General features: G+C 56.8%; 60 protein-coding genes and 2 tRNA genes (1 of these 62 only partly in view). 46 read left to right on the top strand and 16 right to left on the bottom strand.

The annotated features are described in order from the left end of the window. Positions 1-1,134 carry the 3' portion of a hypothetical protein gene (locus HYT31_02450; GenBank protein ID MBI2050641.1) on the top strand. It extends 99 nt beyond the left edge of the window, so 1,134 of the gene's 1,233 nt are visible here — the last part of the coding sequence; the start codon falls outside the window, past its left edge; it ends in the stop codon at positions 1,132-1,134. Positions 1,135-1,375: 241 nt separating this feature from the next. Here the strand turns inward: HYT31_02450 and HYT31_02445 are convergent, their stop codons facing one another. Beyond that, positions 1,376-1,549 carry a DUF1737 domain-containing protein gene (locus tag HYT31_02445; GenBank protein ID MBI2050640.1) on the bottom strand — a complete coding sequence of 58 codons (174 nt, stop codon included), beginning with the start codon at positions 1,547-1,549 and terminating at the stop codon, positions 1,376-1,378. A gap of 133 nt (positions 1,550-1,682) precedes the next feature. Here HYT31_02445 and HYT31_02440 point away from each other — a divergent pair, with 133 nt between their 5' ends. The 13 genes from HYT31_02440 to radA all read left to right on the top strand — a co-directional run bounded on the left by HYT31_02440 (position 1,683) and on the right by radA (position 14,616). After that, positions 1,683-1,970, top strand: a complete 288-nt coding sequence (locus HYT31_02440) for a GIY-YIG nuclease family protein (protein MBI2050639.1) — start codon at positions 1,683-1,685, stop codon at positions 1,968-1,970. A 146-nt stretch (positions 1,971-2,116) separates the two neighbouring features. Then, positions 2,117-3,340: a methionine adenosyltransferase gene (locus tag HYT31_02435; protein MBI2050638.1), complete on the top strand. Its 1,224-nt coding sequence runs from the start codon at positions 2,117-2,119 to the stop codon at positions 3,338-3,340. Between the two features lies 1 nt (position 3,341). Beyond that, positions 3,342-4,598: an adenosylhomocysteinase gene (locus HYT31_02430; protein MBI2050637.1), complete on the top strand. Its 1,257-nt coding sequence runs from the start codon at positions 3,342-3,344 to the stop codon at positions 4,596-4,598. A gap of 76 nt (positions 4,599-4,674) precedes the next feature. Beyond that, positions 4,675-6,105 (top strand): hypothetical protein, encoded by a 1,431-nt coding sequence (locus HYT31_02425; protein MBI2050636.1) that lies wholly within the window; start codon positions 4,675-4,677, stop codon positions 6,103-6,105. A 4-nt stretch (positions 6,106-6,109) separates the two neighbouring features. After that, positions 6,110-6,583, top strand: a complete 474-nt coding sequence (locus tag HYT31_02420; GenBank protein MBI2050635.1) for a PrgI family protein — start codon at positions 6,110-6,112, stop codon at positions 6,581-6,583. Then, complete coding sequence (locus HYT31_02415) at positions 6,570-7,250, top strand: hypothetical protein (protein MBI2050634.1); 681 nt, start codon at positions 6,570-6,572, stop codon at positions 7,248-7,250. Before HYT31_02420 ends, HYT31_02415 begins: the two co-directional genes overlap by 14 nt. Before the next feature lie 7 nt (positions 7,251-7,257). Then, positions 7,258-9,186 (top strand): DUF87 domain-containing protein, encoded by a 1,929-nt coding sequence (locus HYT31_02410; protein ID MBI2050633.1) that lies wholly within the window; start codon positions 7,258-7,260, stop codon positions 9,184-9,186. A 9-nt stretch (positions 9,187-9,195) separates the two neighbouring features. Further along, complete coding sequence (locus HYT31_02405; GenBank protein ID MBI2050632.1) at positions 9,196-9,813, top strand: hypothetical protein; 618 nt, start codon at positions 9,196-9,198, stop codon at positions 9,811-9,813. A 12-nt stretch (positions 9,814-9,825) separates the two neighbouring features. Continuing rightward, positions 9,826-10,107, top strand: a complete 282-nt coding sequence (locus HYT31_02400; GenBank protein MBI2050631.1) for a hypothetical protein — start codon at positions 9,826-9,828, stop codon at positions 10,105-10,107. Then, positions 10,104-11,396, top strand: coding sequence for a hypothetical protein (locus HYT31_02395; protein ID MBI2050630.1), 1,293 nt, complete (start codon positions 10,104-10,106; stop codon positions 11,394-11,396). The genes HYT31_02400 and HYT31_02395 overlap by 4 nt, the downstream gene beginning before the upstream one ends. Positions 11,397-11,403: 7 nt before the next feature. Continuing rightward, positions 11,404-12,651, top strand: a complete 1,248-nt coding sequence (locus HYT31_02390; protein MBI2050629.1) for a hypothetical protein — start codon at positions 11,404-11,406, stop codon at positions 12,649-12,651. 2 nt (positions 12,652-12,653) lie between these two features. Further along, the gene (locus HYT31_02385; GenBank protein MBI2050628.1) at positions 12,654-13,295 is read left to right on the top strand and encodes a thioredoxin domain-containing protein; all 642 of its coding nucleotides are present in this window, start codon (positions 12,654-12,656) and stop codon (positions 13,293-13,295) included. Then, complete coding sequence (gene radA, locus HYT31_02380) at positions 13,285-14,616, top strand: DNA repair protein RadA (GenBank protein MBI2050627.1); 1,332 nt, start codon at positions 13,285-13,287, stop codon at positions 14,614-14,616. Before HYT31_02385 ends, radA begins: the two co-directional genes overlap by 11 nt. Before the next feature lie 112 nt (positions 14,617-14,728). Here the strand turns inward: radA and HYT31_02375 are convergent, their stop codons facing one another. From HYT31_02375 to HYT31_02335, 9 genes are all read right to left on the bottom strand, one after another. Then, positions 14,729-15,103 (bottom strand): hypothetical protein, encoded by a 375-nt coding sequence (locus HYT31_02375; GenBank protein MBI2050626.1) that lies wholly within the window; start codon positions 15,101-15,103, stop codon positions 14,729-14,731. Positions 15,104-15,517: 414 nt separating this feature from the next. After that, on the bottom strand, positions 15,518-17,581 hold the full coding sequence (recG, locus tag HYT31_02370; protein ID MBI2050625.1) for an ATP-dependent DNA helicase RecG: 2,064 nt from the start codon (positions 17,579-17,581) through the stop codon (positions 15,518-15,520). Positions 17,582-17,607: 26 nt separating this feature from the next. Continuing rightward, positions 17,608-17,682, bottom strand: a tRNA-Arg gene (locus HYT31_02365). A gap of 22 nt (positions 17,683-17,704) precedes the next feature. After that, the gene (locus tag HYT31_02360; GenBank protein MBI2050624.1) at positions 17,705-18,184 is read right to left on the bottom strand and encodes a hypothetical protein; all 480 of its coding nucleotides are present in this window, start codon (positions 18,182-18,184) and stop codon (positions 17,705-17,707) included. A 3-nt stretch (positions 18,185-18,187) separates the two neighbouring features. Then, on the bottom strand, positions 18,188-18,559 hold the full coding sequence (locus tag HYT31_02355) for a hypothetical protein (GenBank protein MBI2050623.1): 372 nt from the start codon (positions 18,557-18,559) through the stop codon (positions 18,188-18,190). A gap of 20 nt (positions 18,560-18,579) precedes the next feature. Continuing rightward, positions 18,580-18,671, bottom strand: a tRNA-Ser gene (locus tag HYT31_02350). 87 nt (positions 18,672-18,758) lie between these two features. Continuing rightward, positions 18,759-19,571, bottom strand: a complete 813-nt coding sequence (locus tag HYT31_02345) for a ComF family protein (protein ID MBI2050622.1) — start codon at positions 19,569-19,571, stop codon at positions 18,759-18,761. Then, entirely contained in the window at positions 19,531-22,023 is a 2,493-nt protein-coding gene (locus HYT31_02340) for an ATP-dependent Clp protease ATP-binding subunit (protein ID MBI2050621.1), read from the bottom strand. Before HYT31_02340 ends, HYT31_02345 begins: the two co-directional genes overlap by 41 nt. Positions 22,024-22,061: 38 nt before the next feature. Further along, positions 22,062-22,622 carry a hypothetical protein gene (locus HYT31_02335; GenBank protein ID MBI2050620.1) on the bottom strand — a complete coding sequence of 187 codons (561 nt, stop codon included), beginning with the start codon at positions 22,620-22,622 and terminating at the stop codon, positions 22,062-22,064. 54 nt (positions 22,623-22,676) lie between these two features. On the opposite strand from HYT31_02335, the gene HYT31_02330 reads away from it, so the two are divergent. The 3 genes from HYT31_02330 to lepB are packed head-to-tail and all read left to right on the top strand — an operon-like array spanning position 22,677 to position 28,828. Further along, a complete protein-coding gene (locus HYT31_02330) occupies positions 22,677-24,062 on the top strand; it encodes a hypothetical protein (protein ID MBI2050619.1) in 1,386 nt (461 codons plus the stop codon). Positions 24,063-24,103: 41 nt separating this feature from the next. Continuing rightward, positions 24,104-28,216: a hypothetical protein gene (locus tag HYT31_02325; protein MBI2050618.1), complete on the top strand. Its 4,113-nt coding sequence runs from the start codon at positions 24,104-24,106 to the stop codon at positions 28,214-28,216. A 6-nt stretch (positions 28,217-28,222) separates the two neighbouring features. Beyond that, complete coding sequence (lepB, locus tag HYT31_02320) at positions 28,223-28,828, top strand: signal peptidase I (GenBank protein ID MBI2050617.1); 606 nt, start codon at positions 28,223-28,225, stop codon at positions 28,826-28,828. On the opposite strand, the gene HYT31_02315 is transcribed toward lepB, so the two are convergent. Beyond that, a complete protein-coding gene (locus tag HYT31_02315; protein ID MBI2050616.1) occupies positions 28,820-29,533 on the bottom strand; it encodes a nucleotidyl transferase AbiEii/AbiGii toxin family protein in 714 nt (237 codons plus the stop codon). The genes lepB and HYT31_02315 overlap by 9 nt on opposite strands. Next, a complete protein-coding gene (locus HYT31_02310) occupies positions 29,523-30,098 on the bottom strand; it encodes a hypothetical protein (protein ID MBI2050615.1) in 576 nt (191 codons plus the stop codon). Before HYT31_02310 ends, HYT31_02315 begins: the two co-directional genes overlap by 11 nt. Before the next feature lie 239 nt (positions 30,099-30,337). On the opposite strand from HYT31_02310, the gene pilM reads away from it, so the two are divergent. The 29 genes from pilM to lgt all read left to right on the top strand — a co-directional run bounded on the left by pilM (position 30,338) and on the right by lgt (position 54,644). After that, a complete protein-coding gene (gene pilM / locus HYT31_02305; GenBank protein ID MBI2050614.1) occupies positions 30,338-31,507 on the top strand; it encodes a pilus assembly protein PilM in 1,170 nt (389 codons plus the stop codon). Positions 31,508-31,539: 32 nt separating this feature from the next. Further along, positions 31,540-32,766: a hypothetical protein gene (locus HYT31_02300; GenBank protein MBI2050613.1), complete on the top strand. Its 1,227-nt coding sequence runs from the start codon at positions 31,540-31,542 to the stop codon at positions 32,764-32,766. 5 nt (positions 32,767-32,771) lie between these two features. Further along, on the top strand, positions 32,772-33,503 hold the full coding sequence (locus tag HYT31_02295) for a hypothetical protein (GenBank protein MBI2050612.1): 732 nt from the start codon (positions 32,772-32,774) through the stop codon (positions 33,501-33,503). A gap of 10 nt (positions 33,504-33,513) precedes the next feature. Beyond that, positions 33,514-33,828: a hypothetical protein gene (locus HYT31_02290; GenBank protein MBI2050611.1), complete on the top strand. Its 315-nt coding sequence runs from the start codon at positions 33,514-33,516 to the stop codon at positions 33,826-33,828. A 5-nt stretch (positions 33,829-33,833) separates the two neighbouring features. After that, complete coding sequence (locus HYT31_02285) at positions 33,834-35,564, top strand: type II/IV secretion system protein (protein ID MBI2050610.1); 1,731 nt, start codon at positions 33,834-33,836, stop codon at positions 35,562-35,564. Positions 35,565-35,568: 4 nt separating this feature from the next. Beyond that, positions 35,569-35,949 (top strand): response regulator, encoded by a 381-nt coding sequence (locus tag HYT31_02280; protein MBI2050609.1) that lies wholly within the window; start codon positions 35,569-35,571, stop codon positions 35,947-35,949. 12 nt (positions 35,950-35,961) lie between these two features. Further along, positions 35,962-37,098, top strand: coding sequence for a Flp pilus assembly complex ATPase component TadA (gene tadA, locus HYT31_02275; protein ID MBI2050608.1), 1,137 nt, complete (start codon positions 35,962-35,964; stop codon positions 37,096-37,098). Between the two features lie 2 nt (positions 37,099-37,100). Beyond that, on the top strand, positions 37,101-38,312 hold the full coding sequence (locus tag HYT31_02270) for a type II secretion system F family protein (protein ID MBI2050607.1): 1,212 nt from the start codon (positions 37,101-37,103) through the stop codon (positions 38,310-38,312). Positions 38,313-38,371: 59 nt separating this feature from the next. After that, positions 38,372-38,854, top strand: coding sequence for a prepilin-type N-terminal cleavage/methylation domain-containing protein (locus tag HYT31_02265; GenBank protein ID MBI2050606.1), 483 nt, complete (start codon positions 38,372-38,374; stop codon positions 38,852-38,854). Between the two features lie 9 nt (positions 38,855-38,863). After that, the gene (locus HYT31_02260) at positions 38,864-39,343 is read left to right on the top strand and encodes a prepilin-type N-terminal cleavage/methylation domain-containing protein (GenBank protein MBI2050605.1); all 480 of its coding nucleotides are present in this window, start codon (positions 38,864-38,866) and stop codon (positions 39,341-39,343) included. Between the two features lie 57 nt (positions 39,344-39,400). After that, a complete protein-coding gene (locus HYT31_02255) occupies positions 39,401-39,880 on the top strand; it encodes a prepilin-type N-terminal cleavage/methylation domain-containing protein (protein MBI2050604.1) in 480 nt (159 codons plus the stop codon). Between the two features lie 66 nt (positions 39,881-39,946). Next, the gene (locus HYT31_02250) at positions 39,947-40,696 is read left to right on the top strand and encodes a prepilin peptidase (GenBank protein MBI2050603.1); all 750 of its coding nucleotides are present in this window, start codon (positions 39,947-39,949) and stop codon (positions 40,694-40,696) included. After that, positions 40,693-41,208: a prepilin-type N-terminal cleavage/methylation domain-containing protein gene (locus HYT31_02245; protein MBI2050602.1), complete on the top strand. Its 516-nt coding sequence runs from the start codon at positions 40,693-40,695 to the stop codon at positions 41,206-41,208. The genes HYT31_02250 and HYT31_02245 overlap by 4 nt, the downstream gene beginning before the upstream one ends. Position 41,209: 1 nt before the next feature. Beyond that, positions 41,210-41,818, top strand: a complete 609-nt coding sequence (locus tag HYT31_02240; GenBank protein MBI2050601.1) for a hypothetical protein — start codon at positions 41,210-41,212, stop codon at positions 41,816-41,818. Between the two features lie 6 nt (positions 41,819-41,824). Next, complete coding sequence (locus HYT31_02235; GenBank protein ID MBI2050600.1) at positions 41,825-42,397, top strand: prepilin-type N-terminal cleavage/methylation domain-containing protein; 573 nt, start codon at positions 41,825-41,827, stop codon at positions 42,395-42,397. Then, positions 42,387-43,172, top strand: coding sequence for a hypothetical protein (locus HYT31_02230; GenBank protein ID MBI2050599.1), 786 nt, complete (start codon positions 42,387-42,389; stop codon positions 43,170-43,172). The genes HYT31_02235 and HYT31_02230 overlap by 11 nt, the downstream gene beginning before the upstream one ends. A gap of 30 nt (positions 43,173-43,202) precedes the next feature. Beyond that, entirely contained in the window at positions 43,203-45,251 is a 2,049-nt protein-coding gene (gene ligA, locus HYT31_02225; GenBank protein ID MBI2050598.1) for an NAD-dependent DNA ligase LigA, read from the top strand. A gap of 51 nt (positions 45,252-45,302) precedes the next feature. Further along, positions 45,303-45,599, top strand: coding sequence for an Asp-tRNA(Asn)/Glu-tRNA(Gln) amidotransferase subunit GatC (gene gatC / locus HYT31_02220; GenBank protein ID MBI2050597.1), 297 nt, complete (start codon positions 45,303-45,305; stop codon positions 45,597-45,599). A 1-nt stretch (position 45,600) separates the two neighbouring features. After that, positions 45,601-47,064 carry an Asp-tRNA(Asn)/Glu-tRNA(Gln) amidotransferase subunit GatA gene (gene gatA / locus HYT31_02215; GenBank protein MBI2050596.1) on the top strand — a complete coding sequence of 488 codons (1,464 nt, stop codon included), beginning with the start codon at positions 45,601-45,603 and terminating at the stop codon, positions 47,062-47,064. Then, positions 47,051-47,800 carry a DsbA family protein gene (locus HYT31_02210; GenBank protein MBI2050595.1) on the top strand — a complete coding sequence of 250 codons (750 nt, stop codon included), beginning with the start codon at positions 47,051-47,053 and terminating at the stop codon, positions 47,798-47,800. Before gatA ends, HYT31_02210 begins: the two co-directional genes overlap by 14 nt. 1 nt (position 47,801) lies before the next feature. Then, entirely contained in the window at positions 47,802-48,731 is a 930-nt protein-coding gene (locus tag HYT31_02205; protein MBI2050594.1) for a DMT family transporter, read from the top strand. Next, positions 48,728-49,072: a riboflavin kinase gene (locus HYT31_02200; protein MBI2050593.1), complete on the top strand. Its 345-nt coding sequence runs from the start codon at positions 48,728-48,730 to the stop codon at positions 49,070-49,072. The genes HYT31_02205 and HYT31_02200 overlap by 4 nt, the downstream gene beginning before the upstream one ends. Further along, positions 49,053-49,493 (top strand): RpiB/LacA/LacB family sugar-phosphate isomerase, encoded by a 441-nt coding sequence (locus tag HYT31_02195; protein MBI2050592.1) that lies wholly within the window; start codon positions 49,053-49,055, stop codon positions 49,491-49,493. The genes HYT31_02200 and HYT31_02195 overlap by 20 nt, the downstream gene beginning before the upstream one ends. A gap of 1 nt (position 49,494) precedes the next feature. Beyond that, positions 49,495-50,121: a ribulose-phosphate 3-epimerase gene (locus tag HYT31_02190; protein MBI2050591.1), complete on the top strand. Its 627-nt coding sequence runs from the start codon at positions 49,495-49,497 to the stop codon at positions 50,119-50,121. A 3-nt stretch (positions 50,122-50,124) separates the two neighbouring features. After that, entirely contained in the window at positions 50,125-50,958 is an 834-nt protein-coding gene (locus HYT31_02185) for a transketolase (protein MBI2050590.1), read from the top strand. 52 nt (positions 50,959-51,010) lie between these two features. After that, positions 51,011-51,949, top strand: coding sequence for a transketolase family protein (locus HYT31_02180; GenBank protein MBI2050589.1), 939 nt, complete (start codon positions 51,011-51,013; stop codon positions 51,947-51,949). Between the two features lie 2 nt (positions 51,950-51,951). Beyond that, the gene (gene fba, locus HYT31_02175; protein MBI2050588.1) at positions 51,952-52,872 is read left to right on the top strand and encodes a class II fructose-1,6-bisphosphate aldolase; all 921 of its coding nucleotides are present in this window, start codon (positions 51,952-51,954) and stop codon (positions 52,870-52,872) included. A gap of 1 nt (position 52,873) precedes the next feature. After that, positions 52,874-53,842, top strand: a complete 969-nt coding sequence (locus HYT31_02170) for a D-glycerate dehydrogenase (protein MBI2050587.1) — start codon at positions 52,874-52,876, stop codon at positions 53,840-53,842. 1 nt (position 53,843) lies between these two features. Next, on the top strand, positions 53,844-54,644 hold the full coding sequence (lgt, locus tag HYT31_02165) for a prolipoprotein diacylglyceryl transferase (protein MBI2050586.1): 801 nt from the start codon (positions 53,844-53,846) through the stop codon (positions 54,642-54,644). Here lgt and HYT31_02160 read toward each other — a convergent pair. From HYT31_02160 to HYT31_02145, 4 genes are all read right to left on the bottom strand, one after another. After that, positions 54,609-55,232, bottom strand: a complete 624-nt coding sequence (locus tag HYT31_02160) for a sugar transferase (GenBank protein MBI2050585.1) — start codon at positions 55,230-55,232, stop codon at positions 54,609-54,611. The genes lgt and HYT31_02160 overlap by 36 nt on opposite strands. Before the next feature lie 13 nt (positions 55,233-55,245). Beyond that, entirely contained in the window at positions 55,246-55,668 is a 423-nt protein-coding gene (gene msrB / locus HYT31_02155; GenBank protein MBI2050584.1) for a peptide-methionine (R)-S-oxide reductase MsrB, read from the bottom strand. 132 nt (positions 55,669-55,800) lie between these two features. Next, positions 55,801-56,076: a type II toxin-antitoxin system RelE/ParE family toxin gene (locus HYT31_02150; GenBank protein ID MBI2050583.1), complete on the bottom strand. Its 276-nt coding sequence runs from the start codon at positions 56,074-56,076 to the stop codon at positions 55,801-55,803. After that, positions 56,076-56,297 carry a hypothetical protein gene (locus HYT31_02145; protein ID MBI2050582.1) on the bottom strand — a complete coding sequence of 74 codons (222 nt, stop codon included), beginning with the start codon at positions 56,295-56,297 and terminating at the stop codon, positions 56,076-56,078. The genes HYT31_02150 and HYT31_02145 overlap by 1 nt, the downstream gene beginning before the upstream one ends. Between the last annotated feature and the right edge of the window lie 157 nt (positions 56,298-56,454).

The raw sequence follows: 56,454 nt of genomic DNA, 5'->3' as shown, positions 1-56,454 counted from the left end.
GCGCTTCTGGAATGGGAAAAACGGACTGCCATTGCCGTGGTGTACACGCGCACCGCGTTTGCGTACCGACTGCTTCAGACATTGCGCGGGTTGTTGGCTGGATCTGGAACATTTTCAGCTCCCTATGTGCCGGTTCTAACCTGGCTTTATTATGCTGCGTTTTTAAGCCTTACTAAACAAGATCTGGCGCATTTCGCCCGCGAGGCGGATGTGGGGCTGATTTTAGCGGACGAGAATTATGGAGACATAATTACCAAACTCAAGAGCCGTCTTTTGCTTGAATCTTTGGATGAGCGCGATGGATTTCGCGAGGGCGTGTTTAACGCGCTGCACGAAAACGAAACCATATTGACCAAGCAGTTTTCATTTTCTGGAAAATTTGGCACAATCAGCGCATGGCTTAAAGAATACGACAGCGCGCTGGGTCAATCTCCGGTGGAGAACTATCAGCTGAACGAATTTGTCAGCAAACATAAGCTGTCGGTCTTGGAAAAAAATATTGCGCAGCGTTTTTTCAATTTTTACGAATTTGTCAAAACGTCTTCATACGACGCGCGGGGTTTTGAAGAGGATATTTTTTTTACGGATCCGGGCGGAAGACATTATTTGCTGGCGGATGGACAGCAGATTGATTTAGGCGCGGTGTCAAAATTAGCGCCTGCAACATTCTCGGCACGCACTGAAACTGAAGGCGGCCAACCAGCCGCGTTGCCACTGTATGCCGACATTGCGTCCCGCTCTCAAAAGATGCTTATTTCAATAAGCGGCAACGCAAAAACACTGTTTGAAACCGCTTTGCGGCATATTGAGGCGCAGGATGCCTCTAATACGCTCGCGTCCCTCCTGCTCCTTGCCCAACTGCGCCAGCTTGATAACCTTGTAGAGGACCCGCGCTTTGCAAAGCTCGTTATTGATGACTTGAAAAAGGCGGGCAGGGATGATAACATAGCTGGCATACGCATGAATCCGGGAGCCCCCCAATACCTTGCGCGGCTTTTGAAAGTTATCCTGGAGGACCGTTTGGGGCTTTCGCGCGAGGACGCGCTTGCGTTCGGCTCGCGGCTTTCCAAGATTCTTGTTATGGAGGGGGAGAAGTACCAGACTATCATTAAAAACAGCAAGTGGAATGTGTAATGTCATTGCGAACCCTTGTACTCAAGGGTGAAGCAATCTTATTGCCGCGTGGGGGCTTGTTGTCAGTAACAGACTTTTAGCGCGACGATAGGATTGCCGCGTCGTCCCGAGTACGGGACTCCTCGCAATGACATTCAAGGCGCCATAATCAGCATGTCATCAACCATATAAAAAAGGTTACCGCGCGTGTTTGCGCGATAACCCTTGGTGATTCTTGTACGTATTGCTTATGTATGGATCATTACTTGGTGATACGATTCGTATGGATCATTGCTTGTAGAAAGTAGTACTGAGAACTATGAGAATCTACACTGACACTGACACCGCCTTGGCACACCCATCCTTCTCTCATCAACTTATTTACTGCTTCTATGAGTTTGCTAAGATCATAATTAAGTACGACGAAGTAACCCATGGTTTTCTCCTTGTGTGGAAAGTGTTGCGCCGTTTGAAATGAACCTTCATGGCAATCTATTGAGAGAGTACTATATTGCCTGAATAAGTCAAGTAGCGTTCAGCTCGCTCCTCGCAATGACATGGTTGAGGGTATGTCAAAAACATCTTACGTCTACATTGCGACGAATGACAAACATTACGTCTTGTATACCGGAGTAACGAATGACATACGGAGAAGAATATACGAGCATACGCAAGGAACAGGCAGTACTTTTACGAAAAAGTATATGATCAACAAGTTAGTGTATTTTGAAGAGTATAACGATATAAACGAAGCAATAGCGCGAGAGAAAAACATCAAAGCCGGGTCAAGGAAGAAAAAGATTGATTTAATCAATACACTTAATCCGGAGTGGAAAGACTTAAGTAGCACATACTAATATAGTGTCATTGCGAGGGAGGGTACTCCCGACCGCGGCAATCCTATCGGCGATAGGGAGTATGTATGCACAATACGCTCCCGCGCGGCAATAAGATTGCTTCGTCGCCATGAGTACATGACTCCTCGCAATGACACGCTAAAATTATGCAATATCTAGACCAAGAACACGCCTTTCTCACCTCCGAATCAGTCACCGAGGGGCACCCCGATAAAATGGCGGACCAGATATCGGACGCGGTTTTGGATGAGGCCCTGCGGCAGGACGAGGAATCCCGCGTTGCCGTGGAAACGCTCCTCACGAACGGGCTCGTGTTTGTTGCGGGCGAGGTGCGCACTAGGGGGTACATTGACGTGCCGCGGATTGTGCGCGGCGTCATCAAGAACATCGGATACACCAACTCCACCATGGGTTTTGACTGGGAAACCTGCGGGGTGACGGTTGCCATCCAGGAGCAGTCAGCAGACATTGCGGCCGGCGTGGACCCATCCGGTTCCCCCGCCTTTTCAAGGCGGGGGTCAGGGGGCGGTTCATCAAAAAAAGAAGATCTCACCAAGCTCGGGGCCGGGGACCAGGGACTGATGTACGGGTACGCGACCACGGAAACGCGGGAGCTTATGCCGCTTCCCATCACTTTGGCGCACAAGCTCGTCCGCCGGCTCGCCCAGGTGCGCAAGAACGGAACCTTGAAGTACTTGCGGCCGGATGGCAAAGCCCAGGTGACGCTTGAATACCGCGGCGGCCGCGCCGTGCACCTCAAGAATGTGGTTGTGTCGTGCCAGCATAATCCGGACGTAACGCACGCGAAGATTGAGCGCGATGTCATACGAAACGTTTTGAAGCCCATATTGCCCAAAAAATTGTTTGACAAGAAGACGAAAATTTATGTGAATGCGACCGGCAGGTTTGTCTCGGGAGGGCCCCAGGCGGATACAGGCCTCACGGGGCGCAAGATTATTGTGGACACCTATGGCGGCGTAGGGTCGCATGGCGGGGGATGCTTTTCCGGCAAAGACCCGTCCAAAGTTGACCGATCCGGCTCATACGCGGCGCGTTGGGTAGCTGTGAACCTCGTCAAAGCAGGTCTAGCCTCCCAGGTGGAAGTGCAGGTTGCGTACGTGATCGGCGTTTCCGAACCTTTGAGCGTCAACGTGAATTCGTATGGAACCGGCGTGGTTTCAGACGACGAGCTTGCGCGAGCCATCAAAAAAGTGTTTGACCTTCGGCCGGGCATGATCATCAAACACCTTGATTTGCGCAGGCCAATCTACGGCTCAACCGCCTCATACGGCCACTTCGGCCGCCTGGATTTGAATCTGCCCTGGGAGCGCGCCAGCCGCGTTGCCGAACTTAAGCGCGCGGTGAGATAGCATGAAGTACGATATTGCAAATATCAGGCTTGCCGAGGAAGGCAGGCGGAAAATTGAGTGGGCGGCGAGGGAAATGGGCGTGCTCGCAAAGATAGAGGAGCGCTTCAAGCGCTCCAAGCCTTTTCGCGGCGTCCGCATTGCCGCGTGTTTGCATGTTTCAACCGAAACCGCGCGCCTGATGCAGGTTCTGAAAGCGGGCGGCGCGTCTGTGGTATTGTGCGCATCCAATCCGCTCTCAACCAAAGACGACGTGGCTGCCTCGCTCGTCAAGCACGACAAAATCTCGGTGTTCGCCCGCCACGGCGCATCGCGGCAGCAATTTTACAAGCACTTGCATGCCGCTGTTTCGTCAAAACCCCATATTACCATGGATGACGGGGCTGATCTCTTAACGCTTTTGCACACAAACTTCAAGAATCAGCTTGCGGTCATGTACGGCTCCACCGAGGAAACCACCACCGGCATCATCCGTTTAGCCGCCATGGAGGCGGCCGGTGAGTTGAAGCTTCCGGTCATCGCCGTGAATGACGCAGCCACCAAGCATTTGTTTGACAACAGGTATGGCACGGGCCAGAGCACGCTTGATGGCATCATCCGCGCAACCAATGTGCTCATTGCCGGGAAAACGCTTGTCATTGCGGGGTACGGGTGGTGCGGCAAGGGCGTTGCCATGCGCGCCCGCGGCATGGGAGCGCATGTGGTGGTAACGGAAATTGATCCGGTCCGCGCCCTGGAGGCGGTGATGGACGGCTTTAGTGTTGCGCCCATGCTTTCGGTTGCGCCAAAAGCAGACATCATTATCACTGTCACCGGCAATTGCGAGGTGGTGAGCCGCGAGGTCATCAAAAAACTCAAAGACCGGTGCATTATCGCAAACTCCGGGCACTTTGACGTTGAGATTGACGTTGAGTCCTTGAAAAAGATGGCCAAACGGTCGTACCGCTCCCGTGAGCATGTGCAGTCGTACGAACTGCCTGGCGGCAGAACCGTCAACCTGCTCACTGAAGGGCGGCTCGTGAATCTTGCGGCCGCGGAGGGCCACCCCTCAAGCGTCATGGACACGAGCTTCGCGGGCCAGGCCCTTTCGTGCGAGCACCTCGTCAAGAATCATAACACTCTGCCGCCGGGCGTGCACCGTCTGCCTGAAGAGCTGGACCGCACCATCGCATCCCTCAAGCTTACATCCCTTAAGGTCAGGCACGATACGCTCACCAGCCGTCAAAAACAGTATTTAGCATCCTGGAACCAGGGCACCTAATCCCCGCAAAAACCTCGGCATCAGCCGCCGAGTTTTTTGTTTGGAGAAATTTTGCTGTTTGTGGTATAATCCATGCATGCCAATTACGCACTACACAGGCAAAACATTGCTCCAACAGGATACCATCGGCCGCATTCAAAAGGAGGCCGAGGGACTGCTCGCAAACAAGGATGTTGCCGGAGCATACACCGCAATCCAGCACATAAAACAAGAGCTTTCCGTCCTGCCGAAAGAGGAGGTTGCCCCGGCCTTGGCCGCGTACCGCTCAATCACGAGCCCCTTGAAAGCGCTCGCCCTTCCCGTGCTCTCCGAGGAGGACGTTTCGCACTTGCTCGCCAACAACCTTGAGTTTTTGGATACGAATTCCGAACGCCTTTTGGTGTCGGGGATGACGGCATGGCTTGCGGCCCAGCCTGATGAAGCCCAAGCAGAGCTTAAGAAAAAATTCCAATCCCAGATTGACCGGGACTCGCCGTTCGCTCCCAAGCTTTCCGCTCTCCTTGCGCCGGAACGCGCGCAAGCGCCTGCTCCGCCCGCGGGGTTCGTTGCGCGCGACGATGGGATGTTCGCCCAAACTGAACGAGAAGAGCTTGCGGCATCCGCCCAAAAGGCGCGCGCAATCAACCCCCAGAAGTCCGGGGAGGGCGAGGCCCTCTCAATCAGCCGCAGCTTATTCAGCCTTTCCGGGTCCGGCGGGAGCGAAGAGGCGTTCACCAAGCGCGCATCAGCGCTCGCGCGGTCCCGATTGAGGGACGTGCGCACCGCTGCTGAATTTGCTGATTATGCAGCGCGCCCGTTCGCGGCCGGGGGCTTGGGATTGTCAGGGGACGCGCTTCTCCAGGCCGAGCGCATAGTGGAAGAAGCCCATAATCGCAGCCACGGGGTCGCACGGCATGTCATTGCGAGCGAAGCGAAAGCGGAGCGAAGCAATCCTAACATCGCATTGAGGCGCGATAATACAATATCAGACAATCAACGCGACGATAAGATTGCCGCGGTCGCGAGTACGCTCCCTCGCAATGACAAGGATGCACCCCAGAAAGAGTTGGACGCGCTCATACAGAAGGCCGCACCCGTCCCCGTCCCCACTCAAGCGTCAGCGCGGCGTGTTGTCCCGGGAACCAAACCCCGTTTGGACGACGTTACTCCCGGCCAGGGACCTGGCCGCGGTACTCCGGCGGCGCTCCCGCGCACCATGGGGCTTTCGGATGAGCTTGGAACCATTACGCTTTCCGACTTCCGGGCGTTCGGGGATGCGGGCAGGGCAAAACAGGTCGTCCTGGGCAAAATCGCAACCCTGGAAGGCGAGTCAATAGGCGAGAAGGTTGCGGGCATCCGAACGCTGCGGGCAAGCCCGCTCTTTGCGAGCTACCTGCGCCTCGGCGACAGCGCGCTCTCATCCGGCAAGAAGCTCGCGGTACTGCTCGGGGATCCTGCGGCAAATCCCAACCAGATGACTGAAGACGAATTCTTTACCATTGCCGACCTCGCGCGCACGCTGCGCTAACTCTATGGCGCCCCAATTCGTGGTACCCCAATTCATAGACGTGGAAGACAAGATCATCGGGCCCATCACCACCCGGCAGTTCATTATCGGCATTGTTGCCATACTCTTGGTGTTTGCCGCGTACAAGCTCGCTGATACTGCCTTGTTCGCGCTTGAAGCCGTTCTCATCCTTGGGGCGTATGCCCTCATTGCATTCATCAAGATCAACGGCCAGCCTTTTTACCGGTTTGCGCTCTCAATCGTGCGGTCAGCGGTCCGTTCGCAGCTCCGCGTATGGTCAAAGCAGTACGTTGCTCCGGCGCGCCCCAAAGAACAGGGCGCACTAGGGGAAGTTGAAGCGCTTCCCGCGTACAAGCCGCGGATGCGTTCCAGGGCGCTTTCTGAACTTACGCTCCTGGTTGACACCGGGGGAAAATACCGGCCCGAGGAAATCCTGGCGCAATCCCGCGAGAACCAAAATAAACATGCCAAAGAGTAAGCTTGCAAAAAAGAAAACCAGCGCGTCCACCCAGAGCTACCTGGACATCGCGGAAATCCGGGACGACACCGTCATCCTTAAAGATGGCAGCGTGCGCCGCGTGCTGCTCGCCTCATCAATCAATTTCGCCTTAAAGAGCGAGGATGAGCAGAACGCCATTTTGCAGGGATATATTTCGCTTTTGAATTCCCTTGATTTCAGCTTGCAGATCGTGGTGCAGTCGCGGCAGCTCAACATAGACGGGTACCTCTCTGATTTGGAGCAGCGCGCCAACGGCGAGGCCAATGATTTGCTGCGAACCCAGATACGGGAGTACCACGCCTTCATCACGGAGCTCGTGACGTTGGGCGACATCATGGGAAAGCGGTTCTACGCGGTGGTGCCGTACGCGCCTGGCAAGGATGCCAAAAAAGGTTTTTTCAGCCAGCTCGGGACCGCGTTTTCTCCAAGCGCCATCATCAAGCTCTCGGACAAGCTGTTCGCCCGGTACCGGGAAAAACTTGAAAGCAGGGTGAATGTCGTGGTCAACGGCCTCGCGAACATCGGCATTACCGCCCTTCCGCTCGGGACCCAGAGCCTGATTGAGCTCTACTACGGTTCATACAACCCCGAGCTTTCGCAGATACAGAAGCTTCCCCAGGAAGAAGATTTAAAGATTGATGAATAACCGCGCTATGTTTGACCCCGCGCCATCACAACCCCAAGCCCTGCCGCAGCCCCGTACGGCGGCTCCCTACGAGCCCCAGACCGAGTCCGAGCTCATTGCGAGCGAAAAAACGCTCGCCGAGGGGGAGATAAAAATCCGGGACATCATTGCTCCGGCATCCATGCGCGTTGTTCCCGACCACCTGGAGCTGAACGGGCTTTTCGTGCGCACGCTCTTTGTGGCCACGTTTCCGCGGTACATCAACGTGGGGTGGTTTTCGCCGGTCATCAACCTCTCGGCAACTATGGACATTGCCCTGTTCTTCTATCCGGTTTCAAGCGACATTATCTTAAACCAGCTCAAAAAGAAGGTGGGAAACCTGGAGGCCCAGCTCATTGAAGACAAGGAAAAGGGCGCGCCCCGCGATCCCTTGCGCGAGACCGCCCTGCGGGACATTGAACAGCTTAGGGATGCCATTACTCAAGGGGTTGAGCATTTTTTCCAGCACGCGGTGTACGTCACGCTGTACGCGCATGACCAAAAAGAGCTCAATGCGCTCACCGAGAAAGTGGAGCTTTTGTTCGGCTCAAAGCTGATAGCCACGCGCCGGAGCCTGTGGCAGGCCGAGCAGGGTTTCAACTCAACCCTGCCGCTCGCGAACGACGAGCTCGGCGTGTCCGCGAACCTGAACACGAGCCCTGCCGCTTCGTCGTTCCCGTTTGTTTCAAGCGACCTTACGAGCGATTCCGGCATTTTGTACGGCATCAACCGGCACAACAACTCTTTGATCCTGTTTGACCGATTCAGCCTTCCGAACGCGAACTCCGTGGTGTTTGCCACAAGCGGCGCCGGCAAGAGCTATGCCGTAAAGCTGGAGGTGCTGCGGAGCATGATGATGGGCACGGACGTGATCATCATTGACCCGGAGCGCGAGTACGAACACCTGTCAGAGGCCGTGGGAGGCACGTACGTGAACATTTCCCTTTCATCTGAAGCGAAAATCAACCCGTTTGACCTGCCGCGGGCAATCGCGGACGCGACCTCCACCTCGGACATCATCCGCTCCGGCGTGATTGCCTTGAAAGGGCTGGTGCGCCTCATGCTTGGCGAGCTTTCCAATGCCGAAGACTCAATTGTGGACCGCGCTTTGCTTGAGACCTACGCCAAAAAGGACATTACGCCGGCGAGCGACCTGGGGAGCATTGCGCAAGCGCCCCTGATGCAGGATTTTAGCGAAGTGCTTTCGGGCATGGAGGGCGGGCAGGGGCTTTCCGAGCGCCTCAAGAAGTATACCGAGGGCACGTTTGCGGGATTGCTCAACAACCCCACAAACGTGGATATGTCCAATCAGCTCGTCGTATTCTCGGTGCGGGACTTGGAGGATGAACTGCGGCCCATGGCCGTGTACACTATTGTGAACTACATTTGGAACGTGGTGCGCTCGTCCCTCAAAAAGCGGATCCTGGTGATTGATGAGGCCTGGTGGCTCATGCAGCACGATGACAGCGCAAAATTCATCTTTGCCCTGGTCAAGCGCGCCCGCAAGTACTTCCTCGGGGTCACGACCATCACCCAGGACGTGAATGACTTTTTGGGCAGCCCCTACGGCCAGGCCATTGTCACGAACTCGGCCCTGCAGCTCCTGTTGCGCCAGTCGCCCGCGTCCATAGACAACGTGGTCAAGACGTTCCTGCTCACCGAGGGCGAGAAGTATCTGCTCCTTGAGGGCAGCGTGGGGGAAGGGATCTTTTTTGCGGGCAACAAGCACGCGGCCATCAAGGTGATTGCTTCGTACACCGAAGATCAGATCATCACGAGCGACCCCAGGCAGCTCTTGGAGATTGAGCAGTCCAAAAAAGAGTTTGCCCGCCAAAATGCGGCAAGTGCAGCGCCCGAGGTACCCGGCCAAGCTGCTCCCCCGGAGCCGCAAGCCGCACATCCGACAATTCCGCAGTAATTTACGCATATGTCGCCACGAACAAAAATCAGTATCATCATTGCGAGCGCCCTGGTACTTTTTGGAATCCTTATTTCGGTGCTGTTTGATGTGTTCCCGGGCCGCGAGGAGCCCCTGGCGCCCGAGGAGGAGAGGGTGGCGCTGCCGGATCGGGGCGAGGGTTTGCCTGAGGGTGCGGTGTTTGATGCCGCGAATGCGGACGAATTTGCGGCTATGTACCCGAGTGCGGCCGCTGCCGCATCAGTGGGAACGCTTGAGCGCGAAGCCGAAAGCCTTGCTGTATTTTTTCTTGAGCGGTTCGGCACCTACTCGTCTGATTCCGGAAATGCGCGTTTTACGGACCTGGCCGGCTTTATGACCGCACCACTCGTGCAGGAATTGGAATCGTACGCAGTACAGAACCCGGTGCGGGAAGGTTTTTACTCTATCACTGCGGAGCTTGGGAGCATTGAAACCGAGGAGTTTGCCCCGGAGCGGAGAGCGGCGCGGTTTCGCGCGGTGCTCAACCGGACCGAGGTTTCGGGCGGCGCCATTGAAACGTACCAGCAGGAAGCGGTGATTGATCTCTCCCAGTCCGGGAGCTCCGAGTGGCTGGTTTCGGGCGTGGCATGGGGCGAAAGGATTTAAAACAGCGCGCATATGGCCGTATCCGCACAAGAACCGAATGATCCGCTCGCGGAGTATGATGATGTTCCGGGCGGCGCGGGCCAAGAGAGCCGCATTTCGCAGATGTACAGCGCCCTGCGCGCCAGGGCCCGCGAAGCCGCAGCTGATAAAGCAAAAAAAGCCGGAGCCCAAGCAGTAAAAAGATTAGCCATTAAAGCCATTCTGCCCTACCTCCTCCCCATTCTCGGAATCATCGGTTTACTGCTCCTGATTGCGGGGTTCGGCCTCTACCTTACCACCATGTTTCCCATATGAAATCACGAATACTCATTATTGCACTGCTCCTTTCTGCCGCGTCCGCAGTTGCCGTTCCTGCGTCCGCACAGGACCGGCTTCCCAATGAACGCGCGGGAGATGCGGCTCAAGGAGCAGAGGAGGTGCAGCAGGGCATTCCGGCTGTGCTCCAGGTTCCGCTCCCGTTTGTTCCGGAGAATCCGGATTTGTCGCAGTATATCGCGGGCGTATACCGTTTGCTCATCGGACTGGCCGCGGTGTTTGCGGTGGTCATGCTCATCATTGCGGGCTACCAGTGGATCATGTCCGGCGGCGGGTCCGACAAGATCAGCTCCGCCAAAAAGCGCATCTTTGGCGCGGCCATCGGGCTCATGCTCGCATTGCTTTCGTACGTGTTCCTGAACGCCATCACCCCGCGCTTGGTGGCGTTGCGCCTGCCGGACGTTTCGCCGGTAACTCCCCTTTTTTCAAATATCGGTGGTCGGCTATGCAATACACAGGAAGTTGAGGACCTTATTGTTAAAGAATTTGGAGCGGAGTACACCACCGACGCAGGCGCGGGTTTACTGGCGGAGCTCGCCCCAGATGGGCGTGTGGTGGCTGGTAAAAGTTTGATACCATTCAGCGAAGCCGACGATAAGACAGTATGTGGCAGGGATTACAAAATTGGCGAATTGAGGAGTGAACAAGCGATCTGCGGAGGCGTTGCATGTGTAGATGATAGCGGAGAATCATTACCGGAGAGTTGCATCAATCGCCAGTGTCGGCCCGTGTATCTGCAGGGTAATATCAGCTGGTCGCTTTTTACCAATACTTATGCGGACAAGATTACAGTTTATAGTGTTTGCAACGAAACAGATTATTTGGCGTTCCAAGGGTATCTAAGAGAGATAGACAGCAAAGAAGTGACGCGTTCCAGAGCGTATAGTTTTTCAAGTGAGAAATTCGTACTTGCCGATCCGTACACCGCAAGCAGAGGGAGAGATAAATTACTAGACGCGTTTACCAAGAGATACTGCAGCGGCGGGAGCGGCGGTTTGAAAGGTTTTGTATTGGAGATTGAAGTAAACGACAGTTCAAGCCTGGGTCCGACTCTTGATGATAATTTTGCGCTCGGAAAGAGCAGCTCCGGCGCTAATAAGTGCAACGGATTCCCGCTATACCTCCAAGACGGCGCAGTTAGGAAGTATGATTTTGATGATATTGATTGGTCCGGAGTTTCTGGGGCCCAATTATTCCAGCCCGAAGATTTTGCCAATGGTACTGTTTGTGATTTGGAGATTGATTCCAGTAAGTTTCCCTTAAATTAGGTATAGTATGTCCGACCGCGTAAAACTCATCCTCAAAATAACGGGCTTTATTCTCATCGTCATCCTGCTCGGATGGGGGATTTGGGTTCTCTTTTTCCGAAGCCCGGGTACCTCGGTGGTGCCGGGGCGTGTTGTCAGTCCCGCACCCGGCCAGTTGCCGGACGTTGGCACGGGCCCGGGCGGGCGCGTGGTTGATACCACCTTGGATCAGCGCAATCTGGCTCCGGAGTCTGAACCAGAGCCGCAAGAACCGGATGTGGTGGCAGCGGGCGGCAGGACCGTGGTTTCATCAATCACGCCGTCACGCGCTGATTTTAATACGCTCTCGCAGAGCGGATCGCTCAACTACTATGACGGCCGGGATGAGCGGTTCTACCGCATCAATCCGGCTGGCGGGGATCCTGTTCCGCTCTCGGACCGCGTGTTCCGTTCGGTTTCGGATGTTGTGTGGTCAAACTCCGGCAGTTCCGCGGTATTGGAGTTTCCGGACGGATCAAATATCTTCTATGATTTTGAGCGCAACATCCAGGCAACCCTGCCTCCGGAAGCCCAGGAGTTCAGCTTTAGCCCGAACGACAGCCAGCTTGCGTACGAGTACATCGGCGAGTCCGAGAGCGATAGGTGGATTGTCACGTCAAGCCCTTCGGGCGAGGGCCAGGAGCTCGTGCAGGCTTTGGGCACGCAGTCGCGCAACGTGAGCGTGAACTGGTCGCCCACCAATCAAATCATCGCAACGTTCCGGGAGCCGACATCAAGCGAAGGCGAGGAAGTGTTTTTTATCGGCTTGAATGATGAAAATTTTTTGTCGTTGCAGACCAATGGCATCGGCTTTCTCGGCGCATGGTCGCCGGAAGGCAAGCAGATGCTCTACAGCGTGTACTCCGAAGGAACGAACTACAACCCCATGCTCCACATCACAGGGGCCCTTGGGGACAACATCGGCTTGGGCAACCGCTCCTTGCGCGTGCAAACCTGGCCGGACAAGTGCGCGTTCGCAAGCGAGGAGGTTGTGTACTGCGCGGTGCCGCAGTTTTTGAGCGAGGGATCGGGCATTTTCCGGGAGCAGGCGTTCGGCGCTCCGGACACCATATACAAAATTGATTTGATAAACAATTCAGCCGCGCCAATTGCGTTTCCGGAGAGCGAGGGAGGCAGTTCATTCACCGTAGAAACCATGTCAATTTCAAAGGATGGCGGAGAGCTCTACTTTACGGACCGGGTGTCGGGCCGGATTCACAAGCTGCGGCTGCGGTAACTATGGGGCAGAGCCGCGTCATTGCGAGCATCTTGGGCGCAGGGCTTGTCGTGATGCTTTTGTTCAGCGTTGACCTATGGCGCAACCGCAGTGCGGAAAAGGCGCAATTTGATTTTACCGGCGCAACGCGCCCCACAGAATATCGCGAAAGCCCGGCAAGAGGAGCGGCCAATCCGGCCGCAGTTATGTATGAGTACGCTGATTTCAGCTGCACGCACTGCGCGGATTTCCAGGCCGTGCTTTCGCGCATCCTTGCCAAATATCCGAACGAGGCCCGGATCGTGTGGAAAGATTTTCCGTTCCTCTCGCAATCGTCAAAGGACGCGGCAGTTGCGGCGCGGTGCGCCGCGCAACAGGGTAAGTTCTGGGAGTACCAGAATTGGCTTTTTGCGAACCAGGGTGATTTTTCGCCTTCCGCGCTTTTGGAGGGCGCGGCCCGCTTAGGGCTTGATGAAGCCCGCTTTACGGAATGCCGCTCGGATGATACCATACCTGCCTTAGTTGAACGCGATTTCGCCGAAGGCCGGGCATTGGGAATTACCGAAACCCCGACCCTGGTGATCGGGGGAGTCGCATTAGTCGGGGCGCAACCCTTTGAGGAGGTGGAACGGGTGTTGATGCCTTTCCTCTCCAATGGAAACTAAACTATATATATGCTCGCACTGCGATTCCCAGTACCCCAAGTGGCAGGGACAATGTGATGAGTGCGGCAAGTGGGGCACTGTCCAAGAGGCTTCCGGGGGAGCGGGATCCGCTGATCGCGCGGCAGTTACGTCAATTGACGCAACCCGCGCGGTAGCCCGTTTTTCAACGGGCATGCATGAGGTGGATATGGTGCTCGGCGGGGGTTTGGTCGCGGGCAGCCTCATCCTCCTCGCCGGGGACCCAGGGATAGGCAAATCAACGCTCGTCTTGCAGGCCATTGCCGGGTTTGCCCGCCACCACAAGGGCGGCGTTTTGTACGTGGCCGGCGAAGAGTCGCCCGAGCAGATAGGGATGCGCATATCGCGCCTAGGGGTCAGCGCAGAGCGAATTCAATTTGTCACGGACACGCGCACCAGAGCGGCCATTGCGGCAATCAAGAAGTACAAACCTGCGCTTGTTATCATAGATTCAATCCAGACCACCGTTGACCAATCAATCGCTTCAGAACCAGGCAGCGTTACCCAGCTTCGCGCGAGCGCCGCGCAATTTTTACAGTGCGCCAAACAGACTGCTATCCCCATCATCCTTATTGGCCACGTCACCAAAGCGGGCGCCCTTGCCGGGCCCCAGCTGCTCGCGCACATGGTGGACGTGGTGCTGTATCTGGAAGGGGACAGGCTGCACGAGTACCGGCTGCTGCGCTCCACCAAGAACCGCTTCGGCCCCACCAACCAGGTAGGCGTGTTCAGCATGACGGACAAAGGGTTTATTGAAGTCAAAAATCCTTCGCAGCTGTTTTTAGAGGGCGGCGGAGGCAGCAAGCCCGGGTCAGTGGTGAGCGTGATCATGGAGGGAACCCGGCCGTTTTTGATAGAGATCCAGGCGCTCACCAACAAAACCTCCTACGGATACCCCAAGCGCGCGGCAAGCGGGTTTGATGTGTCGCGCCTGGAACTTTTGCTCGCGGTACTGCAGCGCCGAGCCGACTTGAAGCTGGATAACCAGGATGTATTCTTGAACGTGGTCGGCGGCTTGCGCGTCAAAGACCCATCTCTTGATTTGGCGGCAAGCCTTGCCATCGCATCATCCCTCTCAAACCAGGCCATGCCGGAAAAGTCAATCGCGCTCGGGGAGGTGGGGCTTTCCGGGGAAGTGCGGCCTGCGGCTCATCTTGAAACGCGCCTTGCCGAGGCTCGGCGGCTCGGCTTTACCTCATGTTTTGTGCCCGCGAGCGCGTCAACGCCTGATGGCGCAGGCATTCATCCGGTCCGCGATGTGCCGGAAGCGCTTCTCGCACTTGGCATACAAAAAAAGCGCTGAACTGCGCTTGAGGAAACATTCACTTTGATGTGAATGTTGGGAAATGGGGAGGCGGAGCAGGACAGTGTGAGCTGTGCCTGCATCCGCCTCATTTTTTGAACGCAGCGCGCTGCTAGACGTTGCCCGTGGGGACTGCGATCCTCGCGGGCTTCCCGTTGCTTGTGCTGCCCATCAAGAGCCGGACCCGCACCACGGGGTCCTTGATGTTGTCGCTCCCGATTGGGATCGGAGATCTGCCATCCCCGGCGAGAACGAAAACCACGGAGCGTTGCTTGACGACCCCTACGATGGTTACTGGGTGGTCAGCATTGATGAGTTCCGCGCGGACAGGACGCTTCAGCGGGACCATCATGGCATGCAGCTCCGGGTAGCGGTGATGCCCGCGGGCGCTTGCCAGGAAGTCGGTACGAGTCACGGACCGCATGATAGCTCCGGTTTTCAGATCTACCTGCAGCTGTTCTGCGGGGGCAGCTGCAGGAGAAGACATGTGAGTTGCCACTCTGGAACGATACAAGGCCATACTACTCTCTCCCCCCAATATCTCATGAGTAGCGGTTGACGGAACTTCTGCCGCCTCCCCGCGGCAGAAGTGTACGATAGATGGAGCGCCTCCGGCGCGCGTTGCCTCCTTATCTGCGCGCGAAGTTTAGGATATATCAAGGTTCAATATGAGTGTACAAAGTCATAGGGGTAGCCGGCCAGCACAACTCCAGGGGGAGCAGAAGCCGTACTGGCCGGAACCGTTCATATCCGCCTAAGCGTCTCATCCATTGGATTTTGGCCAAAGACGAAAGAGGGAGATGATGCGATTGCCCACTGCTGCGGGCCTACCCGCGCGTACGTGTTGGGATATCACTATAAAAACATGGTTTGGTTGATACGTCAAGAGTTGTCCATATTGTCATTCAAAATGCAGCTCCCGGGATTGGCGGAGAAGCTCTGCAGCAAGCAGGGGGTGGCGTTTAAGCGCGGGGTCGTCCGCAAGCAGTTTTTTGGCTGCCTCGCGGGTGCGCTCCAAAAGCCCGCTGTCCGCGAGCGTTGCGATTTTCAAATCAGTGAACCTGCCGGACTGCTCGGTGCCATAGCGCGTTCCCGGCCCGCGCAACTGGAGGTCAAGCTCCGCGATTTCAAACCCATCGCGGGCCTGCACAAACTTCTGCAGGCGCTTTTTTGTTTCCGGCGACTCCGAATCACTGAACAAAAAACAGTAGGACTGGCGCTCTCCCCTGCCCACCCTGCCGCGGAACTGGTGCAGCTGCGAGAGCCCGAACCTATCCGCGCCCTCAATCACCATAATGGAAGCATTGGGCACGTCAACGCCAACCTCAACCACTGCGGTTGCGACCAGCACGGAAAGCGCTCCGGATCTGAACGCATCCATGACCCGTTCTTTTTCCGCGCTTGCGAGTTTGCCGTGCAAGAGCCCGATGGGCGTATCTTTCAGAGCATTTTTGCGGAGCTTGCCGTATACATCGGTTGCGGACGCAACGCCGAGCGCGTCTGATTCTTCTATCAGCGGGCAGATGACAAACGCCTGCTCGCCGTTAGCGATGTGCTGTTTGATGAACTGGTATGCTTTTGGCCGATGCTCTTCATCAACAACGCGCGTGGCGATTGGTTTCCGTCCGACAGGCATGTGCCGGATGGTGGTGATGTCCAAGTCCCCGTACAAGGTCAGCGCAAGGGTGCGGGGGATGGGGGTTGCGGTCATGGACAACAAGTGCGGCACATCGCCGGCGGTCTTGTCTTTCAGCTGTTTTCGCTGCTCTACGCCGAAGCGGTGCTGTTCGTCTATGATCACCAGTCCGAGCGCGTTGAAAGAAACGTCTTTTTGGATGATGGCATGCGTGCCAATGGTTATGGCAACCAGGCCGTCTGAAATCATTTTTTTAATGCCAGTTTGGGTCGCGGCGCGGTCGGTTGAGAGCCGGTGGCGCTTATTGGTCAAAAGCGCAACCACGTGTTTCGGAAACAGCCTGGAAACAGTCTGGAAGTGCTGGAGCGCAAGAATTTCGGTTGGCGCCATGAGGCTGGTCTGGAAGCCCGAAGAAGCCGCGTTCAGCGCCGCAATGGCCGCAACAACGGTTTTGCCGCTGCCGACTTCGCCCTGAAGGAGCCGGTTCATTGGGGCGCCTTTTTCCATGTCCTGCAGGATTTTCCAGGCTGCTTTGCGCTGGTCGCGGGTGAGTTCAAACGGGAGCGAGGCGACCAGTTCCTTTGTCGCTTTCTCGTTGAAAGGAATTTTCGGGGCGCGCGCTTGGGCGAGTTCACTGCGGGAGCGTTCCGTCAAAAGCTGTATAATGAAAAGCTCTTCAAACGCGAGCCTCGTGCGGGCGGCAAGGTATGCGCCGGCATGTTCCGGCAGGTGGATGTTGATGATCGCCTCGCGCTTGCCAACCAGTTTTTCCTGTTCGCTGACAGCGTGCGGCAGAACATCCGGCATTTCTTTGGCCGCTTCCAGGGCCTGGCTCACCAAAAACCTGACTTGCTTTTGGGTTAAGCCCGCGGTCAGCGGGTAAATGGGCACGAGCCGGGATGTGTGCACCGCTGCTTTTTGGTTGTCAACCTTTTCAAACTGCGGATTTTTCATGACCCAGCCCGAAAAGTCAGCCTCAACGGTTCCGGCAATGGCGATTCGGTCGTTCTCCTTGATTGTTTGGGTGATGTAGGGAGAGTTGAACCACACGACTCTCAAGGTTCCGTTCCCGTCATCAATCTCGGCTTCGGTGATCTGCATCCGCAAGCGCTTCGTTTTTTTGCTCTCTATGCGCGCAACTGTCCCGTACAGCGTTCCCTGCGCGCCTTCAGAAAGCTCGGCCGTGGAAAGCCGCGCGCTGTAGTCCTCATAGCGCGTGGGGTAGTGCTGAAGCAAATCCAACACCGACCCAATGTCAAGCCGGGCGAGCCGGGTCGCGGTAACGGCTCCCACCCGCGTGAGAGAAGAGATGGGAGTTGAGAGGTGCACACTCATTGTATTCTTTGCGTGACCCGTGGTGCCCTCGGCAGGAATTGAACCTACATTGCAAGATCCGCAATCTTGCGTCCTATCCATTGAACGACGAGGGCGCGTCGTAGTCGCAAAAGGCAATTATAGTTTCAGCAACCGTATCAGCTGTTCGGAGAGCGGCTCGTCTTCGCGGAGAACGTCTTCGGGCAGGTGTACGAGCAGGATTGAACGGACTTTGAGCGGGTTTTTGTTTTGCAGCGGGATTGCGAGCCGCGGCCGGATGCCGCTCTTGAACTCAAAGAAAAGGGTCTTTGCCTCGCCGGGCTCATAGTACATCCAGAAGTTCTTGAACCGGTTATAGGAGTAGTGCGCAGCGCCTACATTGATGCCGTTTTCCGCGATTTCAAAGGTTACTTCCGGCGCGGCTTTGCGGTCGTGCGCGGCCATAATCAGGATGGCGAGGACCAGGATGATGGCAAACAGGAAATTCGCGGTGAGCACGGAGTAGAGGAGGAGGAGTGCGCTTGCGCCCGCGGCTACCATGTACCAGCGTTTGCCGCGCGCGTGCTCGCGGTACTCCGGGACGTTCCAGGATATTGTTTGTGTTTGTGTTTCTTGCATGGTTTAACGCGCTATGTTTGATGCGCGCGGGTCATTGGCCTGCGTGAGTTTTCGCAGGGCTGACATGATTTTTGCTTTTTCGCTTTTTGGTTTGAATTTTTCTATAATAGGCCAAAATTTTTCATCGCTCGCAGTGAGAATAAACGCGCGGTCTCCGTCTTCAAGCTGTTCCCATGCTTTTGCCACGCGCTCCGGCGTGAGCTGGCGGGTTTTGTCCTGTTGTTCCACATCATCCAGAAGGTCGTTGATTTCCTGCTCGCTAAGCACATCAGAAGTTTCGGCTGATTCTGGTTTCTCGTCCGAAAGCGCGCTTTGTTCTTTTTCAATTTCGTCCACGAGCGCATTAATTTCTTCGTCTGATGCTATTTCTGGCATATGATTAATTTATGAAATGCTGGCGGAGAGGCAGGGATTCGAACCCTGGGACCCCGGTAAAGGGGTCAACGCATTAGCAGTGCGCTCCATTCGGCCTCTCTGGCACCTCTCCGCGTGATAGCCGCACAGTAGTTTCCGTTTGGCTCTTCCTCTCTATTATGCACTATCACCATAGCTAAAAGCCACCGTTTTGTAAAGGCTACGCATGCACCGGATGGCCATAGGCGACAGTCAGCCCCCACACGGATGCGGCGCCCGCGTTTTTGAGGAGCCGGGCCGCTTCCTCCATGGTTCTGCCGGTGGTGATCACATCATCAACCACCACCACGTGCTTTCCCGCTGCGCGGCGGTACTCGCTTGCAACCAATGCAAATGCGCCCGCCATGTTCGTGCTCCGGTCAACCCCGGAAAGCTTGGCCTGGGCAGACGTCTTTTTTACGCGGGCGAGAAGTTTCCCCATGGCGCGGTTTGTGCCCGTTCCCGCAAGCTCGCGCGCCAGGAGTAGAGCCTGGTTGAACCCGCGCTCTTTTTCGCGCTTGGGGTGCAAGGGTATGGGCTGAAGAAGAACATCAACGCCCGCAAGGAGCGGAGGAGCGGCAGAGAGCCGGCGCAGGCCTTGCGCGGACATGCCGCTTTCAAGGGACTGTTTTGCTGCGGCTAGGGCCGCTCGGCGGGCTTTCACCAAAGAGCGCTCCACAAACCGAGCGAGATGCACGGTCACCTCGCTCACGCCGTTGTACTTCCACGCGTGGATCAGGGACTGGACCGTGGGGTGCGCGTACGGAATGCACGAAATCGCCCCGTCAAGCGCGTGCCGCGGCCTGCAGCCTGGGCACGCATTGCCGAACGGGGTTTTTGCTTCGCAGAACGGGCAGTGATTCGCAAGAATCGCCGGAATCCCATTCTCGCATGCAGTGCACAGCCACGCGCCCTCGGCCGCGCAGGCGAGGCAGGCGAGGGGGAACAGGAGATCAAGCAGACCAGCGAAAGATGAGCGTATCGTCTGATGCATCAATCACAATACTGCGCGGGCTTTTAGGCGTTGGCGCTTGCGCGAGCAGGAGGCGCGCGATTTCAGCCTCAATGCGGTCCTGGAAGTAGCGGCGTATGCCCCGCGCGCCGGTTTCGGCCTGGTACCCTTTGGCCACCACATGCCCAATGGCTTCACTATCCGCTTCCACGCGGACGCCCGCCCGGCCGAGCCGCTCGTTGAGCTTGCCCAGGTGCTGTGCCACGATGGCGCGGCACACCTCCCGCGTGAGCGGCTTAAAGATGATGGTTGCGTCTATGCGGTTCAAAAATTCGGGCCTGAACCGCTCTTTCAACTCTCCACGCACTTCAGCCTCGTCCACTTCAAGCGCCTGTTCCGAGTGGAATCCGAGCCGGGCCGCCTGGTTGAACGCTTCCTGGCCCGTGTTTGAGGTCATGATGATGATGCTGTTCCTGAAATTCACCGCCCTTCCGGTTGCGTCGCGCAGCTGGCCTTCCTCAAGGATTTGCAGCAGCATGTTCAGCACTTCGGGGTGCGCTTTTTCTATCTCGTCCAAGAGGATCACGGCGTGCCCTTGGGCGCGGACTTTGTCCGAGAACGCGTTTTGGTCCCGGTAGCCCACGTACCCGGCCGGAGAGCCGATGAGTTTTGAGATGCTGTAGGGCTCTGCGTACTCGGACATGTCCAGGCCGATCATGCGGCCGGATGAGCCGAAGAGCACGGCTGCAAGCTGGCGCGCGGTTTCGGTTTTGCCGACTCCGGTCGGGCCCATAAACAGGAGCGATGCGGCGGGGCGGTTCGGGTCCGAGACTCCGGTGCGCGAGCGGCGGATGAGGCTTGCGATTTTGGCGAGCGCCTCGTCCTGGCCCACAATCACTGTTCCCAGATCTTCCTCCAGGCGCTGGAGTTTTTCGCGCTCGTCCTCGGTAAGCAGACCGAGCGGGACGTGCGCGAGTGCGCTCACCACGCCTGCCACATGCTCGCGCGTAACGGTTATGCGCTCTCCGGACGACTCCCGCATAGCGGCAAGCAGCGCATGGTGCGCTCCTTGGGTCTCGGCTTCGCGGCGCTTGGCGTTGATTGCTTCGCTGTAGTCCTCCCGGGAAACGGCGGCTTTCTTGCGCTCCTGGATGTCCACAAGCTCGCGCTCCAATTGCCGGACTTTTTTCCAGGCCGCGTTTGCGGTCCGTTCAACTTTTACGCTTGAGGCGGCCTCATCCACGAGATCAATGGACTTATCGGGCTGCAGCCGGTCCGGCAGGAAGCGGTTGGAGAATTCAATGGCCGCGTCAATGGCATCAATGCTGATATCCACGTTGTGGTAGGTTTCGTAATTTTTTTTGATGCCCAAGAGCACCTCGCGCGTTTCGGCAAGGCTCGGCTCATCCACCGCAATGGGCGCGAGCCTGCGCTCCAGGGCGCTATCGCCCTGGATGTGCTTTTTGTACTCCTCAAGCGTGGTTGCGCCGATCACGGAGAGCGCGCCGCGCGCGAGCGCGGGCTTGAGCATATTCGCCGCGTCCAGGGAGCCCATTGCGGCGCCCGCGCCGATGACGGTGTGTATTTCATCAATGAAGAGTATGACGTTTTTGTCTTTTTCCGCAGTTTCAATGGCCTGCTTCAAGCGCGCCTCAAACTCGCCGCGGTACATGGTTCCCGCAACCATGGCCCCCAGGTCCAGGCTTATGATTTTTTTATTGGCGAGCACTGCGGGCACTTCGCCCTCGGCAATGCGTTTTGCCAAACCTTCCACAATGGCGGTTTTTCCCACGCCGGCTTCGCCCAGGAGCAGGGGGTTGTTCTTGTGGCGGCGGCACAAAATGTGCACGAGCCGCGTTATCTCGCGCTCGCGGCCAATGAGCGGGTCAATGTCTTTCTGCGCGCTCTGGCTCGTGAGTTCCCGCCCGAAGTACTCAAGCGCCGTGGGTTTGGCGCTCCCGACCGCCGGGGCTTCCCCCTCATCCCTGAACACGGCCGTGAGGTCCGGAAATTTTGCCGTGCTCTCCAGCACGATGCGGAGATTTTTTTCCAAGAGCGCCTTGCGCATGTTGCGCTCTAAAAGCCAAAGGTTTGCTTCCTTAAGGCCAAGTACTATGATGCTTGAGAGGAGATGCTCGGTGCCAATGTAGCGGTGCCCATGCTGGTGGCTGATTTGCACGGCTTTCACCAGGCTGCGGGTGACAGCATCGGGCAAAAGGTGCGTTTTGGTTGCGAGTGCCGCGCGTTCAACGGGCGCGCTATTTTTTTGGCCGCGGTACTCTAGGGAGCTCTCCAAAGAGGCCGCCGCACTTTGGCCGCTGTTCTCGCTTTGGCGTTTGAATGATTTGTTCAGGAGTTCTGCCGCAATGCTGCCTTTTTCCGCGGCGAGCGCGTCCAGGAGATGCACAACGGAAATTGGCTCGGTTGTTGCCGAGACTTTTGAGAGCACCTGCTTGAGATGCGTGGTGCACTTGGATGAAAAAAGGTTTTGCATGAGCGCTAACGTTACCAAAGAGCGGCCGCTGTTGTCAATTAATAGGGCGATACCGGCCGGGTTTGGACCGGGGCCGGCTGAAGGGTTGGCATGCTTACGTTTGTCGGCACCGTTGGCGAGGTGGATCGGAGAATGGCAACCGCAAGCGCGGTTTGCGCCCCATCGCGCGACCGTTCAACATCCACGCGCAGCGTGTCGCCGATTGAGAGGCCGGATTCAGGTACCGCGCTCCCGTTTGCCGTGATAACCGTATCCCGCGAGAGCAGTATGGTTTCTTCGCCGCTTGCTGTGCTCAAGGTGATGCTGGCTTGGGGTTCGCGGTTTGAAAGCGTGCCGGTATAGGTTGCCCGCGGCTCAAACGCAACTCCCGCGTCCGGCCCGTCCGCTTCCCCGCTTCCCGGCGCCGCTTCCGAGCTTGCCTGCTGTTTGATTTGGTTGATGCGTTCGGTAGTCTGATCATCTTGACCCTGCTGGCCGGATCGTCCGCCCAGGACTGCAAAGACCGCAATCATAACCGCGGCAATTGCGAGCGTCGCGCCCGCGGTGATCGCCAGGTCGCGGGACGTTATCTGGCCATTGGTACGCTTTAAGAAAGACATAGAAAGCGTTGATGATTAATGGTATACTGCCAGTATACCACAAAACAGAAGGCTATGCATTATTTTCAAAGCAAAAAATTTCCATACGTTATTGCCGGCATGGCGCTCGCCGCGTTCGCGATTCCCCTGAACGTTTTTGCGGCGTGCAATTTTCACAATATTTCCGGATACGTGTGGTCCCGCACCACGGGCTGGATTTCGCTCAACTGCAACAACGGCGGTACCATTGACTATGGCTTGAACATTGATTTTGAGTCCGGCTCTCCCACCGAGAATGTAACCGGATACGCGTGGTCGGGAAACTTAGGCTGGCTCAACATGTCTCCGGTTGGCCCATACCCGGCGTGGGGGAGCGTGCCCGGGATAGCATCAACTTTCTATCGCAACCAAGGCGGAAGCCCGACCACTACCGCGGGCGTCATCAAAGGCTGGGCAAAATGGGAGGCATTGGGAGCGAACGGATGGATGGTGATGGGCCCTATTGATATCAGCAGTACGGATTATGGGGTTGCAATCGGGTCAGACCGCCTGTTTTCCGGCTGGTCGTGGAACGGGGGAGACAACCTGGACGCGGATCCCGAGCCCGAGCGGGGCGACGGGTGGGTGATGTGGGACAGCGTGGCTTCGGGCGGCGGGGCGAGCGTTTTGGCATACTGGTTTGAGACGCTGTATGGGGATATCTATTCCGGCGGGTCTGCCAGCGCGTCATTTGCCCCGCCTTCAGGCAGGTACAGCGCCACGTACCTCATCCAGGCGAACGGAACCATTGACCCGGTTACCCTGCCGAGCGCCGGCGGGGGCGGCGCGCCGTACCGTTCGGAGAGTTTTGGCAGTTTATCCCTGCCGGACACCGCCAACAACTATCGCGGCGGCCTCGGTTGGCTTGATAAGGCGGGTTTGATCGCGGGCCGCTATGGCGCGCCGGAATCCGCCTTGCCCGCCGGCTCGTCAATTCTGCTGAACGGAAAGGCGTACTACTACACCGGTGATTTGACCATCTCAAGCAGTTTGACTTTCAACAAGGGAACGGGCACGCAAAAGGGGAGCGGCACTATTATCGTGGACGGCAATTTGGCCATTAACGCGGATATATTCTACCAGTCAGGATCCGTATCATCGCGCATAGACAACCTGCCCTCGGTTGCGTGGATCGTGAAGGGCAATATTACTATTGCCCCATCAGTTCAAAACCTGGCCGGCGTCTTCTATAGCGAGGGCACGATTGCAACCGGAACCACGGGCTCAAACGAAACCGACATTCCCCTCGCCATAGAAGGCATGCTCATCGCAAGCCAAATCAGCCTCCAGCGCCTGTTTGCGGACGAGACCCAGGAGCCCGCGGAACAAATTATTTTTGACGGCCGCGCCATCATCAACCCGCCCCCGGGCCTTGCTGATATTGCCAAGGGCCTGCCCACGTTGCGCGAAACCCGTCCGTAGCGCCACTCGCGCGTTTTGTGGTATAATACAAAATACCTTTCATGCGTTTCAAAAACACAAACATCAAGAATCTGGCGCTGGTTTTTTTGGCCGGGCTCGCGGTGTCCGCGGTTTCGGCGAGCGCCGCGTTCAATCCGCCGGGCCAGGCCCCGCCCTTGGGCAATGTTGACGTGCCCGTGTACTCGGTGGGTTCAAGCCAGACCCTCTCCGGCGGACTCACGGTTTCAAGCGGGGGGTTTACCTCAACCGTTGCAAGCGGCACCGCAATCCAGGGAACCGGCACCATTGGCATACAGGGAAATTCAGGGGGAACGACAGCAGTGTATGGCGAACAATTGGGACTTGCGACCTCCGGGCTTAATGCTGTTTACGGCAAGGCAGTTTCAGGCAATGATTACGCGGGCAGGTTTGAGGGAATCGTCAACATCAATACACTTTTGGAACTTTCATCGGCCGCAGGGCAGGGGATTAGATTTATCTATCAAAATTCAGGAGTCTCCTGGCCGGATGATACCGGCGCCGGTCCTCCGTATCCTGATTTACTCGGCATCTACGTCAAAGACAGCAATAATGCCCTGCGCCTGGTGGGGCACGGCGGCGGCATTGAGCTTACGGACAAGTCGTTAAACGTCCGTTTGAGCGTTTCCGAGGCCGGGGTCGTGAACGTTGCCGCGGGCGGCGCGTTGCAGGTGAACGGCGTTAACGTGTGCCTACAGGGTGACACCAACTGCCAGGACCTCGGCGCGGCCGGCGGCTGGACCGACGACGGCGCTAATGTGCGCCTGACTACCATTGGCGATGAGGTGGGCATCGGCACTATAAGCCCGGGCGCCAAACTGCAGGTTAACCCCGAAACCTCCCAGGAGGGCATCCGCATCGTGTCCGCATCCGACTGGAGCCCGCTCAACATCCGCAACAGCGCAAATACGGCTGACATCTTCCGTGTTGACCAGAGCGGGAGCCTGGTTGTCGGGTCCATACCCGATACCCGGCTTTCCGCAAACGTGTCGCTCTTCGGACAGACCATTGAGTTCGCCGAGTGGGGCCAGAACTGCGCGAACAACGAGATTCCAAAGCGCGTCGGCGGCGCGTGGGCCTGCGCGGCCGACAGCTCGGGCGCAGGTACCATCACAGGTTCCGGTTCAACGAACTATATCTCCAAGTGGACCGGCGCCTCGTCTTTGGGCAACTCCACGGTGTACGACAACGGCAACGTCGGCATCGGCACTGCGGGCCCCGGGTACCCGCTCCATGTCATGGACAACAACTCAACCTCAATCGTCAGCACGGACAGTGACGACGGCGTCAAGCGGTGGAGCGGCCTGCGCGTGGCGCGCCAGGGGAGCGAGAAATGGTTCGTGGGCATAGATGACTCCGGCAGTGAGAGCCTGCTGTTTAGGCGCGCCGGAACCACCAATGACGTGACCATCTCAACCTCCGGCGTGCTCGCGGCTACCACCAACATCACCGTGGCCGGCCAGAACGTGTGCCGCCAGGACGGCACTAACTGCCCAGCCGGAACCACGCCGAACCTGTTGACTGTTCTGAACACCGGCTCTGACGCTTCGGCGTTCGCCGGAAACACAACCATCGGCGGCAATGTGTACGTTCCTTCCGGTGAGTTGGAAGCCAAGTGGCTGCACTCAACCGCAGCAGGAGACAACACCATTGCCGGCAGTTTGACAATAACCGGCGTCACAGCCGCCAATGCCGGCATCAGCGTTGATGGCCAGATTGTGATTGACGATGGCGCCGGCTGGCATCGCTCGTATGGCGCCACGGGCTGGTACAACGGCACCTATGGCGGGGGCTGGTACATGTCTGACGCCACCTGGATTCGGTCGTACGGCAGCAAAAGCGTTTACTCTGACCAGGGCATCAGGGCCGAGGGCGGTTTGGCCGGAGGTCCCTATAACCCGGATGCCGCTTATTTAGTCACCACCCCGTCTTTTTATACTTTAGAAGGGCAAGTGGGAAATGCCACCGGCGGCAAAAAAGGCGCGGGCACGCTCAATGCGGTCCAGCTGTGCATCCAGGGGGACTGCAAATCAAGCTGGCCGTCGGTGGCGGAAGCGGACGGCATCATCGGCAACGAGGTTACGGACGCGGCAAATGCCACGCTCACGCGGAGCGGCTCCGGAACCGCGGTGAGCCCATACACGCTCGCGCTCAACCTGGGCAATGCCAACACCTGGACCAGCCAGCAGACCTTTAGCGCGAACACCGCGTTTCCGGGTTCAGGCATCTGGAACACCTCCGGCAACGTCGGCATCGGCATCACTACCCCCAACAAACAGCTCCACGTCAAGACCGCTTCCGGCAACGCGGAAATTGACATTCAGTCCGCCGCCAGCCCGTACTGGGCCGCCTACCAGGACGATGCCACCGACGAGCTTAGGTTCTGGAGCGCAGCCAGCAACAACCTGCTGGTTCTTAAGCAGTCAGGCGGGGATGCGGGCGTGACCATCAACGGAAAGGCCGTGTGCCTTGCGGATGGGAGCAACTGCCAGGCCGGAACCACGCCGACCCTGCAGACCGTCACAAACGCGGGCAACACCACGACAAACCGCATTACCATAAGCGCCGCGAGCGCGCCCGGCTATCCGGTGCATGTGTACGACGACAGCGTCACCGCAATCGTCAACACAGATTCAAACGACGCAGCCAACTACTGGACCGGTTTGCGCGTGGCGCGCCAGGGAACCGAGAAATGGTTCGTGGGCACAGACAACCTCACCGACAATCTCCTGTTTAGGCGCGCCGGAACCACCAACGACGTAACCATCTCAACCGCCGGCGTGCTCGCGGCTGCCGCCAACATCACGGTCGCGGGGCAAAACGTGTGCCGCCAGGACGGCACCAACTGCCCGACTGGCGCTGCGGAAGCGGACGGCGTCATCGGCAACGAGGTCACGGCCGCGACCAATACAACACTCACGCGGAGCGGCTTGGGAACCGCGGTGAGCCCATACACGCTCGCGCTCAACCTGGGCAATGCCAACACCTGGACCAGCCAGCAGACCTTTACCACTATTGATACTGGCCAGGGCGCAACCGAGGTGTATTTGATGAACCAGAACCTCCGCACCACGGACAGCCCGACATTCTCGGCGCTCACGCTCCAAGGGGCAAGCCTAACCTCAACCCAGACCGCGAACCCCCACTTTTACGCCAACAGCTACAAGGGCTACCAGATTCGGCTTGATTCTGATGAATTAACGAGTCCAGGAACAGAGACTTTTCAAATCAACAACGGCGCAAACGCGACCGTGTTTTTGGTTGACGAATTCGGGAACGCGAGCACAACCGGACAGCTCACGGTTGCCGGCCGCATCCTGGGCGTATCAACCCCGACCTTAGGCACAGATGCCGCCAACAAATCGTATGTTGATGCCACGGTTGCCGCGGCAGGCGGCGCTGTGTCGCAATCGCAGGAGTTTACCGCTTCCGGCACCTGGACCCGGCCGGCAGGCGTGACCTTGGTGTGGGTAACCGCGGTCGGTGGTGGTGGGGGCGGGGGTGGTGGGGACGCCCCCAACGTAAAAGGAGGAGGAGGAGGAGGCAGTGGAGCCAGTGTTCTAAAATGGCCCTGCACTGTCAGCGGAGACGTATCAGTAACAATCGGATCCGGAGGAATAGGAGCATATCAAACCACGGGTGGAACTGGAGGAATAACGGCTTTTGGGTCATGCGTTTCGGTGAATGGGGGTTTGGGTGGAGTACGAGGTGACAGCGGCGGCACTGGCGGCAGAGGAGGACATATTGGGCTAGGAGTTGGAGGAGCAGTTGGCGGTAACGGCGGAGCTGGCGGAGCAGTTCCTTCGCTTGGGTACAATGGAACCGCATGGAACCAGATGATTGGGGGTGGTGGCGGTGGTGGAGGGGGTTACAACGTCGCCGGACAATCCGGGGCTACCACAATGTTCGGGAGCAGTGGGGGCTCGAGAGGCACTAACGGCGGCGGCGGCGGCGGCGGCGCCGCGTCTATCATAGCGCCCGGCGGCACCGGCGGCACCGGCGGCAACAGTGAAACCAACGGCTTCGCAGGCACCAAGGGCGGTGGCGGTGGCGGTGGCGGCGGCGACAATGGTACTGATAGAAGCGGCGGCAGCGGCGGGAATGGTTATGTTCTCATTGAGTGGATTGCCCCATAGCGCAGTATGCGCGCGCCAGTGTTTAGTAGTATACGCAAGCGAACCGGCCGGATCATGTCCGCGCTGGTTTTAGTTTTGGCGTTCGTTGCTGTTTTGGCGTTCGTTTTCAGAAATATTATTTCGGAGGAGAGCGGCGGCGCGCCGGAATCAGAACGCTCTGCGGACATTGCGGAGTTTACGGTAACCGGCGCTTCCATGGAACCGATTTTGTTTAGAGGCCAAATCATCCGCGTGGACACGGCCGCATACCAGCGCGACCCAATCAAGACAGGAGACATGGTAGTCATCAAACAGCCCGGTGATAACGGGTATCTCGTCAAATTCGTCAAAGCCATTCCCGGGGACACGCTTGGGCTTGCGGAACAGCCGGACGGCAGAAGCCGGGTTTTGGTCAATGGCGAGGCGCTCGTCAACTCCGAAGGCGAACCATACCTGCTTCCGGAAAACAAGACAGCCATGCTAAGGCTGTACGCGCGGGACTATGGAACCATTCCGGATGGCGCCTATCTCGTCCTGGGCAACCGGCCCGGGGGCACTGATGACAGCACGGTCTTTGGCTTGATTGATGCTAAACGCATTAAAGGCAAGGTATTGACTTCTCCGCTATTTTAATACAGATTGGTAGTTTTTAAGCAAAAACACCGCCTCTTTTCTTAGATGGGTTTTAATCCAGGCTTTCTCTTTGTCACCCGGCAGCAGTTCAGCCCATCCGCGCAAGATTTCACTATCTTTGACCCTTTCGATAACCGGAATGCAGTCAGCTATGTGTTCTCTGATAGTTTTGCCGGTTCTTGCTTTGAGCACGTCGGCATTTATGTCCCAATTGTTTTTGGCAAAAAACCAAACGTCGTAAATGTCGCGCATGGCAAGCAATCTACGATCAGTCAGAGCGGCCAGTTTGCCGGCAAAAAGATAGTCTTTCTTGCCGGCCAGCATGGAAATGCCGAGATACTCTTTCATCTCGTAATGTTCTTTGATGTCGGGCATCAAAATCCTCACGTTCACTTCGACTTTCACGTTGTGATCGGCGTCGCCGTAAGAGAGCAGAAAGAATATCGTGTTGCGTTTGATGTACTGATCTTTCACTTCGCCGTACGCCTTGAGCATGCCGCCGATTTTCTCATAGACTATCTGTTGGGTCGCTTTGTCGCTCGTAAATAAATCAAAATCCAAATCAACGGAGAATCTGGCAAGGCCGTAGAAAAAGTAGGCGCAGGTGCCGCCTTTGAATCCAATGAGGGATGAAATGGAGGTGTCGGAATACATGTCCCGCAAGATCCGTCCCATTATCAGCTGATGTTTTTCTTTATTCAGCATATTTTTGGTATTTTTTTAATCGCTTCACCAGTTGTTTGTTTTCGTAAATTTTTACGAGCTCAAAGCATAGCTCCCAGTTAATGGATCGCAGGTTGTCGAAATAAAATTTAGGCGATGCGTAGATGGTGTCCAGGAATGCCCGTTCCGGCGTGGCGATGCTGTAATTCTTTTCATTCTTGATGCCGCGCGCGTTGTAGAGAACGCTGTCTTTCAGCTTTCTGAACGTGATGGCATGGCCATCAATTTTTTTTGTAGCCGGATAGGGACCGGCTACGAAGATAGAGTCATGGTGTTGGAAAATAATGCCGGCTTCCCGCAGAACCGTCTCAAAACTTATGTAGGAAGGAGTATAGATGCTCGTTGCCAGTTCTTTGGCGTCGTACTCGTTATTTTTTGCAAATACGCCGCGAGTCAGACGGATCAATGATCCTTGCTTAGCATAATATTTGATCTTTGAGAGCAGATTGACTGTGTTAGTTTCCCGCCAAATCAAAGCGATATCCTTTGTGGTCAGGATTGTCTTTGGGGATTGATATAGTTTGGCAATAAGGTTGTCGGTAGCCATATATTAATATGTTTGATGGAAAGGTGATTTTTTCTCCATTCCATTGTATATTATTAAAAAAAGGCAGTCAAACAGTAAAAAGTGGATAAATCCCCTGGGGGTCACTCTGGTTGACAGAATAGCGCCGAAATAATCTTGGTAGCTTGGGAGAAGTTTTGGTGTTTTTTTGTTTTTGTTGTATAATTGATGTGTAGCATTTCATCGTGTGTAATCGTGTGTATAAGTAAAACAAAACCTCCATGCTGAATCTTTTCAAAAGCAAAATATCATCATATCTTGGCATTGACATCGGCACCAACTCCATCAAGCTCGTTGAGCTTGAGAGCGTGGGGGGCCGCCCGCGGCTCGTTACCTACGGCATGGTAGAGCTGGAGTCATCCATGGCCCGGCCGAGCGAGAGCGGGGACAATACCTCTGACAACCAAAAAATCGCCGGAGCGCTGATCGCCTTGCTTAAAAAAACAGGCGCGCGTTCACGGTCGGCGGTTGCCGCGCTTCCGAACTTTTCCGTGTTTTCAAGCGTCATCAGCCTGCCCAAACTCGGGGAAAAACAGCTTGCCGAGGCAGTAAGCTGGGAAGCAAAGAAGTTCGTGCCCATGCCCATAGAGAACGTGGTTCTGGACTGGAAAATTCTGAACGAGCTGGCTTTGGAAGAGGGCGAAGAAGATATGACCGATGCAGAGCGCGCGGAACAAGAAGCGCAGAAACAAAAGATCGCCGCGGCCGACAAAAATTCAAACCTGGCAAAGTGCAAGACCGTGGCCCAGATTCTGCTCACCGCGGCTCCGCGGCACCTGGTGGAGCGGTATGTGGCGGTGTTTAAGATTGCCGGCATTACGCTTTTAAGCCTTGAAACCGAGTCATTTGCCCTCTCGCGGAGCCTGGTCGGCAACGAAGACGGCTCAATTTTGATTGCGGATGTGGGCGCGCTCACCACGGACGTCACGGTCGTGAGAAAGGGCGTTCCCGTGTTTTCGCGCTCCATCAACGTGGGGGGTTCAACGGTCACGCGCGCGGTTGCGGACAGCATGGGAGTCTCGCCGGAGCGGGCAGAGCAGTTCAAGCGCGACACGGGCATAGCCTCTTCCGCCGGAACTGTAGCTTCTTCAGGCGGCGGGGGAATTGCCAGCGTCATACAGCAGAGTTTTGCCCCGGTCATTTCGGAAATGAAATACACGCTTGAGCTTCAGCAGCGCTCAAACTTTGCCATTGAAAAAATCCTGTTGACCGGCGGATCAGCCTTTCTCTCGTCTCTCCCCGGCTACATTGCGTCATCCCTGAACGCGAAAGTGTTCATTGGGAATCCCTGGGCTCGCGTATCCTACCCCAAAGACCTGGGCGGCGTTTTGGAGCAGATTGCCCCGCGGATGGGAGTCGCAATCGGGCTTGCCATGCGGGAGATAGAATAGGGCGATACGCCCTGATGACATATTTTTGAATTATGCCGCCTGCAAAATCAACTGACATTGACCTGCTTCCCAAGGACCTTGCGGCCAAGAAGCGGCCTGTTCCCGCGCCGTCAGCCGGGCCGCTCGTTGAGTATACGGACGCTTTCACGGGCAAGAAACCGGACGTCCCCAAGCCGAAGAAACCTTCTTTTTTCTCGCGCGTGTTGAGCGTGTTCGGCCGCAGGAAAAAAACAGCAGAGCCCGCGCTTGCGTTTAAGTCTTCCCAAGGCCCGCTTTCGCAAAAGAAGGGTAGCGCCATCGCTCTCCCCGCAGAGCGGGCCGCGGATTTGCCCGAAGGCGCGCCGCTCCCTTCCGCTCTGTTCGCGGGATCCGAAAAGCGCAGCAGCGCGGTTGCGGCGGGCAAGCCCAAAACCGCGCCGGTCCGCGAACCGTTCAGCCCGGGCGTTGCGGCAGGAGACGTATCAGCCATGCACGTGCCCAGTGTTTCGTCCGGTCCGCTTGCTCCTCCGCGCGCGGTTCTGCAAGCGGCAGCGCCTGTGCTTCCGAAGCAGGCTGTGGCGGCCGTGGCCGCGCCCAAGCCAGCCGTTCAAAGTAAGGCTCGGCTGCCCGCTCGCGCCGTAAAACCAGCGGCTTTGCCGGTTGAGCCGGGCGTAACCGGCGAGACCGAGGCTCCGGTGCACCGGCTTTCGCACTTTGACGTGAATTTGCTCGCGGCAGAGTACACGGAAACGTTTAAGAAGAGCAATCCATTCGCATTTTTGGGAGCCGGGGCGGGCATATTCGCGCTCGCGGTGGCGCTTGCCTATGGGGTGCTGCAGATGTACCACATGCGCGCCCAAACCGCGCTCGCGCAGGAGGAGCGCGTGGTCGCGGCGCTCTCCGAAACCATTGCTACGTACGAGGACGCTTCAGGCCAGGATTCGGCGCTGCGGGAGAAGGCCGAGGCTTCCCGTGAGCTCATCGGAAACCACGTTTCGTGGCATTCATTTTTGGGGGAAGTTGAGGCAGTCACCATTCCGGAAATCACGTACGTAACATTTGTCGCTTCCACAAAAGGGACAATGCTCGTTTCCGCGTTTGCCCGGGATTACACGGCCCTTGCCCGCCAGATTGTGGTGTTCCAGGAGACTCCATGGATCCGCGACATCACCATTACGCAAGCCACGCGGGTGGAGGAATCCGCCACAACGCCGGCCGGCGTTTCGTTTGACATGTCTCTTGAGATAGACGAGGGCGTGCTCTATGAGAGCCGCAGATGATGATTATGAATAACACTGCTCCCCAAAACAAACCCCCGGCCATTCCGGAAGCCGCAGCGCCGGAAATCACCGCACGCGCGCAATCCGTCCGTCCGGGAGAGGGGCCGGCTCGCAGTACCGCGGCGCGGCCGCAAGCCTTGCCCAAACCCAAGCTCGCGGGTTTCATGGCACAGTGGTTTCGGCAGTACTACAAACTGGTGACGATTGCCGCATGCGCGATGCTCCTTGTTGCTGGATACCTGTTTCTGCTTGGGCCCAAATTTTCGGCGGCGCGCGTGGTCGCGGGAAGCGAATTTGACGAAGCCGCGGCAGAGCGCTCACAGCTGGAGGAGCGGCTTGGCTACCTGCAAAAACTGGAACGCGCGCGAGCTGTTGCTCCGTCTGATGCGCTCCGCGACATTGAGGATTTCTTGCCGAGCGATCCGGGAACCCCCCAGCTTTTGACGAGCCTTGAGGCCATTGCGGCGTCAAGCGGGGTGCTGATAGACGGCATTGAGTTTGTCATCCCGGAGGGTGAAGAGGCGGCAAAGGCGGCGAGCGGACTCTCTCTGCCTTCCGGAGTTTCCTTTGTTGAGGTTGCGCTCGCCGTTGCGTCAAGCCCGTACGATGCGCTCAAAGCCCTGCTTGCAAACATTGAGGCAAACCTGCGCCTAATGGATGTTATTGCAGTGGCGTACTCGCCGGCAAGCAAGAGCTACACCATCACCCTGCGCGCGTACTATCTTTTATCCGAGTAATGAGCGAACCATGGCATTAGTTCAGCGGAAAATTTCAAAAGGAAAGCAGATCAGGCTCGTCGCGGCCCTGTTGCTCGTTGTCGGCATTACGGCGCTGGTCGCGTATTACGGGCTTTTTAAGAAACCGGCTGCGTACGCCCCGCCCGCGAGTACTGCGGCGAGCGGCTCTTCGGTTCAGTCCCGAATCCCGGGCCAGACCGGATACGAAGCTGCCCGGGAGCTTTCAGAGTCCCCGGTGTTCCGCTCCCTGCGTTCGTTTGGGGTGTGGCCCCTTTCAAGCAATCCCAAGGGAAACAGCCAGCCCTTTATCTTGCAAGAAGAGTAACTGATATGCTTGTTCCGTTTCTACAATTTTTGCTCGCCGAGCAGGCCTTGACCCAGGAAGAGGTTGCCCTAGCCGCGGCCCGGTACGAAGGAGGGAAGAGTTCTCTGGATGAGGTGCTCTTGGAGGTTATGGACGAAGAGGCGCTGCTTAAGGGCAAGGCCGAATTCTACCACCTTCCGAGCGTATTGCTTTCCGGCAAACCCATTGCCCGCGCTATCTTGGGCCTTTTCCCCAAGGAGGTGGTGACCAACTACCGCATTATTCCGTTTGAGCAAGAGGGGGATGCGGTCAGGGTTGCCATGATTGATCCCGAGAACCTCAAGGCGCGCGAGGCCGTGGATTTTCTCGCGCGCCAGAAAGGCTGGAACACGCAGTTCTATGTGACCACGGAAAAGGGTTTTGCGCACGCGCTGGACCAGTACTCGGGCAGCCTTTCGAGCGAGGTGGGCGAGGCGCTTGAGCTTGCGGGCGAGAATCGGAAAACCGCCGGAGAGCGCACGCGCGCCACGCAGGAGGACGAGAATTTGGAAGAAGTGGTCAAGAGCGCCCCGGTTTCCAAGATGGTGAGCGTGATCTTGCGGCACGCGGTTGAGGGCGGGGCTTCGGACATCCACATTGAGCCGCAGGACAACGAATCGCGGGTGCGCTACCGCATAGACGGCGAACTGCACGCAACGCTCTCCTTGCCCAAGTACATCCATAACTCAATCATTTCACGCATCAAGGTGCTCGCGAACCTCAAACTGGATGAAACCCGCAAGCCCCAGGACGGCCGCCTCCATTTTGAGGTTGACGGCAAGCAGATTGACATCCGCATTTCAACGCTGCCGCTCGCCGGATCCGAAAAGGTGGTGATGCGCATTTTGGACGTGACGCGCGGCGCGCCCACCCTGGAGTCCCTCGGATTTATCGGCCGCAACTTTGAGGTGATGAAGCGCCAGGTGGGCAAGCCCAACGGCCTGTTCCTCGTGACCGGCCCCACGGGCAGCGGAAAATCAACCACCCTGTTCGCGGCGCTCTCCCTCTTGAACGAGGAGCGGGTGAACATCGTGACCCTGGAAGATCCCATTGAGTACTACCTCCCCGGGGCCAACCAGTCCCAGGTGCGGCCCGAGGTGGGGTACACGTTCGCGAACGGCCTGCGCTCCATTCTGCGCCAGGATCCGGACATCATCATGGTGGGCGAAATCCGGGACAACGAAACCGCCTCGCTCGCGGTGCAGGCGGCGCTCACCGGGCACATCGTGCTCTCAACCTTGCACACCAACGACGCGGTTGGCGCGGTTCCGCGGCTTCTGGACATGAAGGTGGAGCAGTTTCTTCTGGCAACGACTTTGAACATTGTGCAGGCCCAGCGCCTGGTGAGGAAGCTGTGCGAGCACTGCAAAGCGCCCGCCGAGCTTCCGCCGGATCTCGTGGAGCGCGTGCGCGCGGCGCTCGCCTCCATTCCCGAGGGTGCGCTGTACGAGGGCGTCTCCCCCGCAAAACCCGTGTTTTACAAGGGAGCCGGGTGCGCCAAGTGCGGAGACACGGGGTACCAGGGGAGGCTTTCCATTGCAGAGGTGATTGAGAACACCAAGGCGCTGTCCGAGATTATCACCACAGGCTTTGAGCGCCCACTCGTGGAGAAAGAGCTCGCGCGCCAGGGATTCATTTCCATGGTGCAGGACGGCATCATGAAAGCCCTGCTCGGTTTGACGACCGCTGATGAGGTCGTGGTAGCCACTAAAGAGTAACCATATGACGAGTAAACCTTTGGTTTTACTTGCGGAAGATGACGCGTTCCTGCGGCGCATGTATGCGACCAAGTTTGAGCAGTCGGGCATTCCGGCGCTGCTTGCGGAAGACGGAAAGCAAGCGCTCTCCCTCGCGCGCAAACACAAGCCCAAGCTCGCGCTCGTGGATATCCTGATGCCCAAGGTGGACGGGTTTGAGGTGCTTGCCGAGATGAAGAAAGACCCCGAGCTCAAAAACATTCCCGTGGTGCTCTTAACCAATTTGAGCGAGGTTTCGGATGTGAGCCGCGCCAAGAAGTTGGGAGCCGCCGAGTATCTCATCAAATCCCACTTTCTCCCTTCCGAGGTGATTGCCGTGGCGCGGAAATACCTTGCGGAGGCTTAAGCACAGGAGCGTATGCCAGAACCGGTTTCACAACCATTGCCAGTTGAACGAGCGGGGGAGTTGCAGTCCAAACAGGAGTCTGCGACCGATGTTTTGCATTTTGAAAAGTGGCTCCGAGAGCTCGGCGAGCGCAAAGCCACGGATTTGCACCTGTCGGTGGGAACAGTCCCGGCCTTGCGGATTGACGGCGCCATCATGCCCCTCATGGAGGAGGGGGTGATAAGCGCGGAGCGCATGGAGCGCATTGTTGAGCACTTGCTTCTGCCGCATGAAATAGAAGCCCTGCACGACCGCAAGCAGCTCATTATAAGCAAGACGCTCAAGAAGTCAATGCGCTTTAGAATCCATTTTTTTTACAGCAGAGGGTTTTTGGGGGTGAGCATGCGGTACGTGCCCGCTCTCGTCGCCCCTCTTGCCGATCTGCCGCACGCGGCAATCCTTAAGGAGGTATTCTCGCGCACCCAGGGACTCTTTATCGTGTCCGGCCCGTTTGACTCGGGCAGAACTTCCACGGTTCAGGCAATCATTGCGGAGTTTAACCAGACGCGGCCAAGCTATATTGTGACGCTTGAAGCCCCCCTGGAGCACGTGGTGCCTTCCAACCAGTCCGTGGTCGTGCAGCGGGAGATCGGCCGCGATGTGGCGAGCTTCAGCGAAGGGGTGAGCGCCCTGTCCGAGGAGGATGTGGACGTGCTGGTGCTCGGGGACATTCCGGACGGGGCCGTGCTTGCGGGAGCGCTTACGCTCGCGACTTCGGGCAGGCTCGTGATCGCCATTATGGAGGGGAACCACGCGGTGGCCGTGCTTGAGCGGCTGCGCGATTTAGCGCCTTCCACAGACCGGCTTCGGATTCTCCATGCGCTCGGGGACGCGCTCATCGGCATTACCACGCAGGTCCTCGTGCCCAAAGTCGGCGGGGGGCGCCTGCTGGTTGCGAGCAGCATGCTTGCCACGAACCCCATCAAGTCATTGATACGCGAGGACAAATTTTCGCAGATTCCGAACATCATGCAGACCTCTCGCGAGCAGGGCATGGTAACCCTGGATAAGGCGCTGGTTGAGTCCGTAAAGCGCGGCGTTGTGGCGCTCTCGGACGCAAAAGCCTATGCCGCTGACATTAACCAGTTTAACATTTTGGCGAGCCACTAGATATGCCGTTTTACGACTATCTTGCAGTAAATGGGGAATGCGAGGAAGTGGCCGGGGTTGTTGATGCGGTGAACGACGAAGTTGCGCTCTCAACGCTTACGGACCAGGGCTTGCTGGTGCTCTCGCTTTCCACCCGGGAAGAAGAGAAAAAAGGGTTTGCCCGCGAAATTACGCTTTTTTCGCGCGTCAAGGTCAAAGATTTGGTGATTTTTTCGCGGCAGCTCGCGGTGATGGTGTCCGCCACCTTGCCCGTGGTGCAATCACTCCGCATCCTGGTGAACCAGATTGAGAGCGTGCCTTTGAAAATCGTGGTTTCGGACGTTGCGGACGCCGTGGACGGGGGAGCGCGGCTCTCGGACGCGCTTTCAGAGCACCCCAAGGTGTTCTCCAATTTTTACGTGTCCATGGTGAGGAGCGGGGAGACCGCGGGCAAACTGGATGAGGTCCTGGGGTATCTTGCGGACCAGCAGGAAAAAGATTACGACCTCGCGAGCAAGACGCGCGGGGCCATGATTTACCCGGCCTTCATTTTGTTCGGCTTGGTGGTGGTTGGGTTTGTGATGATGATATTCGTGGTGCCCAAACTTACGGAGATTCTGGCTGAAACCGGGGCGGCATTGCCCCTTACCACGCGCATGCTGATCGGGGTGTCCTCCTTTTTCCAGTCGTTTTGGTGGGTATTCCTCGCGGCAGTTGCCGGCGTTTTTTTCGGCCTCCGGTACTACCGCAAGACAGAAGCCGGAAAAAAGCACCTTGATTTCATGATTTTGAAAACGCCGATTTTCGGGCCTCTCATTTTCCAAAAAATGTACCTGGTGCGGTTCACCCGGTCGCTTTCCACACTCATCACGGGCGGGGTTTCCCTCACCGAGGCGCTCCAGATCACGGGCGACATCGTGGGGAACGAGGTGTACCGCGAGGTCATCAGGGAGACCATAAAGGAGGTTGAGGACGGCAATCCCATTGCGACCGTGTTCAAGGAGTCGCGGGTGGTGCCGGGCATGGTCACGCAAATGCTCTCCGTGGGGGAACAGACTGGACGCTTGGATACGGTGCTCAACAAGCTTTCGGATTTTTACGCGCGGGAAGTTGATAACGCGGTTGCGAATTTAGTGACGCTCATTGAGCCGCTGGTGCTGATGCTTATGGGAGTTGGCGTGGGCGTCATGGTGGCCGCCATTCTCTTGCCCATGTACAACCTGGCAGCTGGCTAGCTCTGTGGATAACGCGGTTTAGCCAAAGTAATATAATTATGGTATAATTTATACACGTTATGAAATACAAACAAAATCACGCAGGCTTTACCTTGATTGAACTATTGGTGGTCATAAGCATTATTGGCATTCTTTCCACGTTAGCGGTTGTTTCTCTCAACAATGCGCGCGTAAAAGCGCGCGACGCCAAGCGGGTTTCGGACATCAAACAGCTCCAGACAGCGCTGGAACTGTACGCATCCGACAAAAACGGGTATCCCGCGGCAAGCGACTTGACGCTCGGCGCCGGGGCAGGCGCTTCCTTAAGCAGAGACGGAGGTTTTGCGGCCACAGTTTCGGGAACCACGTACATGGGCAAGGTTCCATCCAATACCACTCCCGGAGGGGCGGATTACAAGTACAACTCATTCACGTCTTCTGCGGCATCCACCGCGTGCGGCACGGCTCCGTGCCCGTGGTTCCAGCTTTCCTTTACCTTGGAGGAAACGACCGGCAGCCTTTCCGCGGGCGCGCATGTCGCGGATCCGAATGGCATTAATTAACGCACATCTATGTTTCAAAAATCAAAACATTCAGGGTTCACTCTCATAGAGCTTTTGGTGGTGATTGCCATCATCGGGCTTTTGTCCACGCTTGCCGTGGTTGCGCTCAACAACGCGCGCTCCAAAGGAAGGGACGCCAAGCGCGTTTCGGACATTGCGACCATCCAAACCGCGCTGGAGCTGTACTTTGCGGACAGTAATTCTTATCCGGACGGAAAAACTGCGGCAGAAACATTAGGCGTGGCCGGAGCGCTCACCTTGAGCAAGACGGGCGGATTTTCCGACGCCATATCAGGCACTACGTACATGGGCAAGGTTCCCGCAAACCCGACACCGGGCGGCGCGGCCTATACCTACAAGACCGATGTTGTGCTCGGAACCACCTATTCCATTGATTTCACGTTGGAAGAAGCCACCGGGAGTTTGGCTACGGGCGCCAACTGCGCCCGGCCATCGGGCATTGTCGGTGGCGCGTGTCCGGTTCTTTAGCCGCGCTCTAGCCGCGTAGTCCATTTGGTTAAGAAAAAAGTAATATTGACATCAACTATGCATATACATACAAATTTACGGGCAAAAGCTTGCCTGCCTAAGAGGCAGGGTTTCACCCTTATAGAGCTTTTAGTGGTGATTGCCATCATCGGCGTGCTCTCCACGCTCGCGGTGGTCTCGCTCAACAACGCGCGCGAGAAATCCAGGGACGCAAAGCGCGTTTCGGACATCAAGCAGGTCCAGACCGCGCTTGAGCTCTACTTTGTGGACGTCAATGCCTATCCCGCGGGCACGGGCCTCGTGCTGGGCGGCGCTTCGGCGCAGGCGCTTTCGTCCGGCGGCGGATTTTCCGCGAGTCCGGGAAGTCTCACGGTTTACATGGGCCAGGTGCCTTCCAACCCAGAGCCTGGAGGAACTGATTATACGTACACCCAGACCCAGAGCGGCGTTTCTTACACCATTTTGTTTACGCTGGAGAACCAGACTGGCGCTTTGGGAAGCGGCGGCCACACCGCATCCCCATCCGGCATTGATTAAGCCTAATTGCGAACAAAAACGTGAGCCTCGCGCGAGGCTCACGTTTTTGGTATACTTGATGCAGATATGCTTTATATTTTACTGTTTGTTTTAGGCGCGGCGTGGGGAAGTTTTTTGAACGTGGTTGCGTGCCGCATAGAAGAGAGAAAGTCGTTCCTCGGCGGCAGGAGCGTGTGCGCGCACTGCGGGAAGATTCTTCACTGGCACGACCTCATTCCCGTGGCAAGCTGGCTTTTGCTTTGGGGGAAGTGCCGGTACTGCAGAAAGCATTTTTCGGTTCAGTACCTTTTGAGCGAACTCGGCGTTGGGGCGCTCGCCATCTTTGGCGCGTTCGTGGTTGCCGCGCCCATCCACGCGCTTACGTATTTTGCGGTGGTGAGTTTTTTTACGGTGCTCTTCATCTACGACCTGCGCACGTATGTTGTTCCGGACAAAGTTGTTATCCCGGCCATTGCGGTCGTGGGTTTGCTCAACTCCATTATGGTGGAAGACGATGTATCCCTGCTTTTGGGCGCCGCTTTCGGTGGAGCGTGGTTTTTGGTCCAGTTTTTAGTTTCGCGCGGCAAGTGGGTGGGCGGCGGGGACATACGTTTGGGGCTGCTCATGGGCGCGCTCTTGGGGCACCCGTTCGTGTGGCTCGGGCTTGGGCTTGCGTACGTCGGGGGTTCAATCGTGGCTCTCGCGTTGGTCGCCACCACGCACGCAACGCTCAAGAGCAGATTGCCGTTTGCCACGCTGCTTTTGCCCGCGACATTCGCAGTATGGATCTTTGGGGAGGGGCTCTGGAGTTGGTACCGGGCTTTTATAGGGGTATGAGATTTAAGCGCACACAAGGATTCACGCTGATTGACCTGATTGTGGCCATAGGCATTTTCACCCTGGTCACCACTGTTGCAGTGGCCAATTTCAGCGTCGGCAGCCGCAATGATTCCGTACGCCTTGGAGCGAGCGTTGCTTCCGGGCTTTTGCGGCGCGCGCAAACCTCAACGCTCACCGGAGCGCTCCTCTCGGACGGCACATTCCCGGAGGGCGGGTATGGGGTGCGGCTTGATGCGAGCGATGCCGGCACGCTTACGCTGTTTGCGGACAAAGACGGGAATTTCAACTACACGGACGCAACCGAAGAGGTGGAAGACGTGGCATTGCCCAGGGACGTGGTGTTTGACGGAGGAACGCTCAATATTGTGTTTTCAGCGCCAGATGCGGACGTGTACTTCAACGGCGCCGCAAGCGAAGCTTCCAAAACCGTCAACTTTTCATCCGCATCATCTGATGTGACGCAGGCGGTTATCATTTACCGGCTCTCGGGCCAGATACGGGTGCAGTAGTATGTTGAACCAAAACGGGCAGGGGCTTTTGGAAACCGTTGTAGCTCTGGGCATCATCGTGTCCGGCTTAGTGGGCATGATGAACCTCACTATTGCGAACCAATCAGGGAGCGAGGACGCTTCGGAGCGGCTCATTGCCACCAACCTCGGCCGCGAGGGCATTGAGGTGGCGCGCTCAATCCGGGACACGAACTGGCTTTCGTGCGAGATTGCCGCGGGCGCGCTCTCCTGCAATGATTGGGACGAGGGCCTCTCCTTTGGGACCGACACAACGGCAGTGCCCTTGTTTGACGTGGAGTCCAACACGTGGTCAATTGATTTCACTCCGGACGCAATCACGCACGACTCTGCCCGGGTGTGGCGGCGCTCAAGCGGAGTGGCCGCGAACATCGGGACCCAGTTCCAGAGCGCGGTAGTAATCCCCGCCGACTCCACGCTCACCTCGTATCGCAGGCTCCTGGATATTTCATCCATCTGCAACGACAAGACCGTTGCCGCAAGCTGTACTGGCGAAAAAATCGGCATGCGGGTCCAGGCAACCGTTGAGTGGGCTTCGCGCGGCAGGGATTACAGCATTACGGTTGAGGAACGCTTATTCAATTGGAGATGAGTATATATGCGTACTGCTCCACGCCATAACCAATCCGGATTTACGCTTGTTGAGCTGCTCATCGCGATTGCGATTTTTGTGACCGCGCTCACCGCGGCCTCTGCCATTTTTACGTACGCGAACAAGAGCCAACGCGTCACCAAAGCCGTTACGGACGCGCAGTCAGACGCGCGGTTTAGCCTTGAGGTGATGGCCCAGCAGATCCGGCGCGGGTCCATTGACTACGCCTCAAGCGAGTATGGCGGGACCATCGCCGCGAATCCCCAGGACGTTTTGGTGCTCCGCACGAACACCGGGAGCTCGGTGTGGTTCAGGAGAAGCGCGAGCGCAGGCAGGGGCATTGTTGAGATGTCCGAAGACGGGGTGGTGTGGGCGGAGCTTACCCCTCCCTCGGTGTCGGTTGACATCCTCAAATTCTACCTGTCGCCCGCCACTGACCCGTTTGTTGCAAGTCCTGCTGCTAATGAACAGCCGCGCGTGACCATTACCATGGTAACCTCAAGCACCGGAGCCGGGGTCGCGACCCTGCTTCCGACTTACATCCAGACGACTGTAGCCTCACGCCAGTATGTGCGATAGCATCAAAAACCCATTGCGCGAACACGAAGGCTCCCTGCTTTTAATGTCCCTTTTGGTTCTCTCGGGCATCATGACCGCCGCCTCAAGTTTTGGCATCATCACCATCCAGAATTTGCGGCAATCCGTGCTTACGGACAACGGGCTCCGCGCGTTCTACGCGGCAGAGTCGGGTATTGAGGACGGCTTGTATGAGCTGCGCAAAAAAGAGACTGCGGTTGCGAGCATGAGTGCCTCGGGCGCTCTCTCCAATGGCGGGACATGGGAGCGGACCATTGACGCGTCCATTGCGAGTTTAGCGCAGGATCTGGGCGAGAACGATACCTGGGAAATCAGTTTATATGATCCGGACAGTTCACTCTCGCCGCTTGCAAGCACGGTCAAGTCGCTCAAGCTTGCGTGGACCGGCACAGGCTCCGAGTGGGTCCAGGCGCAGATAACTCCCTGGACCACGGCAGGCACGCTCGGCATTCCGAGCACGCAACTTTTCAGCGCCGCCTCAAACCCGGCGATCCTGAATTTACAGGATGCTTCCACAGTGCTCTACCGCGTCCGGCTTAAAGCGTTATATGATGACATCACAGATATGACCATTACGGCTTACAGCGGCCTTAACTGGGGAGGGTCGCAGGTGGATATTCCGGGGTACATCACCATGTACGCAACGGGCGCCTACAGCCGCGCGAACCAGGTGGTTAGGGCGCGCTTTCCGCACCGTGCGCCGCTCTCCGGCCAATTCGGGTACGTCTTGTTTAGCGAGGAGAATTTGATAAAGTAATAGCCCCCGCACACTTTATATTGGTAATCTATGACAAAATCAGAAGCACAGCAGCGCATCAAAAAACTGAAAGGCGAAATCAACCGGCACCGTTATGCGTACCACGTGCTTGACCGTTCCGAAATTTCGGACAGCGCGCACGACTCGCTCAAGCACGAGTTAGCGCGGTTGGAGGCCGCATTTCCGGAATTCGTCACCCCTGATTCTCCCACGCAGCGCGTGGCCGGCGAACCATTGCCCGAGTTCAAAAAGGTGCGCCATGAAGTGCGCATGCTTTCGCTGAATGACGTGTTCAGCCAAGATGAGGTTGGGGAGTGGGTTGCCCGGCTTGACCGCCACATGGGGCACGCGGTTGCGCGCGAGTTTTTTGCGGAAGTCAAAGCAGACGGCTTGGCCGTGAGCCTTGAGTATGAGGACGGGGTGTTTGTGGCTGGATCAACGCGCGGAGATGGAACCATCGGGGAAGAGGTGACCGAGAACTTGAAGACCATAGATGCGATTCCTCTCAAACTGGAGGCGCACGAAGTCAAAAAACTGGATGGCGGTTCGCCGCAGCGCGCCAATACTGCGGTCCAGCGGGCACAGAAAGGCCATGTAGAAATCCGCGGAGAGGTGTACTTGAAGAAGAAAGATTTTGAGGATCTCAACCGCCGCCAGAAAAAGAACAAGGAAAAACTCTACGCAAACCCGCGCAATGTGGCCGCAGGCTCCATTAGACAGCTTGATCCCAAGGTTGCGGCCGCGAGGAAGCTCTCATTCCTCGCCTGGGACGTCATAACTGACCTGGGCCAGGAAACGCACGCCGAGGCCCATGCCATAGCCGAGGCGCTTGGGTTTCCTACGGCGCGGGTGAACGAGCAGTGCAGTTCAATCAAAGAGTTGGAAGCCTACTACGAGGCCATTGATAAAAAGCGGGGAACGCTTGATTTTAACATAGACGGCATTGTGCTTATCTTGAACGACATCAAGGCATTCAGGAAGCTCGGGGTCGTGGGCAAGGCTCCGCGCGGCGCAGTGGCGTGGAAATTCAGCGCAGAACAGGCAACGACCCGGGTGCGGGACATTATCATTCAGGTGGGCAGGACCGGAGCATTGACGCCGGTTGCAATCCTTGAGCCCGTCAAGGTTGCGGGCACCACGGTTTCGCGCGCCACCCTGCACAATGAAGATGAAATCAAGCGCCTCGGCATCAGAATAGGGGATACGGTTATTATCCAGAAAGCCGGGGACATTATTCCTGATGTGGTGCAGGTGCTTCCCCGTTTGCGCACGGGGTCCGAAAAGGAGTTCCGCATGCCCGCGCAGTGCCCGGTGTGCGGGCACAAAGCCAAGCGCGCCCCGGGCGAGGCGGCGCACTATTGCGCCAATCGCGCCTGTCCGGCCAGGCACCGCGAAAATTTGTACCACTTTGTTTCAAAAAAAGCGATGAACATAGACGGGCTCGGTCCAAAGATCCTTGACCAGCTGCTTGACGCGGGCTTAATCCGGGATGGCGCCGACATTTTTACGCTCAAACAGGAGGATGTGCAAGAGCTTGAGCGCTTTGACATAACATCCGCGGAGAACCTCATCAAAGCGATTGATGCCAGCCGCGCGGTTGATCTGGGGCGGTTCATTTATGGCCTGGGCATCCGGCACGTGGGCGAGGAGACCGCGCAGGCCCTGGCATTGCACTTCGGATCATTGGATGCAGTCATGAGCGCATCCGAAGAAGCGCTCAATAAGGTATCGGACGTGGGGGGCGTTGTTACTAAATCCATTGCCGAATACTTCAGCGCAGAATCCAATCGCGCGCTTATTGGGCGCATCATCAAAAACGGGGTTGCGGTCAAAGGCATCAAGCTGCTCTCAAAAAAATTGGCCCACAAAACGTTCGTGCTCACGGGCACGCTTGATGCACTGACCCGGGATGAAGCCAAACAAAAAATTCGCCTCTTGGGCGGGGATGTTTCGTCATCAGTGAGCCTTAAAACCGATTATGTGGTGGCGGGCGAATCTGCCGGCTCAAAATTGGATAAAGCCGAAAAGCTCGGCATTAAAACCATAGGCGAAGATGAGTTTTTGAGGATGATCCAGTAGCTGGGCAACCCTTTGATATATAGGTGTTTTTTGGTATACTCTAGAGGTGGTATGGCAGAAAAAATATCCAAAAAAGAGGTGGAACACATAGCCCGGCTCGCGCGGCTTGAGCTCACCGAACAAGAAGTTGCGAGGTACGCGAAAGAACTTTCCGCGATTTTGGGGTACATCAGCCAACTGGAGGAAGTTGATGCCGAGAACGCGGCCATCACGTCCCAGGTGACCGGGTTGTCCAACGTCCTGCGCGAGGATCTAGTGGATGCGTGGGCTAATCCGGAAGAGCTCGCGGCCCTCGCGCCCGAGCACCAAGATGGTTTGGTAAAAGTCAAAGCAGTATTTGATGCGTAGTATGTGCACCGACATCCAGAAATTGACCATTGCGCAAGCCAAGCACGCGTTAGAGCGCACGGAATTCTCGTGCGTTGATTTGGTGAGTGCGTGTTTTGGCCGCATCCGCACGCATGATGGCGAGGTACGCGCGTTTTTGTCGCTGAACGAGGAACGCTCACTCGCCGAGGCAGAAGAGGTTGATAGGAAGATCAAGAACAAAGAGCCTTTGAGGGCTTTGGAAGGGATTCCGGTTGCCGTGAAAGACATTATTGCGACAAAAGGCTTGCGCACCACTGCCGCGTCAAAGATATTGGAAAATTTCATTCCGGCGCACGATGCGACGGTTGTCACCAGGCTCAAGCAAGCGGGCGCCATCATTGTCGGTAAAGCGAACTGCGATGAGTTTGCGCACGGTTCTTCAACCGAAAACTCGGCGTTCGGCCCAAGCCACAACCCCTGGGATCTTTCGCGCTCCCCGGGAGGCTCATCCGGAGGATCGGCGGCAGCGCTTGCCGCGGGTTTTTGCTTGGCGGCTCTGGGCACGGATACGGGCGGCTCAACGCGCCAGCCCGCTGGGTGGTGCAATTTGTACGGCTTGCGCCCCACCTATGGAAGGATTTCGCGGCATGGCATCATTTCCATGACCTCTTCAACGGACACGCCCGGGATTTTTGCAAAAACCGCGGAAGACTTAGCACTCGTGCTTGCCGTACTTTCGGGCCATGATCCGAGCCATGACGCAACCAGCCTGCCGTCCCCGGCGGATGATTACCCGTCAACACTGGATGCGCCCCTGCAAGGCCTTGCCATCGGGCTGCCCAAGGAATTTTTTGTCGGCTCAAATGATCCATCCGAAGAAGTGGTAAGTGAGGCTATTGCTCAATTTGAGGAACTGGGGGCAACGGTCAAACAGGTAACGCTTCCGCATACCAAGTATGCCATTGCCGCATACTACATCATCACCCCGTCTGAAATCAGTTCAAACTTAGGCAGGTTTGATGGCATCCGCTATGGCCATCGGTCAGACAAAGCCAACACCTTGCTGGAGGTGTACACTAAGACCAGGGGAGAGAACTTCGGACCCGAGGCAAAGCGCAGGATCATGCTCGGCACGTACGCGCTCTCCAGCGGATACTATGACGCGTACTACAAAAAAGCGCAAAAGGTGCGCACCATTATCGCGGATGAAGTGAAAAAGGTTCTGGAAAAAATTGATGTGCTCCTGACCCCGGTTTCCCCGCATCCCGCAATCAAGCTCGGTGAAAAGTCAGATGATCCGCTCGCCATGTATTTGGAGGACGTGTACATGATAACCGCGGCCCTGGCTGGCATTCCGGGGATTTCTATTCCCGCAGGGTTTGTTGATGGTTTGCCGGTTGGCGTGCAGTTAATGGCAAAGCAGCTTGGCGAAGCAACCCTCCTGCGAGCCGCATACCAATATGAAAAAATAACTGACTGGACCACACAGCATGCAAAACTTTAACGCAGAAGAAAAACCAAAGCGCACGGTCCGGAATGCTACCCTTGCCCTCCTCGGCGCAGGGATGCTCGTGTACGCGGTTTTTTTTGCAATACAAGTGTTCTCCATCCGAAGCCAGATACTTTCCGGGACCTATGATCCCTCGGGGATACTCGGGACAAGCTTTGACGCATACGGCGCCCGAACCTCGGGCGCGGGCGGCGCTAATGTTGACCAGAGAGGCGCCTATGACGTTGCGACTTTTGATGACCCCTCGCTCGGGCCTGCAAACGCAAAGGTGACCATTGTTGAGTTCGGTGATTTTGAGTGCCCGTTCTGCAAGCAGTCATTCCCCATCATCCGGACGCTTGCGCAGGAGTTCAAAGACGACGTGCGCCTCGTGTACCGCGATTTTCCGCTTGAAACCATCCATCCGAAAGCGCGCTTTGCGGCAGCAGCTGGGTACTGCGCCGAGGAGCAAGGTCTGTTCTGGGCTTTGCACGACAAGCTGTTCCAGAACCAGGAGGACCTCTCGCAGGCCGCAATTATGGGGTACGCGAACCAAATCGGGGCTGATTCAGCCGCGTTCGCGGCGTGCGTAAGCTCTCAAGCGGCCCAAGACGAAGTCAACAAGGACATTGCGGACGGCCAGGCAGCCGGAGTGTTGGGAACGCCCACGTGGTTCATTAACGGCATACGCGTTGCAGGCGTGATTCCAGAGGATGTGTTCAGGCAGATTATCATTGAGCTCGCCAAATAGCATGAAAAAATACGCCCCGTACCTCATCATCTTTGCCGCGCTTTTGTGGAGTTTGGACGGGCTCCTGCGCCGCAACCTCTACAGCCTTCCGGCCGCAGCCATCGTGCTCTTGGAGCACCTTTTAGGGCTTGCGGTTTTGGCTCCGCTCTTGGTTAAAGAATTCCGGCATTGGCTCACCCTCTCCTCGCGCACCTGGTATTCGGTTGCCGCCATCTCGCTCTTGGGCGGCACTGTCGGCACTATCGCGTACACCGCGGCCTTGGGAAAGGTCAGCTACATCTCATTTTCCGTGGTGGTGCTCTTGCAGCAGCTCCAGCCCTTATTCGCCATCGCCCTTGCCGGGCTCTTGCTCAAAGAGCGGATCACCAAGCGGTTCCTGGGGCTCGCGGCGCTCGCCTTGGCTGCGGCGTACTTTGTTTCGTTCCCCGACCTTTCCGTGAATGTGGCAACTGGCGGGGGCGCCATAGTAGCAAGCCTTTTGGCGCTTGCGGCGGCGTTTTCCTGGGGCGCTTCAACGGTCTTGGGCCGCTATGCGCTCTCGCGCCTCTCGTTCGTGTCTTTGTCGGGGTTGCGGTTCGCGTTAACGAGCGTGTTCGCGTTCCTGTTCCTGTACTCAACCGGAGACCTCGGCGCCCTGGGCGCCCTCACCAACACGCAGTGGTGGTACGTGCTCGCCATTGTATTCTCAACCGGCTTAGTCGCGCTCCTCATCTACTACAAGGGCCTCTCGCATGTTCCCGCGAGCATGTCCACCATCCTTGAGCTCGCGTGGCCCGTATCCGCGGTGTTTGTTGACCTTGCGTTTTTCAAGAACAGCCTATCCCCAACGCAGTGGATTGGCGCTTTCGTCCTCATTCTTGTTATACTGACCATATCGCGGGACGCGCGGCTCCATGAGCCGTTGTCCGATCCTGTCGGCCCCAAGTCATGACGTTTTCAGGCATTGTCATCCACGGGTCAAAGCACGGGCGCACCATCGGATACCCTACGGTCAACCTTGAAATCGCTGATTCAATTAAGTCCGCGCTTCCTGCGTACGGGGTGTATGCGGTTGGGGCCGTTGTCCGTGGCCGGGAGTATGCCGGCGCCTTGTTCTGGGGTAAGCGGACCCTGTTTCGCGACCGCGGTGACGTGTACGGAGAAGAGGTCAGTGTTGAGGTGATAACGCATATACGAGACGTCGTTGTGGTGAACGACAGCCGGGAATTGAAAGAGCTAATTTCACAAGACATACAAAACGTAAAAAAGGCATATGATTTATCTCGGAGCTGACCATGCGGGATTCAATTTAAAAGAGAGCATCAAGGCGTATCTGCACAAGCAGAAGCTCAACTGCGTTGATGTGGGCGCGGCCGAGTACCGTGCGGATGATGATTACCCGGAGTACGCGGCCATGGTCGCGAAAAAAGTCGCGAAAAGCCCCGGGGCGCGCGGGGTGCTCTTGTGCGGAACCGGGAATGGCATGGCAATCGCCGCAAACAAAATCAAAGGCATCCGCGCTGCGGTTGCCTGGGATTCGTACTCCGCCAAAAAAGCCGTCGAAGATGATGCAGCCAACATACTCGCCCTGCCGGCGCGGGACATTACGGAACAGCTTGCCATTGCCGCGGTTAAAGCGTATTTGAGCAGGCAGCCCTCCACAGCCAGCCGCCACAAGAGGCGCGTGGATAAAATCAGGAAACTGGAGAGATAGTATGGCGGAAGTGCTTTCGGCAATTTTGGAAAAAACGTTTGAAGGCGTGCAGTCCAAGTGCGAACGCCTCCTCGGGGTGTGCACACGCGCCCAGCTTGACATTATGGATGGCGCGTTTGTGCCGGAGACAACCTGGCAGGATGCATCCCGGCTTTCCGAACTTCCCCTGGAACTATCCTTTGACGCGCACCTGATGGTGGAAAAGCCGGAGCTCAAAATATCCGAATGGAACCGCGGAAACGTGTTTCGCATCACGTTCCACTCAAGCGCCACGTACGACGTGCTGCGCACCATCAGGATCATCAAAGAAACCGGCAAAGAGGTTGGCATAGCGCTGAATGTGGAACAGCCGGTTGCAAGCGTGTACGACGTGCTTGGCGAAGTTGACTTGGTGCTTTTGATGGGCGTGGAACCCGGGGCCCAGGGCAGGCAGTTTGACCCCAAGGTGATTGATAAGGTGCGGGAGTTGCGGGCGTACGATGCGTCAGTTGTTATTGGCGTTGACGGGGGAGTGAGCCCCCTGGTGGCGCCGAGCCTGATTGCGGCGGGCGCGAACGTGCTCGTTTCCGGGTCATACCTCTTTAGGGAAGAAGATATTGCAAAAGCAATAGCATCATTACTAGGATAGGGTATGGAGCCGATCACCGACATCAAAACGCTGAAAGCGAAAGCAACATCTATCCGCGTAAACATCATTAAGATGCTCGTGGAAGCCGGAAGCGGGCACAGCGCCGGGCCCTTGGGTATGGCGGACGTGTTCACTGCCTTGTACTTTAACGTCTTACACCACGACCCAAAGCGGCCGAATTGGCGCGAGCGGGACCGCATCATTCTCTCGTGCGGCCATATTTGTCCGGTGTGGTACGCAACGCTTGCGGAAGCAGGGTACTTTCCCAAGCGAGAGCTCTGGACGTTCCGCAAGATTAACTCGCATTTGCAGGGGCACCCCGAGTACCACTCCATTGCGGGAGTGGAAAACAGTGCCGGCCCGCTTGGGCAGGGTGTTTCTCTGGCAGTGGGCATGGCGTATGCCCTGCGCAATTTCGCGAAATCAAACCAACAGGTGTACCTCATCTCAAGCGACGGCGAGCAGAACGAGGGCCAGACCTGGGAGGCGGTGATGTTTGCGGCAAAGCACAAGCTGCCTAACCTTACCATGATCATGGACCGCAACAACATCCAGATAGACGGCGCTACCGAGGATATCATGCCCCTGGAATCCATCCGCGCCAAGTACGAAGCGTTCAACTGGCACGTCCTTGAAGTTGACGGGCACAACATCCCTGATGTGATTGATGCGTGCAGCCAAGCCAAGGCAATCGTTGAAAAACCGGTATGCATTATAGCCCACACCATTCCGGGCAAGGGAGTCAAGTTCATGGAAGGAAAATTTGAGTGGCACGGAAGATCCCCTAACAGAGAGGAAGCGGCTTTGGCATTACGCGAGCTCGGAGTGCGCCCATAATATGCGAGTCAGCGCAAAACAAAAATTGAGCACGCATCTTTTTTCAAAAAAGATTGCAATGGCTGCGACCCGCGACGGGTACGGCGAGGCTCTGGTTGCATTGGGCGAGAAGAATGGCAAGGTCATAGTGCTGTCCGCGGATTTGACCGAATCAACACGATCCAAAGCGTTCGCGGAACAGTTTCCGGAGCGGTTCGTGGAAGTCGGGGTCGCGGAGCAGAATCTTGCAGGGCTCGCGGCCGGCATGGCGCTGGCCGGGTATATTCCGTTTATGTCCTCGTTTGCCGTGTTTTCTCCGGGCCGCAACTGGGACCAGATTAGGGTGTCTATTTGCTACACGGCTGCGAACGTCAAAATCGCGGGCGGGCATACGGGCATATCCGTGGGCCCAGATGGGGCAACGCACCAGGCCATGGAGGACATTGCCTTAACGCGCGTTTTGCCGAACATGGCTGTGGTGGCGCCTGCGGACAGCCTTGAAGCCGCGAAAGCGACCTTGGCCGCGGCTTCCTTGGAAGGGCCGGTGTATCTACGGTTCGGCAGGCCGCAGGCGCCGGTGTTCACCACCAGAACATCGCCGTTTGAAATCGGGGTTGCGAACGTTTTAGCGGCAGGGACGGATGTTACCATTATCGCCTGCGGCCCAATGGTGTATACTAGCCTAGAGGCAGCTCTGGAGCTCGGGAAGAAGCACGGGGTCAAAGCAGAGGTCATCAACTGCCACACCATCAAGCCTCTTGATGTCAAGACACTCGCAGCAAGCGCGAAAAAGACTGGGGCAGTGGTTACCGCAGAAGAGCATCAGATCCATGGAGGGCTCGGAGGCGCGGTTGCGGAAGCCCTTGCAGAGCGCGCGCCCGTAGTCATGCGATTCGTGGGCATGCCGGATGCGTTCGGCGAATCAGGGGAAGCGCAGGAACTACTGGAAAAGTACGGCATGACCAAGGAAAAAATCGTAGCACAAAGCCTTGCCGTCATTAAAGAAAAATAAGCATGCGAGCCCACACCAAAAAATTATTACTCGCAGCCCAGCGCGGGCATTACGCGGTCGGCGCGTTCAACATCAATAACATGGAAATCAGCCACGCAATCGTTGAGGCTGCGGAGCGCGAAAAAGCGCCGGTCATCTGCCAGACGAGCGAGGGGAGCCTTGAGTACGCGGGCATGGACATGCTGGTGGCCATTGCAGTGCAGCTTGCGGACAAGTCAAAAATCCCGGTGAGCCTGCATTTGGACCACGGCACACATCCGGAGGTTGTCAGAGAAGCAATCCGAGCCGGGTACCAGTCCGTGATGTACGACGGCTCTGCGTACCCGTTTGTGAAGAACGTTGAGGCCACCAGGGCGATCGTCAAGCTCGCGCACCAGAGCGGTGTGAGCGTGGAGGCGGAGCTTGGCGCGCTTTCGGGCATAGAGGATTTTGTGAGCGTCAAGGACCGGGACGCGCACCTCACCAACCCGAGAGAGGCGCGCGAGTTCGTGAAAAAGACCGGATGCGATTTTTTGGCCATTGCCATCGGCACATCCCACGGGGCGTACAAGTTCCGCGGCCGCTCACAGCTTGATATGGAGCGGCTCAAGGAAATCAGGCGGAGCGTTTCCGTCCCTCTGGTCCTGCATGGCGCATCCAGCGTGCCCAAAGGTTTGGTGAAACAGGTGGAAAAGTTCGGCGGCGATTTAGGCGCGCCCGTGGGCGTTTCTGGCCGCGACCTCAAGAACGCGGTCAAGCACGGCATCTGCAAGGTGAATACTGATACCGATGTCCGCCTTGCGTTTACGGCGGGGATCAGGAAAATTCTCAAGCGCGAGCCGGATGAGTTTGACCCGCGCAAGCTCTTGGCTCCCGCGTACGAGGAAATGGTCGCGGTGATTCGTTGGAAAATTCGGTTGCTTGGGTCCAGTAACAAAGCGTAGTATGAAAAAACCATTGGTTGTCATTGCCCGCAACATACCTAAACAGGGATTGGAGGAGCTGTACAAGCACTGCCGCGTCATCATGCACAAGGACAGCACGCCGCCAACGCGCGCGCAGCTCTTATCATACGCAAAAAAAGCGGATGCTCTGGTTACGGTGCTTACGGAAAAGGTTGATGCAGAGCTTTTCGCGGCCGGAAAAAACCTTAAGATTGTGGCGAACTACGCCGTGGGCTACGACAACATGGATGTGAAAGCCGCGCACCGAGCCGGGGTGTACGTCACGAACACTCCCGGGGACCTCGGCGCAAGCGTTGCCGAACATGCCATGGGAATGATTCTCGTCCTCTCAAAGAAGATGCTCCAGGGTGACGCGTTTGTGCGCGCAGGGAAGTACAAGGCATGGGACCCGAACCTGCTTTTGGGTTCGGACGTGCGCGGCAAAACGTTGGGCATCATTGGGGTGGGGAACATCGGGTCAGTCCTGGTCAAGATCGCTCAAGGTGGGTTTGGCATGAAGATCCTGTACCACGACATCATCCGGAACAAAAAGATTGAACAGGAGCACCAGGCAAAGCGCGTTTCGCTTTCGGATCTCCTCAAAGCTTCGGACGCGGTTTCGGTGCATGTTCCGCTGCTCCCCTCAACGCGCCACCTCATCGGCGCAAAAGAATTGAACCTGATGAAGAAAACCGCGGTCCTCGTGAACACGGCGCGCGGACCCATTGTTGATGAAAAGGCCTTGGTCCGCGTATTGCGCGCGAACAGCATCGCGGGTGCGGGCCTGGATGTGTTTGAGTTTGAGCCACGCACGGCGCCGGGCTTATCCAAGCTCCCGAACGCGGTGCTCACCCCGCACATTGCGTCCGCGACCGTTGAGGCGAGAACGCACATGGGCGAGCTGGTGAGCCACAACGTGCTGGACGCGCTCATCCGCGGCACCAAGCCGCACAACGCCCTGGAGGCATAGCATGCTGGGTTTTCTGCACACATTCCAGCCGAGCCCGATTGCATTTTCCATTGGGCCGTTTGCGGTCCATTGGTATGGGCTGTTGTTGGCGCTCGGCGTGGTAGCGGGGTATTGGCTCGTGGGGAAACTTGCCAAGCAACAGGGCATAACCGCAGAACAGGCCAAAACCGTGTTGATCAACGCGCTCATCGGCGGCTTTATCGGCGCGCGGCTGTATCATGTGGTAACTGACTGGGGATTCTACGGCGTATATCCCGATCAAATCATCGCGGTGTGGAATGGGGGGCTTGCCATCCACGGCGCCATGCTTGGCGCGCTCGCGGTCATCGTATATTATGCCAAAAAGCGCGGATTAAGCTTCTGGAAGCTCGCGGATCTATTCGCTTTGCCTGCAATCTTGGGCCAGGCAATCGGCAGGTGGGGGAACTACTTTAACCAGGAATTATTCGGACGGCCCACTGATTCCGCGCTCGGCATTCCCATCACTGTTCTGAACCGGCCTGCCGGGTACCAGCAGTACGAGTACTTTCACCCCGCGTTTTTATACGAGTCCTTGATTAATTTCGCGATTTTTGCGTTTCTCCTCGCCATTTTTCAAAAGAAAAGAAGGCCAGATGGATTGGTATTCTGGCTGTACATCGGATTGTATTCCGCGGGGCGCATTATCGTTGAGTCATTCAGAATCAACGAGGCCGCAATGGTCGGTTCTCTGCGGCTGCCGTTTTTGGTGAGCCTGGTGCTCGCTGGCGCGTCAATCGCCATACTATTAAAGGCCTTGGCCGCGAAGCATAAACCACAGTGATTGGAGCAGAAGTTTGATGTCGCGGACCGCGACCGCGAGCCCGTTTTTGTTTTTCACGAACATGATGTAGTCAGCATCCAGCTTGTGCTCTCCGCCGTGCTTGTGCGCGTCCAGCTTGTGGATCTGCACGGGCCCGGTGAGCCCTGCTCTGATGGCTTTTTTGCGATACTCTCCGGCCGCGATTTCGTTTTCGTAGTCAACCGGGTTCCAGGGCCTGGGGCCGACCAGGCTCATGTCGCCGCGAAGGACGTTCCAGAGCTGGGGAAGCTCATCAAGGTAAAATGTTTTCAGGGCCTTCCCGCATGCGGTGATGTTTTTTGGGTTCCGCTCCAGCGGCTTGGTGTGCACCATCTCGCCCCGCGCACGAATGGGCTCATAGGCGGATGTTTTAAAGATCCGGAATTTGCGCAAAGTGAACGGCTCACCCCGTGAGATGCGCGTTTCCGTATACAGAATTGGGCCGCGGTTTTCGCGCACAAAGAAACCCTCAAGCTTAGTGCAGAGGGCTATGAGAATGACGAGCGGCGAGGAGAGGAAGAGGAGTGTGCTGGAAACAATCACGTCGAGCGTTCGTTTTAAAAACGGCATAGGTACTTGCGCATCAGGCGTGTATTGTTGTTTCATGTTCAGATTTCGGCTTAAAATTCAGACACGCGGAATTGATGCAGTACCGTTTGCCTGTGGGGGCGGGGCCGTCGTCAAACAGGTGGCCCAAGTGCCCGCCGCAGGTTTTGCACACCACCTCGGTCCGCGCCATGCCATTACTTGTGTCTTCGCGAAGTTCAATATTACCTTTATTCACCACGCCACCAAAACTGGGCCAGCCCGTGCCTGAATCAAACTTAGTGCCTGAATCAAACAGGGGAGTGCCGCACGCGGCGCACGCGTACATGCCGTTTTCGTGGTGATTAACGTACTTTCCGGTAAACGGGGCTTCGGTCCCTTTTTCGCGCAGAATCTCGTATTGTTCCGGAGTAAGCCTTTGCTTCCACTCCTCGTCTGTTTTGGGCATATTACCTGCCATAATGCTATAAGTATATCGTGTAACACAGCACGCGGCAAGACAAAAAGAAAGCCGCTGTGTCCGAACCAGGAGGGGGTCCGGACACAGCGGCGGGTGAGCGTTCAACACAGCACGCATGTCTCACATTGTGGTTCAAGCAACTCTTTTTTTGATTTCCGTATATACTGTTCCTCGGTGTTGGATGATGAGGATTTTGACGGCGTTCTCCTCAATGCTAAAAATCACCCGATAATCGCCCACGCGGAGCTTGCGGTATCCTTTAAGCGATTTGCGGAGCGGCTTGCCGTAGAGATCCGGATATGTCATGAGCCGCTCTTCAATGGCGCGTTTGATTTTTTGTTTCCACACATCCGGGAGCGCGGGAATATCTTCGCGTTTTACCAGATGGTGGTAGGTGACGGCGTACATTATGACCAGGCGTTTTCGTGAGACACAAATTTCGCGCCTTTACTATCACGCTCTCGAGCGAGCGTATCCCAGACCTGGTCTTCCTCAAGCTCAATGGCGGTTTCCAAGAGCCGGGCCGCTTTGGTTGCCTGGGGCACGCGGTCGCGCCGCGCGAGGTGTGCGAGCGCTTTTTCCATTGCCCCGGAGAGGCTTATGTTTATTCTCGTTTTTGTTGTCGGCATATGGCTATATTATGGCTGATGCATTTAGTGTATCAAAAGTGTATCACTTAGTCAAATGATAAGAGCGACACGTTGATTTCTTTTATTTTTTTCAATCCCTTATCATTGGTGATAAATTTCTCGGCCCCGAAATCAATAGCCGTGGCCACGTGAATGG

The sequence above is a fragment of the Parcubacteria group bacterium genome, from assembly GCA_016181765.1.
Lineage (GTDB): Bacteria > Patescibacteriota > Patescibacteriia > UBA2169 > UBA2169 > CG10-46-32.
Note: the sequence above shows the minus strand (reverse complement) of the source record. Positions and strands in the feature narration are given on the sequence as shown.

Coding starts and splice junctions, on each gene's coding strand:
- HYT31_02445 (MBI2050640.1), bottom strand. CDS start 1,549: ATGGGTTACTTCGTCGTACTTAATTATGATCTTAGCAAACTCATAGAA.
- HYT31_02440 (MBI2050639.1), top strand. CDS start 1,683: ATGTCAAAAACATCTTACGTCTACATTGCGACGAATGACAAACATTAC.
- HYT31_02435 (MBI2050638.1), top strand. CDS start 2,117: ATGCAATATCTAGACCAAGAACACGCCTTTCTCACCTCCGAATCAGTC.
- HYT31_02430 (MBI2050637.1), top strand. CDS start 3,342: ATGAAGTACGATATTGCAAATATCAGGCTTGCCGAGGAAGGCAGGCGG.
- HYT31_02425 (MBI2050636.1), top strand. CDS start 4,675: ATGCCAATTACGCACTACACAGGCAAAACATTGCTCCAACAGGATACC.
- HYT31_02420 (MBI2050635.1), top strand. CDS start 6,110: ATGGCGCCCCAATTCGTGGTACCCCAATTCATAGACGTGGAAGACAAG.
- HYT31_02415 (MBI2050634.1), top strand. CDS start 6,570: ATGCCAAAGAGTAAGCTTGCAAAAAAGAAAACCAGCGCGTCCACCCAG.
- HYT31_02410 (MBI2050633.1), top strand. CDS start 7,258: ATGTTTGACCCCGCGCCATCACAACCCCAAGCCCTGCCGCAGCCCCGT.
- HYT31_02405 (MBI2050632.1), top strand. CDS start 9,196: ATGTCGCCACGAACAAAAATCAGTATCATCATTGCGAGCGCCCTGGTA.
- HYT31_02400 (MBI2050631.1), top strand. CDS start 9,826: ATGGCCGTATCCGCACAAGAACCGAATGATCCGCTCGCGGAGTATGAT.
- HYT31_02395 (MBI2050630.1), top strand. CDS start 10,104: ATGAAATCACGAATACTCATTATTGCACTGCTCCTTTCTGCCGCGTCC.
- HYT31_02390 (MBI2050629.1), top strand. CDS start 11,404: ATGTCCGACCGCGTAAAACTCATCCTCAAAATAACGGGCTTTATTCTC.
- HYT31_02385 (MBI2050628.1), top strand. CDS start 12,654: ATGGGGCAGAGCCGCGTCATTGCGAGCATCTTGGGCGCAGGGCTTGTC.
- radA (MBI2050627.1), top strand. CDS start 13,285: ATGGAAACTAAACTATATATATGCTCGCACTGCGATTCCCAGTACCCC.
- HYT31_02375 (MBI2050626.1), bottom strand. CDS start 15,103: ATGTCTTCTCCTGCAGCTGCCCCCGCAGAACAGCTGCAGGTAGATCTG.
- HYT31_02360 (MBI2050624.1), bottom strand. CDS start 18,184: ATGCAAGAAACACAAACACAAACAATATCCTGGAACGTCCCGGAGTAC.
- HYT31_02355 (MBI2050623.1), bottom strand. CDS start 18,559: ATGCCAGAAATAGCATCAGACGAAGAAATTAATGCGCTCGTGGACGAA.
- HYT31_02345 (MBI2050622.1), bottom strand. CDS start 19,571: ATGCATCAGACGATACGCTCATCTTTCGCTGGTCTGCTTGATCTCCTG.
- HYT31_02340 (MBI2050621.1), bottom strand. CDS start 22,023: ATGCAAAACCTTTTTTCATCCAAGTGCACCACGCATCTCAAGCAGGTG.
- HYT31_02335 (MBI2050620.1), bottom strand. CDS start 22,622: ATGTCTTTCTTAAAGCGTACCAATGGCCAGATAACGTCCCGCGACCTG.
- HYT31_02330 (MBI2050619.1), top strand. CDS start 22,677: ATGCATTATTTTCAAAGCAAAAAATTTCCATACGTTATTGCCGGCATG.
- HYT31_02325 (MBI2050618.1), top strand. CDS start 24,104: ATGCGTTTCAAAAACACAAACATCAAGAATCTGGCGCTGGTTTTTTTG.
- lepB (MBI2050617.1), top strand. CDS start 28,223: ATGCGCGCGCCAGTGTTTAGTAGTATACGCAAGCGAACCGGCCGGATC.
- HYT31_02315 (MBI2050616.1), bottom strand. CDS start 29,533: ATGCTGAATAAAGAAAAACATCAGCTGATAATGGGACGGATCTTGCGG.
- HYT31_02310 (MBI2050615.1), bottom strand. CDS start 30,098: ATGGCTACCGACAACCTTATTGCCAAACTATATCAATCCCCAAAGACA.
- pilM (MBI2050614.1), top strand. CDS start 30,338: ATGCTGAATCTTTTCAAAAGCAAAATATCATCATATCTTGGCATTGAC.
- HYT31_02300 (MBI2050613.1), top strand. CDS start 31,540: ATGCCGCCTGCAAAATCAACTGACATTGACCTGCTTCCCAAGGACCTT.
- HYT31_02295 (MBI2050612.1), top strand. CDS start 32,772: ATGAATAACACTGCTCCCCAAAACAAACCCCCGGCCATTCCGGAAGCC.
- HYT31_02290 (MBI2050611.1), top strand. CDS start 33,514: ATGGCATTAGTTCAGCGGAAAATTTCAAAAGGAAAGCAGATCAGGCTC.
- HYT31_02285 (MBI2050610.1), top strand. CDS start 33,834: ATGCTTGTTCCGTTTCTACAATTTTTGCTCGCCGAGCAGGCCTTGACC.
- HYT31_02280 (MBI2050609.1), top strand. CDS start 35,569: ATGACGAGTAAACCTTTGGTTTTACTTGCGGAAGATGACGCGTTCCTG.
- tadA (MBI2050608.1), top strand. CDS start 35,962: ATGCCAGAACCGGTTTCACAACCATTGCCAGTTGAACGAGCGGGGGAG.
- HYT31_02270 (MBI2050607.1), top strand. CDS start 37,101: ATGCCGTTTTACGACTATCTTGCAGTAAATGGGGAATGCGAGGAAGTG.
- HYT31_02265 (MBI2050606.1), top strand. CDS start 38,372: ATGAAATACAAACAAAATCACGCAGGCTTTACCTTGATTGAACTATTG.
- HYT31_02260 (MBI2050605.1), top strand. CDS start 38,864: ATGTTTCAAAAATCAAAACATTCAGGGTTCACTCTCATAGAGCTTTTG.
- HYT31_02255 (MBI2050604.1), top strand. CDS start 39,401: ATGCATATACATACAAATTTACGGGCAAAAGCTTGCCTGCCTAAGAGG.
- HYT31_02250 (MBI2050603.1), top strand. CDS start 39,947: ATGCTTTATATTTTACTGTTTGTTTTAGGCGCGGCGTGGGGAAGTTTT.
- HYT31_02245 (MBI2050602.1), top strand. CDS start 40,693: ATGAGATTTAAGCGCACACAAGGATTCACGCTGATTGACCTGATTGTG.
- HYT31_02240 (MBI2050601.1), top strand. CDS start 41,210: ATGTTGAACCAAAACGGGCAGGGGCTTTTGGAAACCGTTGTAGCTCTG.
- HYT31_02235 (MBI2050600.1), top strand. CDS start 41,825: ATGCGTACTGCTCCACGCCATAACCAATCCGGATTTACGCTTGTTGAG.
- HYT31_02230 (MBI2050599.1), top strand. CDS start 42,387: ATGTGCGATAGCATCAAAAACCCATTGCGCGAACACGAAGGCTCCCTG.
- ligA (MBI2050598.1), top strand. CDS start 43,203: ATGACAAAATCAGAAGCACAGCAGCGCATCAAAAAACTGAAAGGCGAA.
- gatC (MBI2050597.1), top strand. CDS start 45,303: ATGGCAGAAAAAATATCCAAAAAAGAGGTGGAACACATAGCCCGGCTC.
- gatA (MBI2050596.1), top strand. CDS start 45,601: ATGTGCACCGACATCCAGAAATTGACCATTGCGCAAGCCAAGCACGCG.
- HYT31_02210 (MBI2050595.1), top strand. CDS start 47,051: ATGCAAAACTTTAACGCAGAAGAAAAACCAAAGCGCACGGTCCGGAAT.
- HYT31_02205 (MBI2050594.1), top strand. CDS start 47,802: ATGAAAAAATACGCCCCGTACCTCATCATCTTTGCCGCGCTTTTGTGG.
- HYT31_02200 (MBI2050593.1), top strand. CDS start 48,728: ATGACGTTTTCAGGCATTGTCATCCACGGGTCAAAGCACGGGCGCACC.
- HYT31_02195 (MBI2050592.1), top strand. CDS start 49,053: ATGATTTATCTCGGAGCTGACCATGCGGGATTCAATTTAAAAGAGAGC.
- HYT31_02190 (MBI2050591.1), top strand. CDS start 49,495: ATGGCGGAAGTGCTTTCGGCAATTTTGGAAAAAACGTTTGAAGGCGTG.
- HYT31_02185 (MBI2050590.1), top strand. CDS start 50,125: ATGGAGCCGATCACCGACATCAAAACGCTGAAAGCGAAAGCAACATCT.
- fba (MBI2050588.1), top strand. CDS start 51,952: ATGCGAGCCCACACCAAAAAATTATTACTCGCAGCCCAGCGCGGGCAT.
- HYT31_02170 (MBI2050587.1), top strand. CDS start 52,874: ATGAAAAAACCATTGGTTGTCATTGCCCGCAACATACCTAAACAGGGA.
- lgt (MBI2050586.1), top strand. CDS start 53,844: ATGCTGGGTTTTCTGCACACATTCCAGCCGAGCCCGATTGCATTTTCC.
- HYT31_02160 (MBI2050585.1), bottom strand. CDS start 55,232: ATGCCGTTTTTAAAACGAACGCTCGACGTGATTGTTTCCAGCACACTC.
- msrB (MBI2050584.1), bottom strand. CDS start 55,668: ATGGCAGGTAATATGCCCAAAACAGACGAGGAGTGGAAGCAAAGGCTT.
- HYT31_02150 (MBI2050583.1), bottom strand. CDS start 56,076: ATGTACGCCGTCACCTACCACCATCTGGTAAAACGCGAAGATATTCCC.
- HYT31_02145 (MBI2050582.1), bottom strand. CDS start 56,297: ATGCCGACAACAAAAACGAGAATAAACATAAGCCTCTCCGGGGCAATG.